This is a genomic window from Pseudolysinimonas yzui (assembly GCF_014653215.1).
In the GTDB taxonomy this organism is placed as follows: Bacteria; Actinomycetota; Actinomycetes; order Actinomycetales; family Microbacteriaceae; genus Pseudolysinimonas_A; species Pseudolysinimonas_A yzui.
In genome coordinates this window covers 170,058-225,750 of record NZ_BNAI01000002.1, presented here as the reverse complement: position 1 = coordinate 225,750, position 55,693 = coordinate 170,058, and the positions used below count along the sequence as shown (strand labels likewise).

Sequence of the window (55,693 nt, the reverse complement as noted above, 5' to 3'; positions counted from 1 at the left end):
GCACCCGCTGCAGCCCGGAACCGAGGTGTACGGCATGGGGATGGTGCCGCGCATGTCGGGCGCCTACGCCGAGTACCTCAGCATCAACGCGCTCTCGGTCGTGAAGAAGCCCTCGGCCCTCTCGCACGTCGAAGCCGCGGCCGTGCCGCTCGCCGCGCTCACCGCCTGGGGCATGGTGGTCGAGACCGCGAAAGCGCACGAAGGCCAGCGGATGCTCATCCACGCCGGTGCCGGCGGTGTCGGCCACTTCGCGGTGCAGTTCGCCGCCTACTTCGGGGCTCACGTCATCGCCACGGGGTCGGCGCGCAACGCATCGTGGCTGCGGGAGCTCGGCGCCGCCGAGGTGCTCGACTACACCGCCGTCAGATTCGACGAGGTGCTCGACCCGGTGGATGCCGTCATCGACCTCATCGGCAACGTGGCCGACGACACCGCGTCGCGATCGCTTCGCGTGCTGCGCGCGGGCGGCACGATCGTCAACGGCCCGACGGGATCGTGGCCGTCGATGGCGGCGGAAGCGGCGGATGCCGGGGTGCGCGCCACCGGCTACCGCGTGACGCCCGACGGCTCCACGCTCGCGGTCGTCTCGCGCCTGCTCGAGTCCGGAGCCGTGCGGGTGTTCGTCGACCAGGTGTTCGACTTCGAGAAGGCCGCGGATGCCCACCGCGCGATCGAGTCGGGTCACACGCGCGGCAAGCTCGTGCTCAAGGTCGCCGAGGGTTAGAAGACCCGCTCCATGACGAAGTCGTCTTCGTACCGGTCGCCGACGAGGAAGCGCTTACGCCCCACCCGGGTGAAGCCGCTCTTGTCGTAGAAGCGCTGCGCCTTCGCGTTCTCCTCGTTCACCCCGAGCCAGACCGCGGCGGCGCCCCGAGCACGCGCGGCCTCGAGGGTCGCCGTCATCAGTGCCGACGCGATCCCGGCGCCGTGGTGGCCCGGCAGCACGTAGCACTTGCTCAGTTCGGCGGTCGGACGCGTGGTGAGGGATGCCGCGACGTCGGGGTCGGTCGGCTCGCCGGCGATGAGCATCGTGTAGCCGACCGCCTCGTCGCCCGACTCGGCGAGGAACAGGTCACGCGCGGGGTCGGCGAGGTAGTCGTCGAAACGGGCCGGGGTCAGGTGAGTCGCGATGTGCGCCGCCTTCGCCTCGTCGGTGGTGTGCGGCGGGCAGGCGAGGGGGAAGGTCGCCGCCGCGACGACAGCGAGCGCCGCGGAATCCGCGGCGCTCGCTGGTCTGATGCGAATGTTCAGTGTCAGAGCACGCTGACGTCGAGCGGGATGCCGGGGCCGAACGTGGTCGACACCGAACCCTTCTGGATGTAGCGACCCTTCGACGATCCGGGCTTGGCGCGGTTGATCTCGTCGAGCGCGGCCTTGAGGTTCTCACCGAGCTGGTCGCTGCTGAAACCGGCCTTGCCGATCACGAAGTGAACGTTGGCGTGCTTGTCGACGCGGAACTCGATCTTGCCGCCCTTGATCTCCTCGACCGCCTTCGCGGGGTTGGGGGTCACAGTGCCGGTCTTCGGGTTCGGCATGAGCCCACGCGGGCCGAGCACCTTGCCCAGGCGACCGACCTGGCCCATGAGCTCCGGGGTCGAGACGGCCGAGTCGAATGCCGTGTACCCGGCGGCGACCTTCTCGATCAGCTCCGTGCCGCCGACCTCATCCGCGCCCGCGGCGAGCGCCGCTTCGGCGGCGGGGCCGGTGGCGAACACGATGACGCGGGCGGTCTTGCCGGTGCCGTGCGGGAGGATGACGGTGCCGCGCACCATCTGGTCGGCCTTGCGCGGGTCGACCCCGAGCTTCAGGGCGACCTCGACGGTCGAGTCGAACTTCTTCGAACCCGTCTCGCGGATGACCTCGACGGCCTCGGTGGGGGCGTAGAACTTGCCGGGCTCGATCTTCTCGACGGCGGCGCGGTATGCCTTGGAGTGCTTGCTCATGATTACGCCTCCACCGTGATCCCCATCGACCGGGCGGTGCCGGCGATGATCTTCATGGCCGCCTCGACGTCGTTGGCGTTGAGGTCGGTCTGCTTCTGCTCGGCGATCGCGCGCACCTGGTCACGGGTGAGCTTCGCGACCTTCACCGTGTGCGGGGTCGGCGACCCCTTCTGCACGCCGGCGGCCTTCTTGATGAGTTCCGCGGCCGGCGGGGTCTTGAGGATGAACGTGAACGAACGGTCCTCGTAGACGGTGATCTCGACCGGGATGACGTTGCCGCGCTGCGACTCGGTCGCCTCGTTGTACGCCTTGCAGAACTCCATGATGTTCACGCCGTGCTGACCCAGCGCCGGGCCGATCGGCGGGGCGGGGTTCGCGGCGCCGGCGTTGATCTGGAGCTTGATCAGGCCGGTCACCTTCTTCTTCGGTGCCATGTGCTTCTTTCTTGTCGTGCGTCACTCAGGACGCGCTCCCGCGAACCAGGCCGTTCCTGGCAGCGGTGGGATTTCGGTGGTCGAGTAGCGGGTTGAGGAGCGCCGCCGCAGGCGACGCGTCTCGAAACCAGCGTGTCGAGACCGACCAACGGGATAGTGTAGCCCCTTTGCGGAGATCTCGACACGCCGGTCTTCGACCGGCTACTCGATCACCGAGTGGTGGGATCTAGAGTTTCGTGACCTGGTCGAACGAGAGCTCGACCGGGGTCTCGCGCTCGAAGAGCGAGACGAGCACGGTGAGCTTGCCGCTCTCGGGCTTGATCTCGCTGATCGTGCCGGGCAGGCCCGCGAACGAGCCTTCCTTGATGGTGATCGTCTCGCCGACCTCGAAGTCGATCTCGGCGGGGATGACCCGAGCGGTCGCGCCCTTGCCGGTTCCCTTGCCGCCCGCGCCGCCCTTCGACGGTGCTTCCACGACCTGCACGAGGCTCTTGAGCATGTTGAAGGCCTCTTCGAACCGCAGCGGCGTCGGGTTGTGCGAGTTACCCACGAACCCGGTGACGCCGGGGGTGTGCCGCACGACCGACCAGGAGTCTTCGTTGAGGTCCATGCGCACCAGCACATAGCCCGGGATGCGCACGCGGGTGACCAGCTTGCGCTGGCCGTTCTTGATCTCGACGACGTCTTCCATCGGAACCTGGACTTCGAAGACGTGGTCTTCCATCGCCATCGAGATCTTGCGGCTCTCGATGTTCTGCTTCACGCGCTTCTCGAAGCCGGCGTACGAGTGGATGACGTACCACTTGCCGGGCTTGCCCCGCAGTTCGGCGCGGAACTCCTCGTAGGGGTCGACCGCGGCCTCTTCTTCGGCTTCGACGGTCTCCTCGTCGGTCGCCGCGGCCAGGGCGGCGTCGGCCTCTTCGACGGAGTCGATGTCGAGGGCATCGTCGACGATCGCGTCGGCCTCGGGGTCGTTGGCGGCGTCGAGGGCGTCGAGCAGCTGTTCGAGGCCGGCCTCGACCGACTCCTCGTCGTCAGCTTCGTCATCGATCACGTGGATCGCGACATGCTCGGCGGCGTCGGCGGAGTGCACATCCTGATCCAGGACGTTGCCCTCCTGAGCCTCGTCCTCTTCAGAGGACTGCTCGGCGGCCGTCGCGAGGTCGATGTCGCGGCGCTCTTGTTCAGACACGTTTTCAGATTCCTTCTCTGTACTGCGGAGGCACTACCTGCGGATGACCCCAGGGTGCTGAAGCTTGGGCGAAACGGTGATGGGCTCAGGGAATGAAGGCGGCGCCGTCACCGAACACCCACGCCACCGCCCAGCCGAACACGAAGTCGAGGCCGTACACGATCGCCATCATGATGACGACGAACACGATCACGACGCCGGTGTAGCTGAGCAGTTCGCGCCGGGTCGGGCGCACCACCTTCGAGAGCTCGGTGAGCACCTGCCGGATGAACAGGGCAATCCGCGCGAACGGGCCCCGCCGCTCGGCGCGGTCGCGCTTGGCGTTCGCGACGAGATCTTCGCTCGGCTCGTCGATCACCTTGCGTGCCACGACATCCAACCTTTCGTCGATCCCCGGCCGTTGTGCCGGGGCTCTGTTCAGCTAACGCTGCGCAGGGCGGACAGGACTCGAACCTGCAACCTGCGGTTTTGGAGACCGCTGCTCTACCAATTGAGCCACCGCCCTCGGTTCGCGCCCCCGTCCGCGACTTCCGGAGCGCGGGCACGACGAAGCTTGGCGTTTTCAGCCAACCGCATCAGTGTACGTCATCTGCAAATCGGCTCGTGAACCCGCGTCATAGCCCCAGGGGTAGACCGTCTCTTCTGGTGACGGGGGCCAACCACCCCCGTTCCAGCATCACCACAACTGCATACGGGCGTAAGAGACTGTGATCAGGTTTCAACGAAAGAAGTCGTCGAACGCCGAAGCCGAAGCTTTTCCCGGACGGCCCAACCAGCCGTAGCTCCGCCGAGGCCCACCCTGACCGCAGCCTCCTCGTCCGCATCGGACCAGGAAGGCAAGAGACGTGTTCACCACTGCATACCCGCGCGTGGCGACTCCTCGAGGGGGATCGGCAGCTCGGAACAATCACCGGACGGCAACGCGCATCGTCGCGACCGTCACCGCACTCGCCCTCGGCGGGGCGTTCACCCTCGCTGCACCGCTCGCCGCTTCGGCGGACGAGCACACGGAGTCCTACGCGAAGGGGCAGTTCCTCTCCGGAACCATCGCCGGTTTCGACCTGGACCAGATCGTCTCACTCGGCGCGGCTGAGGCGTCAAACGACGGAACCCAGAGCGCGCAGATCGAGAAGGACCCGCTCGACGCTGACGTCCTCGACGGAACCGTCGTGGTGGAGGAGACCGACTCGCCGCAGATCGAACTCGACGGCGTGCAGATCGGCCCGGCGGCCCAGTACGCCGAGGCGAACAACGACGGAACCTCGCTGGGGGCGAGCGGCGCGATCGGCGACGACGGCGCGATCGGTGTCGGGAGACACCAAGACACGCCGCCCGCGAATGCGACGCTCGATCTGCAGGCGTTGCTCGGGAACGAGTTCGCCTCGACCCTTGCCGATCTGAAGCTCGAGCTAGGCGCCCTGGCCGCGTCGGCAGAAGCCGACCTGGAGGTGGCATCCGGTGACTACCAGATCGCCGACGCAGTGCTCACCTTCTCGAGCCCGGCGATCGCGAACCTCACTCCCAAGGTGGATTCCGCCCTGCAAGAGATCGAGGATGCACTCGGCGACCTGGTGGGCAGCAATGGTGCCTTGATCGACGACGTCAACGGGCTGCTCGTCGACCTCGACCCGGTGCTCAACCTCCTCGGCGGCGACGCAAACGTCACGGCCACGATCAACGCGGGCAACCTCGAAGAGATCGTTCACTCGATCCTCGAAGATGCCTACGGCAACGGCGCTGTCTGGTTCGACCTGGAGACGGGTGAGGTGCACGTCGACCTCGAGCTGCTGCTCGGCGGGGACCTCAACAACCTGGCTCCCGGCACCGAGCTGCTCTCGGATGCTGTGGTCAACCAGATCCTGGAGGGGATCACCACCACGGTCGCGACGATCGCCGACCAGGTCGTCGACAAGGTCGAGGATGCCCTCCACGACGCGACGGTCGACATCCACGCCGACCTCTCGACGAACGTCGCGCAGTCGCCGATCGTGCAGGAGGTCTGCCAGCTGGTCGACCGCGTGCTCACCACACCGGTGCTCACCGACGTGACGGCCGTCGAACGGTTGCTGAACGGCCTCACGGGCGACCTCGGCGGCCTGCTCAACGCCGGCATCATCGGGAGCCTGACCGACAGCCTGCCCGACGGAGTCGGTGACTACGTGCTCGATGGCAACGGGGTACTGAAGCGGATCACCGGCTTCGTCAACCAGACGGTTCAGGAGACGGTCTGCAACACCACCTCGACGCCGGTCGCGCCGCTCACCACGAGTGTCACGCTCGACATCGAGGCCACGGTCGACGAGCTGATCGACGGTGCCGCGGCACGGGCGGTCGCGGCCGTGGAGATCCTCGGGGTCGACGCCAACCTCGACCTGTCGCTCCTGATCGACGGCCTCGGAGATTCGCTGCTCGACGGTCTGTTCGACGGCGACGGCGCGGTGCAGGATCTCGTGGATGCCCTCGAGACCGGCCTCGTGCACCCGGCGACGGAAGGCCTGCTCGGGACGGGAGTCGGCTCGGTCGGCGACGCCCTGCGGGACGTGCTCTCCGTTCAGGCCAACGTGCAGGAGCTGGACGACGGGCAGTTCACCGAAACCGCGGTGCGGGTATCGGTGCTCGGCGACGACCTCGCGACCTTGAGCCTCGCCGAAGCGATCGTCGGACCGAACGTCACGACGATCGTCGACCCCGAGTGCACCGACCCTGACGGCTGCGACACCGGCGGCGTGACCGTGACGCCCCCCGGCGGCGGCGGCTCCGGTGCGGGCAGCCTGGCCTACACCGGCATCGGGATCGCCACGCTCATCGCCGTGATTCTCGCACTGCTGGCAGCGGGTGCCTATCTGGTGCGGGAGAGCTACCGTCGCAACCACCCGGTGGTCACGACCATCGGGTAACCGGTAGCAACCGCGAAGCCGGAGTCGTCGGGCTAGTCACGTCGACGACTCCGGCTTTGTGCTGTCCGAGCCAGGACGATCCGCGATGTCACCCCTCCTGGTGCCACCACTGTTGGGGGATGATCTCAGACCTCGCACCTCGCTACCGTTGAGGTAGCGGCTCGAATCTGAGCCACGCAGCGCGAGACCCGCTTCGCTCGGCGGCTTAGTCAGTCCCTGAGTCCGAGACGCGCCGTTCATAGCGAAAACTCGGAGTCTCACATCGTGTCAACCGTCACTCAGACGGGCGCGCCATCGCGCGCTCGCATCCTTCTCGTTGCGGTCTTCACCGTCCTGGCGATGTTTCTCACCGTGGTCGCGCCTCAGGGCGCGCGGGCGGAGACCACCGTCACCTATGCCCAGATGATGCAGCGCGTCGTCGACGACACCAACGCGGTGCGCGCGGAAGTCGGCCTGCCTCCGCTTGTGCGCGATGCGGGTCTCGACTCGGTGGCCGCGGCGTGGTCGTTCCAGCAGTGGACGACCGGCGTTATGAGCCACAACCCGTCGTTCTCGGTGCAGATCGCCAGCGGATGGCTGCGTGCCGGGGAGAACGTCGCCAAGGGGTACACCTACACCCAGGTCGTCCCGGCGTGGAAGGCTTCGCCCACCCACTACGCGAACATGGTGAACGACTACACCTCGATCGGCATCGGCTACTTCGAGCAGGACGGGCGGCGTTACTGGACGCAGCTGTTCGCGAAGTACCCGGGAGTCGTGCCCCCCGCTCCGACGTCCGTCGCACCGGTGAACACCGTCGCGCCGACCGTGTCGGGTGCGTCCGCAGTCGGAACGACGTGGAGTTCGACCACCGGCACCTGGACGGGCGCCCCCACCCCGACCTACCAACGCACCTGGTTGCGGTGTAGCCAGGCCGTGACCACCACCTACTCCGCGATCCCCACCGGGTGCACCGCGATCAGTGGCGCCACCGCGGCCACGTACGTCTCGACGACCGCCGATGTCGGCAAGTACCTCACCGTGCTGGTGACCGCGAGCAACAGTGCGGGCAGCGCGAAAGCCGGCGCCCGCACCACTGTTGCCACGACCGCCACGACGACCCCGGTCGCGCCGGTCAACACGGTCGCGCCGACCGTGGCGGGATCGAGTTCCGTCGGATCGACGTGGACCTCGACCACCGGCACCTGGGCCGGCACCCCCGCCCCGACCTTCCAACGCACCTGGTTGCGGTGCACCCTGCCCGTCCTCACCGCCTACTCCGCCACACCGCTCGGATGCGCCGCGATCAGTGGCGCCACCGGGGCCACGTACGTCTCGACGTCCGCCGATGTCGGCAAGTACCTCACCGTGCTGGTGACCGCGACCAACAGCGCGGGCAGCGCAAAAGCCGGCGCCCGCACCACTGTCGCCACCACCGGCACCGTCGTCGCCGTGGGTCCGCTGAACATCGCCGCCCCGACCGTCTCGGGCTCGAGCTCTGTCGGATCGACATGGACGTCGACCACCGGAACCTGGACCGGCGCCCCGGCCCCGACCTACCAGCGCACCTGGCTGCGCTGCACCCAGCCGGTCACCACCTCGTACTCCGCCATCCCGACCGGATGCACCGCGATCACCGGGGCCACCGCCACCAGCTATGTCTCGACATCCTCCGATGTCGGCAAGTACCTCACCGTGCTGGTGACCGCGACCAACAGCGCCGGCACCACCAAAGCCGGCGCCCGCACCACCGTCGCCACCACCGCCGCCGTAACCCCGGCCGCTCCGGTGAACACCGTCGCGCCGACCGTGTCGGGGGCGTCGGCGGTCGGATCCACTTGGACCTCGACCACCGGAACCTGGACCGGCACGCCGGCCCCGACCTTCCAACGCGTCTGGTTGCGCTGCAACCAGCCCCTAACGAGTGCCTATTCCGCCATCCCGGCGGGGTGCGCCCAGATCAGCGGCGCAACGGCTGCCACCTACGTCTCGACCTCGTCCGATGTCGGCAAGTACCTCACCGTCTTCGTGACGGCGACCAACAGTGCCGGCACCGCCAAGGCCGGCGCCCGCACCACCGTCGCCACCGGCTAGATGGGATGTGCCCCCTACCAGGGGCACCCCTGGTAGGGGCACCCCTGTTGGGGCGTTGGCCCCCGCGCCATCGCCACGTAGCGTCGGTTTCACGAGAGCGGCCCCGCCTCGTGTGCGTGAAGCCCGCCTCTTCCCGTCGTACGGCACCGATCCGTGCGGCTGAGTCGCGCGCCTCGAAACTATTCGAAAGACGCACACTTCGTGACTTCCAGGTCTCTCTCCAGCGCGCCCGCGCGCGCCCGTTTCATCGCCCTCGCCTCCGCGACCATCCTCGCCTCAGCTGCCGGTCTCGTCGCCGCGGCCGCGCATCTGGCACCGCCCACGGGCCCGCTGAGCGCGGCCTCCGACACGTCGATCGAGACGGCGGCCCTCGCGTCGGCGACCACGACACCGACCGTCGAGCAGATGACCCAGCGGGTGGTGGCCGACACCAACGCTGTGCGGGCCGAACGTGGCCTGCCCGCCCTCGTGCGTCATCCCGACCTCGACCGCGTCGCCGCCGACTGGGCTCACCAGCAGTGGGTGAACGGGGCGATGAGTCACAATCCCTCGTACGCGCAGCAAATCCCGCCCGGGTGGGAGCGCGCGGGGGAGAACGTGGGCAAGGGCTACACCTACACGCAAATCGTGCCGGCGTGGGTGGCCTCGAGCAGCCACTACGCGAACCTCGTCCACGACTACACCTCGATCGGCGTCGGCTACTTCGAACAGGACGGGCGTCGCTACTGGTCGCAGGTGTTCGCGAAGTACCCGGGCGTACAGCCGCCCGCTCAGTCGGCGCCGGTGACCTCGCCGTCCCCCGCGCCGACCGCTACCGCGGCACCCGCGCCGGCTCCGACGTCTCCGCCGCCGAGTACGGTCACCGTGAACCCGGCGCCTGAACCGGCCCGGCCCGCCGGCGTCGCGCTCGCGCTCAGCTCGCCGTCGTTCGAGAGCGGTCTCGGCACCTGGTCGGCGCCCTCGGGCACCGTCGACGGACCGAACACGCTCGCCCGGGGCGGCACCCGCTCGTTGCTGGTGCCCGGCGCCTACGGTCGGACGATCACCCAGAGCCTCGCGGCGGAGGTCGCGAAAGGTTCGACCCACACGGCGACCGTGTGGATTCGGTCGGATGGCTCCGCCAGCGGGATCGTGCGACTGCGCGCGACCGGCGGCGTCGCGGAGGTCGCGTCGGTGTACTTCACCGCCGGGAGTTCGGGATGGCTGCGCGTCCCGGTGGCCCTGACCGCGAGGGCGGCGCACACCGGACTGACGATCGAGATCGTGCTGAGAACCTCGGGTCGCACGTACCGGATCGACTCGGCCTCGCTCGTGCGCACCGGTGAGCCGGCGCCCGCTGCGGCGCCCGCGCCCGCCCCCACGACGTCGACGACGGCTCCCGCACCGGCACCGAGCCCGACGACGGCTCCGGCACCGGCACCGAGCCCGACTCCGACCCCGACCCCGACCCCGCTACTGAACCTCGGCGGGCTGCTCGGCGGTGGGGGCTGACCCTGACCGACCGCTCCCGCTGCACCCTGCGGCCCCGCGCACCTCGCGTGGCGGGGTCGCAGGCGGCCTAGGCTGGAGCCTCGTGGGACGCATCTCGAAGCGCATCGGATCCATCGCGGAATCGGCAACTCTCAAGGTCGACTCCAAAGCGAAGGCGCTCAAGGCGGCCGGGCGTCCGGTGGTGAGTTTCGCGGCGGGGGAGCCCGACTTCCCGACACCGGCGCACATCGTCGACGCCGCGGTTGAGGCCGCGCGCGACCCGAAGAACCACCGGTACACGCCCGCCGCCGGGCTCCCCGAACTGCGGGAGGCGATCGCGGCGAAGACCCTGCGCGACAGCGGGCTCGAGGTGTCGCCATCCCAGGTGATCGTCACCAACGGCGGCAAGCAGGCCGTGTATCAGGCGTTCGCAACGCTGCTCGACCCGGGCGACGAGGTGCTCGTGCCGACGCCGTACTGGACCACCTACCCCGAGGCGATCAAGCTCGCCGGCGGCGTTCAGGTGGATGTCTTCGCCGGCGCCGACCAGGGCTACCTCGTGACCGTCGAGCAGCTCGAGGCCGCGCGCACGCCACGCTCGAAGGTGCTGCTGTTCGTGTCGCCGTCGAACCCGACAGGCGCCGTCTACTCACCCGAACGGGTCGCCGCGATCGGCGACTGGGCGCAGGAGCACGGTCTCTGGGTGATCAGCGACGAGATCTACCAGAACCTCACCTATGACGGCATCCGCGCCGTGTCGATCGTCGAGGCGACGCCGGCGCTCGCCGACCGCACCATCCTCGTCAACGGGGTCGCGAAGACCTACGCGATGACCGGATGGCGGCTCGGCTGGATGGTAGGACCCGCCGACGCGATCGCGGGGGCGGCGAACCTGCAGTCGCACCTGTCGAGCAACGTGTCGAACATCTCGCAGCGCGCCGCCCTGGCCGCGCTCACCGGACCCCAGGACAGCGTCATCGAGATGCGCGCGGCGTTCGACCGCCGCCGCCGCCTGATCGTCGACGGCCTCAACAGCATCCCGGGGATCGTGTGCCCGCTGCCGGAGGGCGCCTTCTACGTCTACCCGGATGTCTCCGGGTTGCTGAACCGCGAGTGGGGCGGGGTCACCCCGACCTCGTCACTCGAGCTCGCCGACCTCATCCTCGAGCAGGCGGAGGTCGCGGCGGTTCCGGGCGAGGCGTTCGGCCCGAGCGGCTACCTGCGCTTCTCGTACGCACTCGGCGACGACGACATCCGCGAGGGCGTCAGCCGGCTGCAGAAGCTGTTCGGCTGACCCCCGGGGGTCTCGACACGCCGCCTTCGCCGGCTACTCGACCACCGAGCACGGTGTGCGCGGTCGCGACGATCTCGGCGGCCACGGCGTCGAGCAGCGGCGAGCGCAGGTTCCACTGCTGCCAGTGCAGCGCCACCGCGATGTCGCGCCGGGTGTCGACCAGCACGGTGCCGTCGGATTGCGCGTCGGGCAGCATCCCCCAGCCGAGCCCGAGCCGTACGGCGGCGGCGAAGTCGGCCGAGGCCGGCACGCGGTGCCGCGGCGGGTCGAGACGGCGGCGGGTGACCATGCCGAGGTAGTCGCTCTGCAGCTGGTCCTTCTCGTCGAAGACGACGACGGGGGCGAGGGCGAGGGATGCCGCATCCGCTCCGTCAGGGAACCAGCGGGCCGCGAACGCCGGCGCTGCGCGCGGGCGGTACCGCATCCGCCCGAGCGGGGTCGAGGTGCAGCCCGGCACCGGCTCGGCCTGCGAGGTGACGGCCGCCATGACGGTTCCCGCAGCGAGCCACCCGGCGGTGTGGTCCTGGTCGTCGCGGTGGATCTCGAAGACGACCGGGTGCGTGCGCGCGACCCGCTCGAGCGCCGGCAGGATCCAGGTGGCGAGGGAGTCGGCGTTGACCGCGATCGGGATCGTCGTCGGTCCATCACCGGTGCCGAGTGCCTGATCCGCTTCGTGTTCGAGCAGAGCGAGCTGACGCGCCATCCGCACCAGCGCTTCGCCGGCCGCCGTCGCCCGCGCCGGCTTGCTGCGCACGACGAGCACGCGGCCGAGCTGCTGCTCGAACGCCTTGAGCCGCTGACTCACCGCCGACGGGGTTACCCGCAGCCGCCGCGCGGCGGCGTCGAGCGTGCCGTGCTCGACGACGGCGAGCAGGGTTTCGAGGTGTTCCCGGTCGTACCTCATCTGTAGCAACGCTAATGCTTCGACAGAATCTTGCGCTGGATTGATGGTAGTGCGACCCCTACCGTCGGGATGTGACCGCCGCCCTCCTCGCCGCCGTAGCCGGCCTCGGCCTGGGCCTGTCGCTCATCATCGCGATCGGCGCGCAGAACGCCTTCGTGCTGCGGCAAGGGCTTCGCCGCGAACACGTGCTGGCCGTCGTGGTGATCTGCGCGGTGTCGGATGCCGTGCTCATCATCGTCGGGGTCGCCGGCGGAGGAGTGCTCTTCACCGCGCTGCCGTGGCTGGTCGAGATCATCCGCTGGGTGGGTGCCGCGTTCCTGATCACCTACGGGGTGCTCGCCGCGGTGCGTGCGCTGCGCCGCCCGAAGCCCGACGCCGATGGGCTGCGCGCCGAACGCGGGGCCGGCGCGACCAGCCTCGCCGTCGCGATCACCACCTGCCTCGCGCTCACCTGGCTCAACCCGCACGTCTACCTCGACACTGTGCTGCTGCTCGGCTCGGTCGGCAGCACGCATGGCGACGAACGCTGGTGGTTCGCCGTCGGCGCGACGCTCGGCAGCATCCTCTGGTTCACCTCCCTCGGGTTCGGTGCCCGCCTGCTCGCCCCGCTCTTCGCGAGGCCGCTCGCCTGGCGCATCCTCGACGGGATCATCGCCGTCGTCATGATCGCCATCGCGCTGAGTCTGGTGCTCGTGCGATAGCGGGCGGAAAGCCCGGACGCGCCACGCCCGGGCTTTCCGTAGGGGCAGGTCAGGCGAAGAACGCCCGGATGTCGCCGACCACCACGTCGGGAACCTCGAGCGAGGCGTAGTGGCCGCCCTTGTCGAACTCGCTCCAGTGCACGATGTTGTCGTTGTCGCGCTCGGCGAAGGTGCGGATGCTCTTGAAGTCGTCCTGGAAGACCGCGACCCCCATCCGGCCGTGGTTGACGACCGGCTCGCCCGCCGCCCGGCCGTCCTCGAAGTGGTACCGACCGGCGGAGGCCGAGGTGTTGGTGAACCACTCGAGCGACACCTCGGCGAGGATCGACTCCAGCGGCACCAGGCTCGTGCCGTTGCCGAAGTTCATGAACAGCTCGTTCCAGGCGAGCTGGCCGACCGGGGAGTCCGACAGCGCGGCCGCGACGGTCTGCGGACGCGACGCGTTGAACGCGTTGTAGCCGCCGACCGACTGGAACCACTGCATGTGCTCGAGGGCCGCGTAGTCCGCAGGCGCCAGCTTCTCGAACTCGGCGGGGTCGCCCGACGGGAACGAGAAGGCCTGCAGCACGTGTGATCCGAGGTACCCCTTCGGGTTCAGGATGCCTAGCTCGCGTCCGACGATCGCGCCGGCGTCGCTGCCGTGGGCTCCGTAGCTCGCGTAGCCGAGGCGGCGCATGAGCGCGTCGAAGGTGCGGGCGACGCGGGCCAGGGTCCAGCCGCGGTCGACGACCGGGGTGCTGAACCCGAAGCCCGGCAGCGACGGGATGACGACCGAGAACGCGTCTTCGGCGCGGCCCCCGTGGGCGACCGGGTCGACGAGCGGGCCGATCATGTCGAGGAAGTCGATGACGTTGCCGGGGTAGCTGTGCACGAGCAGCAGCGGCGTCGCATCCGCTTCCTTCGAGGGCACGTGGATGAAGTGAATCGTCTGCCCGTCGATCTCGGTGAGGTACTGCGGGTGGGCGTTCAGGCGCTCCTCGACGGCGCGCCAGTCGAACGTCTTCCACGCGTCGAGGGCTTCGGTCAGCCAGGCGTTCGGAGTTCCGTAGTCCCAGTCGTCGCCGGGCGCCGGCTGCGGAAGCCGGGTGCGCGCGAGGCGGGCCTGGAGGTCGTCGAGGTCGGCCTGGGCGATCTCGATGCGGAAGGGGCGGATGTCGGCCTGAGCCGTCTTCTTCGTCATGATTCGACGGTAGAAGTCATATAGGAACGTTTGATTCCTATACTCGGATATTCTTTTCCCATGCCCGATACCTCCGCCCGGCTCCTCGCTCTGCTGGGCCTCCTGCAGTCCCGTCCCGAGTGGCCGGGCAGCGAACTGAGCCTCCGCCTCGGTGTCACCGGCCGCACGATCCGCAACGACATCGACCGCCTGCGCGCGCTGGGCTACCCCGTCGACGCCGAACGCGGCCCGGCCGGCTTCTACCGGCTCGGCGTCGGGGCGCACCTGCCTCCTCTGCTGCTCGACGACGACGAGGCGATCGCCGTCGCGATCGGGCTGCGCAGTGCCACCGGCATCGCCGGCGTCGAGGAGTCGAGCACCCGCGCGCTCGCGAAACTCGACCAGGTGCTGCCCGGGCCGCTGCGGGCGCGCGTCGACGCGATCGCCTCCTCGGTCGACACCGGACCGGCGAACACCGACAGCCCCGTCGCCGACCCCGAGATCGACCCGGCCGTCCTCGGCGGAACCGCCGAGGCCATCCGTCGCGAGGAGTGGCTGCGCTTCGACTACCGCGACGAACCGCGGGCCGTCGAGCCGTACCGCGTCGTGAGCTGGCAGCGCCGCTGGTACCTGGTCGGCCGCGACACTGGAACGAGCGAGTGGGCGACCTTCCGACTCGACTGGATGACCCTGCGGATGCCGACCCGCCGCCGCTTCACCCCGCAGCCGATGCCCGAAAGCGACTACGTCGACTTCGTCGTGCGCGAGGTGGCCTCGACCGGGTGGGCGGTGCACGCCCGCATCCGGGTGCTCGCCTCGAGCGCCGAGGTGCTCGCCCGCATCAACCCCGCCGTCGGCGTCGTCGAGGCGATCAGCGACGCCGAGTGCGTTCTCGTCACCGGCGCCGACAGTGTCGAGACGATCGCCGTCTACATCGGGATGCTGGGGATGCCGTTCCGGGTCTCCGACCCACCCGAACTCGTCGAGGCGGTCAGGACGCTCGGCGAGCGGTACACAGCAGCAGCCGCGGCCTAGGGTGAGGCTGTGGCCCTCGGTTTCGAAGAGCTGGACTTTCAGCAGACCCCGATGGGAGAGCTGTTTCTGCGGCGACGGGTCGAGCCGACGCTCGGCGCGGATGTCTACGAGGTGAAGCTCGGCGACGAGTACCTGATGTCGAGCCTGTTCACCGAAGCCGAGGAGCAACTCGCCCACCTGGGGCTCGCCCCGCTCGACGGCAGCGACTTGGCCGTGCTGGTCGGCGGGCTGGGACTGGGCTACACCGCCGTCGCGGCCCTGTCTCACGACGCCGTCGGCGCGATGACGGTCGTAGACGCGCTGCCGGCGGTCATCGACTGGCACGAGCGCGGGCTGCTGCCGGTGTCGGCGCAGCTGACGGGCGACCCCCGCACGCGCCTCGTGCTCGACGACTTCTTCGCCCTCATGCGGCGCGACCCCGAGGCCCGGTACGACGCGATCCTGCTGGACGTCGACCACTCACCCCGGCACTCGCTCGACCCGTCGCACGCCGACCTCTACACGCCCGACGGGCTGCGGCGACTGGCCCGGCACCTGCGCGAGGGCGGGGTGTTCGCCCTCTGGTCCGACGATCCGCCGGATGACGACTTCATGGCCGACCTCGGCACGGTCTTCGCCTCGACGCGCGCGCACGTCGTCGAGTTCGCCAACCCGCTCACCGGCGGCACCTCGACGAATACCGTCTACGTCGCCCACTCCGCGGGTTGAGTAGCGCCCGCCGACGGCGGACGCGTATCGAAACCCACCAACGAGTCATCGTTCGTGCGACGTCAACCCTCGCGTCTTCTTCCGAAAAGGTGGCGGACTTCGTCGACCAGCGACAGCCTCAGGGTGACAGCGTTGCCGCCCGATCCGACGCGCACCGACGGGATGCGGAGCAGTTTCGATCGGACGTTCTCCCTGTCGCCGGAAAGGTACCGGAGCCCGATGGAGAGGTAGGAATCCAGCCGCTCCCTCACCTCGTCGCCCGGTGTCTCCTCCTCGATGTAGACGAGCGAGAAGCCACCGGCGACATCAAGGGAGAACCAGCGATCGCCAGGCGTCCAGACGACGGCGAAGTCGGGCGGATCGGCCTTGTTGGCAACCTTGAGATAGGCGGCGTCACGACGAGTTCCGAGTTCGGTGTCCAATCCTGGACCGACTTGATCGCGAAGCTGCGCGAGAACCTGCAGCGCCTCTTGCGTGTTCATCAGTACTGCGAGGGCACCGCGAGCACGGCCATCGTGCAGCGCGAGATGCACACGAGCTTCCCGTCGTCGTTGGTGATGCGGATCTCCCAGACCTGCGTCGTGCGACCGATGTTGATCGGCCGGGCCTCGCCACGCACCCACCCTTCGGCAACCGGACGCAGGTGGTTGGCGTTGATCTCCATCCCGACGCAGTAGGACGTCGCGGGGTCCGTCGCGAAGGTCGCCGCCCACGACGCGAGCGTCTCCGCGAGCACAACGGAGGCCCCGCCGTGCAGCACCCCGCCGGGTTGCCGAGTGCGGTGATCCACCGGCATCCGTCCGACGAGCGCCTCGTCGGTCAACTCGACGAACTCGATGCCGAGATGCTCGATCATCGAACCCGCCCGCTTGGCGTTGGCGACGTCGATCGAGGGGGTGCCGAACCAGATGCTCATCCCGACATCATGCCTCGGACGTCGGGTCGGCGAGGAAAGTCAGCCGCGAACCGCCCCCCTCGACGAGCGGCGCGAGGGCCGCGTTGAACGTCGCGCCGTACTCGGCCGCGAGGTGCTCGCGGAACGCCGCCTCATCCCGGTACACCTCGTAGACGAACCATCGTCGCGGCTCGTCGCGCAGGGTGTGCGGGTTGAACGCCACGTTGCCGGGCTCCGCGCGCACCCGGGCGGTGAGCTCGCGCACCAGCTCGGCGACGCGCTGCTCGGCTCCCCGAATCGCGGTGAATTCGGCGGAGAGCGCCCAGGTCATGCCGCGGCGGCGCCGGTCATGATCGCGACCGCGTCGGTCATCGAGTGGCTCTTCGGCGTGATCGTGGCGGCACACTTGCCGAGCCGCTGGATGTGGATGCGGTCGGCGACCTCGAACACCTGCGGCATGTTGTGGCTGATGAGAATCACCGGGATGCCGCGGTCGCGCAGGCTCTTCACCAGCTCGATCACCTGCTTCGACTCACGAACGCCGAGCGCTGCGGTCGGTTCGTCGAGCACGACGACTTTCGACCCGAACGCTGCCGCCCGGGCGACGGCGACCGCCTGGCGCTGTCCACCGGAGAGGTTCTCGACCGGAACCGTCACGTCTTGCAGCGTCGTGATGCCCAGCCGGGTGAGCTCCTCGCGGGCGCGCACCCGCATCCCCTTCGTGTCGAGCACCCGGAAGACCGAGCCGAGCACGCCCGCGCGACGTTCCTCCCGGCCGAGGTAGAGGTTGCTCGCCACGTCGAGCGCGGGCGAGACGGCGAGGTTCTGGTACACCGTCTCGATGCCGGCGTGCCGGGCATCCTGGGGTCGCTTGAACGACACGGGCTTGCCTTCGAGCAGGATCTCGCCCTCGTCAGGCGTCTCCGCGCCGGTCAGGCATTTGATGAGCGTCGACTTGCCGGCGCCGTTGTCGCCGATGATGGCGAGCACCTCGCCGGGCATCAGCTGCAGGCTGACGCCGTCGAGCCCGACCACGCGGCCGTACGTCTTGACGAGGGATCGCGCCTCGAGAACCGGGATCACTTGCGCACCTTCCGAATCCACTGGTCGACCGAGACGGCGACGATGATGAGCACGCCGACGGCGAGCGTTTGGTAGAGCACGTCGAGTCCGGCGAGCGACAGCCCGCTGCGGAACACGCCGACGATGAGTGCCCCGAGCAACGTGCCCCAGACCACGCCGCGACCACCGAACAGGCTGGTGCCGCCGATCACGACGGCCGTGATCGAGTCGAGGTTGAGGTCGATGCCGGCGTTGGGGCTCGCGGCGTTGGTGCGGCCGATCTGCACCCACGCCCCGATCGCGAGGATGGCGCCCGCGGCGAGGTAGACGCTCATCAAGACCTTGTTGACCGAGATGCCGGCGAGTCGCGCGGCCTCCTTGTCATCGCCGACCGCGTAGACGTGGCGGCCCCACGCGGTGCGCCCGAGGATGAAGGCGACGACGATGTAGAGGACGAGCATCACGAGCACGCCCACCGTGATGCGCACGTCGCCGATCGAGATGGGAAGCCCGGTCGCGGTCAGGATGCTGGGCATCTCGGCGCCGCGCACGGTTGCGCCGTTCGAGTACAGCAGCGTCAGCGCGATGAAGATGTTGAGGGTGCCGAGCGTCACGATAAATGGGGGGAGGCGCAATCGGGTGACGAGGAACCCGTTGAGCGCTCCCGCCGCGAGGCCCACGAAGAGGCCGATGATCAGCGCGAACTCACCGGGCACGCCATTCACCGACGCCGTCTGAGCGACGACCATCGACGAGAAGATCATGGCGGCGCCGACCGAGAGGTCGATGCCCGCGGTGAGGATGATGAGCGTCTGCGCGAGCGCGAGGGTGCCGACGACGGCGACCTGCTGCGTGATGAGCGACAGGTTCGCGGGGTAGAGGAACCGGGGGTTGATCAACCCGAAGACGATGATGGCGATCACCAGCACGACGGCCGGGCTGATCGCGGGGTAGCGGTGCAGGATGTTGCGCAGCCGACTGAGTGGCGTGCTGCGGTCGAGGAACTCCTCGGCCAGGTCGTGCGTCGGCACGTTTCCGGTGAGCGCGCTCACGGTGACTCCTTGTACGTCGGTGTAACGGTGTCGGTTCGAGGGTGGCACCCGGCGGCGCCGGGCGCCACCCCCGAATCAGACGGAACTCAGCCCCAGCAGATCTCCGAGGCGGCCGCGGTGTCGATCGAGTCGACGCCGTCGGCGGGCTTGTCGGTGACCAGCGCGACTCCGGTGTTGAAGAAGTCGAGACCCGAGGTGACTTCGGGCTTCGTGCCGTTCTTCACGATGTCGACGATCGCCTGCACACCGAGTTCGGCCATCTTCACCGGGTACTGCTGGCTGGTGGCGTCGATGACGCCGTCGACGACACCGTCGACCCCCGCGCAGCCGCCGTCGACCGACACGATGATCACGTCATCGAGGTTCTTGCCCGCAGCCTCGAGCGCCTGCGCGGCGCCGTAGGCGGCCGGTTCGTTGATCGTGTAGACGACGTTGATGTCGGGGTTCTTCGACAGCAGCGTCTCCATCGCGGCGAGACCACCGTCTTCGGCGCCGTTGGTCGCCTCGTTGCCGACGATCTCGTACTCGCCGCCGGAGTAGCTGCCGGTGGTCGCTTCGTCACCGTTGGTGTTGCCGTCGGCGACGTCGACCCCCAGGCCTTCGAGGAAGCCCTGGTCGCGGTTGTAGTCGACCGAGACGATCTTGTCGTCGAACAGGTCGAGCAGCGCGATGGTCGCCTTCTCGCCGCCGAGCTGCACGGCAGTCCACTCGCCGATGAGCTGGCCGGCGAGCCGGTTGTCGGTCGCGAAGGTGATGTCGACGGCGTCGGCCGGGTCGGGCGGCGTGTCGAGGGCGATCACGTAGAGGCCCGCGTCGCGCGCCTTGCTGATGGCGTCAAGGACGCCGGGGCCGTTCGGGGTGATCAGGATGCCCTGGTCGCCGCGCGCGATGGCATCCTCGATCGCCTTGATCTGGGTGTCTTCGTCGCCGTCTTCCTTGCCGGCCGCGAGGGTCAGCGAGACGCCGGCGTCGGCTGCTGCAGCCTCGGCGCCTTCCTGCATGGCGATGAAGAACGGGTTCGAGTTGGTCTTGACGATCAACGAGACACCGATCTCCTCCCCGTCGCCTCCGGTCGAGCCGGCGGGCGCGCACGCGGCGAGCCCGAGGGACGCGGTGGCGAGGACGACGGCGCCCGCGAACAGCCGGGATGCGGGGGTGCGGAACTTCGTGTGATTCAGCATTGAATCCTCCTGGTGTGGGCGGCTGACACCGTCACTGACAACGATGTCATGGTTAGGTCTAGTCGATCGATGTCGATATAGTCAAGGCGAAACCTTCCTTTCTCAGAAAGTTCCTGACAACGATGTCTACCGACTCCAAGGCCCGCCGGCCCGACACTCGCGCGACCATGCGCGATGTCGCCGCGCTCGCCGGGGTCGGCATCAAGACCGTCTCGCGGGTCATCAACGACGAGCCGAACGTCTCCCCGGCCACGATCGCGAAGGTGCGCGATGCCGCCGAGCGGCTCGACTACCACCCCGATCTGAACGCCGGGAACCTGCGGCGCACCGGACGCCGCACCCGCACCATCGGCCTCGTCGTCGGCAGCGTCGCCAACCCCTTCTCGGGTGCCGTTCATCGCGGCGTCGAAGACACCGCCGTCGAGCGCGGCGTCGCCGTGTTCGCCTCCAGCCTCGACGATGATGCCGCCCGTGAGCAGCGCATCGTCGGCGAGATGCTGCGTCGCCGCGTCGACGCCCTCATCCTCACCACGGTGCGCAAGAACCAGAGCCGACTCGTCGCGGAGCAGGAGCGCGGCACCGCCCTGGTCTTCGTCGACCGTGAACCAGCCGGCATCGATGCGGATGTCGTGGTCACCAACAACGCCGAAGCCGCCGCCGAGGCAACGGCCCACCTCATCCAGGTCGGCCACCGACGCCTGGCCTACCTCGGCGACCGCCGCGAGCTGTGGACGGCGCAGGAGCGTCGCCGCGGCTTCCTCGACCAGCTCGGAGCGGTCGGCATCCCGACCTCGGGCGTGCCGGTGATCGAAGACCTGCACACCGAAGACGCCGCCTACGCCGCGGTTCTCGAACTGCTCGACGGCCCCCATCCCCCCACCGGCCTCTTCACCAGCCAGAACCTGGTGACGATCGGCGCGCTTCGGGCGCTACGGGACCGCGGCCTCCACCGACGCATCGCGCTGGTCGGGTTCGACGACGTGCCGCTCGGCGACATGCTCGAACCGGGAGTCACCGTCGTCGCACAGAACCCCTACGACATGGGCCGGGTCGCGGCCCGGCGCGCCTTCGCCCGGATGGACGGCGATACGGGCGAGCCGGTGCGCGTCGTCGTGCCGAGCGTGTTGATCCCCCGCGGCTCAGGCGAGATCCCCCCGGAGCCGGCGTGAACATCCCGAACCCCCGTGTGCTCGTCGTCGGCGAAGCGCTCGTCGACATCGTGCGCCGCGACGGCGACGACGCCGTGCACCCCGGCGGCAGCCCTCTCAACGTCGCCGTCGGCCTGCAGCGTCTTGAGGTGCCGACGACGCTGCACTCGAGCTTCGGCGCCGACCCCTACGGGGTGGCCATCGCCCAGCACCTCGAGTCGAGCGGAGTCGCCATCACGCCCGGCACGATCGGCGACCACCCCACCTCGGTGGCGCTCGCGACCATCGACCCCGCCGGGGCGGCGAGCTACACCTTCTCGATCGAGTGGGATCCGGCGCCGCTTCAGGTGGCCGCGGGATCCGTCGATGCGCTGCACGTCGGCTCGATCGGAGCGGTGCTGGAGCCGGGGGCGACGACCGTCGAACGGCTGCTCGCCGAACTGCGGGCGTCGGCGACGATCAGCTACGACCCGAACATCCGCCCGCAGCTCATGGGCTCCGCCGACGACGCCCGCCCGCGCGTCGAGCGCATCATCGCCCTCGCCGACGTGGTCAAAGCCAGTGACGAAGACATCGCCTGGTTGTATCCGGATGCGATGGTCACCGACGTCATGGCGAAGTGGCGCGCGCTCGGGGCGGGCCTCGTCGTCGTCACGCGCGGGAGCGACGGGGCCGACGCCTTCACCGCTGAGGGACCCGTGCACGTCGCCGCCCCCCGCACCGAGGTCGTCGATACGATCGGCGCCGGCGACTCGTTCATGTCGGGGTTGCTCGCCGCGCTGAGCGACCTCGGCGTGCTCGGCGGCGACCGGCGCGAGGCTCTGCGTGAGCTGTCGGCATCCGCTGTCGCGCAGGTCGTCGAGTTCGCCGCGCGCTGCGCCGCCATCACCGTCTCGCGCCCGGGCGCCGACCCCCCGATGCGCACCGACCTCGCGGGCTGATAGCATTTGCTATATGACGGGCGAACTGGGCATCCTCGATCGTCTCCGGGATGACGCTCGCACAGCTGACGAGATGCATGCCCGTTCTCGCGACATTCTGCGCCGTGCCGCGCGTGTCGGGCAGCGGGAGGGCCTCACTCAACGGCAGATCGCCGATGCCCTCGGACGAAGCCAGCCCGAAGTCTCTCGTCTTCTTCGCTTCCACGCGACCTCGGATCTCGGGCGGCGCCTCGTTCGCGAGCGCGGCACGGTGATCGCCATCCTCGCCCGCCACGGCGCGCACCGACCGCGCGTGTTCGGCAGCGTCGCCCGCGGTTCTGACGGGCCGACGTCGGACGTCGACCTTCTCGTCGAGGTCGATGACGGCGTGTCTCTCTTCGAGCTCGCGCGCGCGGAGGCGGAGCTCTCCGATCTCCTCGGCGCTCCGGTTGACGTCGTCCCCGACCGCGCTCTGCGCGAGAGCGTTTCGACGTCGGTCGTCGATGACATCGTCCCGCTGTGACCAGAAGCAACACTGAACTCGCCCGTGACGCTCTCGAACACTTCGCGGTGCTGCATCGACATCTCGAGCGCGCGGACCTGGCCGACGAGACCGTCGCGGATGCCGTGAGCATGCGGCTCGCAGCGGCGATCGAGGCGCTGTCGCGGACCGGCGAATCGTTTCGCACCCGAGTCCTCGGGTCGGAGTGGCGAGTGATGTGGGCGACGCGCAACCGAATCGCCCACGGTTACGCCTACATCGATCTCGAGATGATCCGGTCCACCGTCGAGCACGATGTCCCTGAGGTGGAACGTCGACTCCGAGCGGAGATCGCCTAGCGCTCAGTCGCCCGGAGGGCCGAGATGACCCATGCCGACCGTCGGAAGGAAGTCACGAAGGTAGCGGACGTGCGACTGGTTCAGGGCTCCCGACAAGTATTCGCGCAAGACCACCTCGGCCTCGTCGCGTCGGTCGAGCCGGATCAGGAGGCAGGCGATGTCGACGCTGGAGGCGGGGCTCATGCCGATCGCTCGCCATCCTTCAATGCGCCAGGCTTCGATGACGGACCCGACATCCGGGAACCGCCCCAGCCAGGGCAGACCAACCGAGCGGATCACTTCACCGACATCTGTAGCGGCGTCTGGGTGTCGCGAGTCCCACCACACGTCTCTGGCCTGCTCATCCGCAAGGGCGCCGAGCCGTCGCCGGAGGTGACCGTTGTACTCGTTCACCCACGCGTCTGCGGCGACGGAGTGCCGCATGCCGGGGATGTGAACGCTGAGATTCACCGCGAACTTGCCGTGCAAGCTCGCGAGAAGGCTGTTCGATGCTCCTTCTCGGGGAGGGTCTGACGCACCCGCTTGGAAGCTCAGGACGTGCGTCAAGCCGTCCGGAGTTCGCCGATTGAAAGCATGCCGTCTCTTTCGGAAGCCAGCCGCCTTGAGCGTCGGCGCGATTGCTTCAACGATCGCGGCCAGCGCTACGGCCGGCGGCAATTCTGATGGCGGGGCGGGGGTCGTCGGCCGGACGGGAAACGCTGGGGCTTCGAGTCCCTCAAGCGCAAACTGCGCGTAGTCGTCGGCAACTTCGGTCTCGCCCAACGCTCGATGCAGTTCCGATCGAGCCATGAGGTATCGAGTCGTGACGTGACGGAAGAAGGAGATCACGGGAGTGCTCGCGCTATCGATGGAGTCAAGGAGTTGCCGCGCCTCCGACAAGTCGTGAGGACCACGACGTCGCAGGAGTGCCTCAGCGAGCGAGAGTTCGCTGACGCCCGACGTGCCGCTTCGTCCGTTCGGGCTTGAGGCGATGGCGCGCAACGTGTCGCGGTACGCGTCGACCGCAGCGTCGAGCATCCCTTCGGCCGCGAGGTTGTTGGCGAGGTTCTCGCGCGCGGTCTTCGCGTGAAGGTCGTGAAACTCGCCCTCGCCGTCGATGGCCCGCCGCAGAAGTTCGCGGCCTTTCGCGCGGAGGGTGGGATCTGGCTGCGAGCAGAGATGGCCGGCTTGGATGACGAGGTACTGCAGACGGTTGTGAGGTCGAGCGCGAGCCAGCCGTCGCTCGAACTCCGCCGCGACCTCCTCATTCCAGCGCGACGACCGGAACCAGTCCTTGTCGTCCCACTCTCCGCCCACGAACGCACCCGTCACGAAGGCAATCCTCCGACTTGCCGCCGCGCCGCTCGCATCGAGCCTCCCTGAATCGATCACCTTAGCGCCCACGCGTTCGCGACTCGGATGCGAGACGCGAACGCCCTACTCCGGGGCGTGGGCGTCGAGGAATTCGTAGACCTCGGTGAGGTCGACGCCGGTGAAGGTGCCCGACGGCATCGCGGCGAGCAACGACGAGTTGAGCCGCGCCGACGGCCAGGCCTTGTCCGACCAACGGGCGGCGAGGGCCGAGTCGGGCTGCCGGCAACACGTCGGGTCGGGGCAGCGCGAGGTCTGGCGGCGTACGGTGTCGCGGCCGCGGAACCACTTCACGTGGGCGAACGGCGTGCCGACGCTCACCGAGAATGAACCCGACGCGGTGCCCTGGATGCTCGAGGTGCACCAGTAGGTGCCCGTCGGCTTGTCGGTGTACTGGTGGTACGGGCTGAACCGGTCTTCGACGGCGAACACCTGCCGGGCGCTCCAGTAGCGGCAGACGATCTGGCCCTCGACGGCGCCGAGAACGTCGGTGGGGAACAGCGCCCCATCGTTCTCGTAGGCCTTCGAGATGGCGCCGCTCGCGTGCACCTTGAGGAAGTGCACCGGGATGCCGAGATGCTCGGTGGCGAGGTTGGTGAACCGGTGCGCCGCGGTCTCGTAGGTGACGGCGAAGGCATCCCGGAGGTCTTCGACGCTCAGCTCGCGGGCATCCTTGGCGGCCTTCAGGAAGGTGACCGCCGACGCTTCGGGGATGAGCAGCGCGCCGGCGAGGTAGTTCGTCTCCACCCGCTGCCGCAGCAGGTCGGCGTAGTCGCGCGGCTCCTGCTTGCCGAGCACGTGGGCGGCGAGCGCCTGCAGCAGCGCCGAGCGCGGGTCGCCTCCCGTGGCCTGCCGCACCGGCAGGTAGATGCGGCCGTTGGCGTGGTCGGTGACGCTGCGAGTGGTCTCGGGCAGGTCGCCGACGTAGTGCAGCGTGAAGCCGAGGTGGGTCGCGAGGTCGGCGGCGACGCGCTGGCTCAGCGGCCCGCCGCGATGTCCGACCGCTTCGAGCAGATCGCGGGCGATCGTCTCCAGCTCCTCGAAGTGGTTGCCCTTCTTGCGCTGCTCGGCCCTCAGTTCGACATTCGCCCGCCGCGCTTCCTCGGGCGTCGCCGCCCGTTCCTCGTGCAGGCGTCGCAGCTCGTCATGCAGACCGAGGATCGTTTGGATGGCCTCATCCGACAGCGTCTTGCGCGCCGGAACGGCGGGTAGCCCGAGGCTCGCGTAGAGCGGACCGCGTTGCACCCGCTCGAGCGCGATCTCGAGCGCAGCCCGCTTCGACGGCGGCTCGGGGCTCAGCAGCTCGTCGAGGGTGACCCCGAGGATGCGGGCGAGCTTCTGCAATTCGCCGAGCTTGAGCTCCCGCTTGCCGTTCTCGATGACCGAGACCTGCGAGGGTGCGCGCCCGAGTTCGGCGGCGAGCGCGTCGAGCGTCATGCCGCGATCGGTGCGGAGCTGACGGATGCGGCGGCCGACGGTGAGCGGATCGAGCATGCCTTCATCGTCGAGGTCTTCTGCGGGCGAAAGGGCCATGACAGCATCATCGCCCCTCGAAACCTTCGGCGGAATAGAAGAATGCTGAATATTCTGCGAGAGAATTCGCGGAAGAGCGGTTGCGGGTCACTCACGCTGGAGCCATGACCCAGAACCACAACACACAGCACACCGGCCGCGGCGCTCGCCCCGGCGACCAGACCCAGACCGCCGCCGATCTCGAGACCGAGTGGGCCGCCGACCCGCGTTGGAGTGACGTCAAGCGCGACTACACCGCGCAGGATGTCATCGACCTGCGCGGCCCGGTTCGCGAAGAGCGCACGCTCGCCCGCCGCGGTGCCGAGAAGCTGTGGGAGCTCATCCAAGACAACGACGACCCCAACGAGTGGGTCTCGGCGCTCGGCGCCCTCACCGGCAACCAGGCCGTGCAGCAGGTGCGCGCCGGTCTCAAGGCGATCTACCTCTCCGGCTGGCAGGTGGCCGCCGACGCCAACCTGTCGGGCCAGACCTACCCCGACCAGAGCCTCTACCCGGCCAACTCGGTGCCCGCCGTGGTGCGGCGCATCAACAACGCGCTGCTGCGCACCGGGCAGATCGAGTTCGACCCTTCGACGGGCTCAGGGAACAAGGACTGGATGGTGCCGATCGTCGCGGATGCCGAAGCCGGCTTCGGCGGACCGCTCAACGCCTACGAGCTGATGAGCTCGATGATCGAGGCGGGCGCCGCGGGCGTGCATTGGGAAGACCAGCTCGCGAGCGAGAAGAAGTGCGGGCACATGGGAGGCAAGGTGCTCATCCCGACCAGCCAGCACATCCGCACCCTCAACGCCGCCCGGCTGGCGGCCGACGTGGCCGGCGTGCCGACGATCGTGATCGCCCGCACCGACGCCCTCGCCGCGACGCTGCTCACGAGCGACCACGACGAGCGCGACAAGCCGTTCGTCACCGGCGAGCGCACCGCCGAAGGCTTCTACAACGTGCAGAACGGCATCGGCCCGGTGCTGGCCCGCGGTCACGCCTACGCGCCGTACGCCGACCTGCTCTGGGTGGAATCCGACAAGCCGAACCTCGAACTGGCTCGCGAGTTCGCGGAGAGCATCCATGCCGAGTTCCCGAACCAGAAGCTCGCGTACAACTGCTCGCCGTCGTTCAACTGGAAGCAGCACCTCGACGACGACCAGATCGCCAAGTTCCAGCGCGAGCTGTCGGCGATGGGCTACGCGTTCCAGTTCATCACCCTGGCCGGCTTCCACGCCCTCAACCACTCGATGTTCGAACTGGCCACCGGCTACCGCGACCGCCAGATGAGCGCGTACGTCGAGCTGCAGGAGGCGGAGTTCGCGTCCGAGGCCTACGGCTACACCGCGACGAAGCACCAGCGCGAGGTGGGCACCGGGTACTTCGACCAGATCGCCACCGCCCTCAACCCGTCGAGCGCCACCCTGGCGCTGGTGGGCTCCACCGAATCCGAACAGTTCCACTGACCGGCGCCAGCCGAAGATCTTCACGACACGAAGAAGGAAAGACACCATGGACATCCGCATCGAGATCAACGGACCGACCGGCGATCGCTACGACGACATCCTGAGCCCCGAGGCGCTCGAGTTCCTCACCCGGCTGCACGATCTGTTCATCGGGCGACGCCAGGAGCGCCTCTCCGGGCGGATGCTGTTCCGCCAGGCGATCGACAACGGGCGCAACCTGCGCTTCCTCGACGATGAGAACGACATCCGGCGCAACCGCTCCTGGCGGGTCGCCGGTGCCGGGCCCGGCCTCGAAGACCGCCGCGTCGAGATCACCGGCCCGACCGACCGCAAGATGACGGTGAACGCCCTCAACTCGGGTGCGAAGGTGTGGCTGGCCGACTTCGAGGATGCGACGAGCCCGACCTGGGCGAACATCATCGAGGGCCAGATCAACCTGTTCGACGCGATCCGCCGGCAGGTCGACTTCACCTCGCCGGAAGGCAAGGAGTACAAGCTCGGTGCCGAGACCCCGACCATCGTCGCCCGCCCCCGCGGCTGGCACCTCGTCGAGAAGCACATGCGCTACACCGACCAGGCGGGAACGCGCACCCCGGCGTCGGCATCCCTGGTCGACTTCGGGCTGTACTTCTTCCACAACGCGGCCGAGCTGATCGACCGCGGCACGGGCCCGTACTTCTACCTGCCGAAGCTCGAGAACCACCTCGAGGCCCGGCTGTGGAACGACGTGTTCACGTTCGCCGAAGCTCGACTCGGCATCCCGCACGGCACGATCCGCGCGACGGTGCTCATCGAGACGATCACGGCGGCGTTCGAGATGGAGGAGATCCTCTACGAGCTGCGCGACCACTGCGCCGGGCTCAACGCCGGCCGCTGGGACTACGTGTTCTCGATCATCAAGAACTTCCGCGGACGGGGGGCCGGCTTCGTGCTGCCCGACCGCAAGCAGATCACGATGACGACGCCGTTCATGCGGGCCTACACCGAGCTGCTCGTGGCGACCTGCCATCAGCGCGGCGCGCACGCGATCGGCGGGATGAGCGCCTTCATCCCGAACCGCCGCGACCCGGAGGCCACGGCCGCCGCGCTGGAACAGGTGGCCGCCGACAAGCGTCGCGAGGCGACCGACGGGTTCGACGGCACCTGGGTGGCGCATCCCGACCTGGTGCCGACCGCCTATGCGGAGTTCGACGCGGTGCTCGGCGAACGCCCCAACCAGCTGGACCGCCTGCGCGAAGACGTGCAGGTCGCCGCCGCCGACCTCGTCGATCTCACGATCGACGGTGAGGTGACGGATGCCGGCGTGCGCGCCAACGTGTCGATCGCGTTGCGCTACATCGAGGCGTGGTTGCGCGGCATCGGAGCGGTGGCGCTCGACGGGCTGATGGAGGATGCCGCCACGGCCGAGATCTCGCGGTCGCAGCTCTGGCAGTGGGCGGCTCAACGGGTGCGCACGACGGAAGGCACCCTGGTGACGCGGGAGTGGATCGAGCGCATCCTCATCGAAGAGCTCGACCACTTCGGCGGCGAGGAGGGCAACCGCTTCGAGGATGCCGCGGCGATCTTCCGCGACGTGACCCTCGAGGACGACTTCCCGCCGTTCCTCACCATTCCGGCGTACACGAGGTATCTCGTCGACACCGTGCCGACCCCGACGGCGGTGGCGGCATGATCCGCGTCGTGCTCGCCGGGTCGACCGGGGAGGTGCGCGCGACCCTCGCGAGCCTCCTCGGGGCGCGCCTCGGGTTGCCGGCGGCCGACGGGTTCGTGCTCGCCGACCCTCCGGCCGACCCGGCCGCGTTCGACGCCGAGCTCGCCCGGCGCGGGGCCGAGGTCGACGCGCTGGTGAACCTCGGGGGTGCGCCTGAACCGCTTCTCGACCACTACGGCCGGGCGGTGGTCGAGGCACCCGTCGCCGACGTCGAGGTCATCCTCGAACGCCTTCGCGAAACCCTCGTCGCCGGTTAGGCGGGCTACAACGAGACTCCGACGAGCACCGGCTCGGGCTGCAGGTTGACGCCGAACTCGGCGAGCACCCGGGTCTGGATGTAGCCGGCCAGCTGCACGACGTCGGCCGCGGTCGCCCCACCGCGGTTGACGATCGCGAGGGTGTGCTTGCTCGACACCGCGGCGCGTGACCCGGGGAGGGCGAAGCCCCGGGTGATGCCGGCCTTCTCGATGAGCCAGGCGGCGCTGAGCTTCACGAGGTACTCACCGCGCACGATGTGCGGGATCTCGCTCCCCAGCGGCAGCACCCGCGCGGCCTCCTCGGGAGCGGTCGGCCAGCGCGGCGCGTCGGCGGGAAGCCCGCGCGCGAACTGCTCGGTCACGACCGGGTTGGTGAAGAACGACCCCGCGCTCGCTGAATCCGGATCGGCGGGGTCCCACAGCATCCCCTTCGCTCCGCGCAGCTCGAGCACCGCCGCGCGCAGCTCGCTGACCGGGACGCGATCGCCGATACGCACGTCCAACGCCGACGCGAGCTGCGCGTAGGCGATCGGCTGGCTGAGCCCGCGCCCGGAACTCGAGGACGGGTCGTCGGCGAGGGCGAGTTCGAGCGACACGACGAGCCCGAGCCGACCGCGCTTGAGCGCGCTCGTGCGGTAGCCGAGGCCCAGTTCGGCGGCCGCGACCCGCACCAGCTTCCCGGTGTCGAAGTCGAGGAAGTCGATCGCGACCAGGCTGCTGCTGAGCTCCTGACCGTAGGCACCGATGTTCTGCACGGGAGCCGCGCCGGCCGACCCGGGGATGCCCGAGAGCGCCTCGATGCCCGACCAGCCGGCCTCGACCGCGTGGACGACCACGTCATCCCACGGCTCCCCCGCCTCGACGGTGAGTCGCACCGGGCGGGATCCCTCCGCTCGGGTGACACCGATGCCTCGGGTCGCGACGCGGATCACGTCGCCGTCGAAGCCGTCGTCGGCGATGACGACGTTCGAGCCACCGCCGAGCAACAGCCAGTCTTCGGGCGAGTTCCAGACGGCGAGGGTCTCGTCGATCAGCTCGGCGCGCGTGGCGGGTTGCACGAGCCGCGCGGCGGGACCGCCGATCCCGAGCGTCGTGAGACTCGCGAGGTCGGTCATCCGACAGGTGGGAGAACGCGCACTTGCGCCTTGCCGAGCACCGTCTGCTCGCCGAAGGTGACGGTGAGGTCGATGCGCAGGGCATCCTCCTCGATCGCGCCGATCTTCGCGACGACGGTCACGACGGCGCCGGTCTCGGGATCGACGACGACGGGACGGGTGAACTTCACCTGGTAGTCGAGTACCTTGCCCGGGTCGCCGAGCCAGTCGACGACGGGCTGCACCGCGAAGCCCATCGTGAGCATCCCGTGGGCGAGCACGCCGGGCAGCCCGACTTCGGCGGCGACGTCGTCGCGGTAGTGGATGGGGTTGAAGTCGCCCGACGCTCCCGCGTAGCGCACGAGCGAGTCACGGGTGAGCGGGAAGCTGGCCTCGGCGACGACCGCGCCGACCTCGAACGCCATCAGTCATCACCCCGCACGACGAGGGTGGATGTGGCGGTCACCACATGCGCGCCGGTCGCGTCGGCGATCGCCGACTCCGCGGTCACCATGCTGTGCCCGCCGATCGACTTGACGCTCGTGATGGTCATGGTCGCGGTGAGTTCGTCGCCGGCGACGATCGGGCGGCTGAACGAGAACCGCTGGTCGCCGTGCACGACGCGGGTGAAGTCGACGCCGGCGTCGGGATCGTCGAGAAGCTGCTGCAGCGTCGCCGCCGTGATGACGATCGGGAAGGTCGGCGGGGCGACGACATCCGGGTATCCCGCCGCGCGCGCGGCGACCGGATCGGAATGGGTCGGATGGCCGGCGAAGACGGCGCGGGCGAACTCGCGCACCTTCTCCCGCCCGACGAGATAGGGGTCGGTCGGCGGGTAGACCCGCCCTTCGACGCTTGCGTTCACCGGCACGAGGTCGAGCCTACCGACTCGGCATCAGCCGTTAAATGATCGAGACCCCGGCGACTCAAGTCTGCCGAGGCCTCGAAGGCTGTGATGCCGTTACTGGCAGCTCTCGCACTGCAGGTCGTCCATCGGGTCGACCGGAACGGAGTAGCCACCCACGGTGTCGACGTCGTTCATGGGAACCTCCTCAAGTCTTCTTTTCCCCCGCGGGGTCGGTGACCACCGCGTGAATCACCACTATATAACCGGAATCACACGAATGTCATTCCCCTACATGTAGTGATTTCGGCGTGTCGCGCTACCGCAACTCTACGCAGCACCACCGACACCGGCGAGGTGTGCGGTCACCCGCGCGATGAGGTCATCAGGCTGTTCCTGGGTGTACGGGAACTGCAGGGTGTCCTTCGCGTCGCGGTAGGGCGCGATCTCGGTCTCGATCGGATCGTCGGAGCGGTAAACCGGGTAGAACCCGATGTGCTTCTTCCACGCCGCGAAGTAGAGGTGGTGCCGACCGCGGATCGTGACGGCCGGCATCCCGTACTTGATCGACTCCTCGGCGTCGGGCAGCACCGAGTGGATGGCGGCCCGCACCCGTTCGAGCCGGTCACGCACCTCGCCGTCGTACCCCGCGAGGTACTCGTCGATCGTCGTCGCGGTCACCGGTATGAGCGGAGCGAGTCGAAGAGCTCGGCCATTCCGCTGAACATCGCCGCGAAGATCACGCCCAGAATGACGAAGTTGAGCAGCACCACGCCCGCCTCGACCCAGATCGGCGCGTACCCCTTACCCGTGCGGCGAGCCACGACCACCGACCGGCCGATGGCGTAGACCAGGCTGCTGAGAAACGCGAACGCCCAATGGAAGGGCCGCGGAACACCCCGGGCGGTGAGTTCCTTGACGTCGCGATAGGCGAAGAAGACGGAGAGCCCATAGACCACCCACGACAACACCGCCGCTCCCCAATAGAAGGGCGAGAGGAAGAGGTCGGACATGCCCATCATGCCGGGGTACCGCCCGGTGAGGTCGATGTCGAACATCGACCCCCATGGCACGAACAGCAGCATGAGCATCGGCAGCAACGGCACGAACACCACCAGCCAGATCCACACCGTGGTGCCGTCGGTGCCGGGAGGGGCCTTCGGTTCGGCGCCCGCCGGGAACGGCTGCCCGGGCGTGTGGTACAGGTCGGTCCAGGCGATCCCGTTCCAGTAGCGGCCGCGTCCGGGGTTCGCGGAGTCGGGGTACCAGCCGGCGGGGGCACTCGTCCCTGGTGCGCTCATGGGGCGAGCATACGACGCCCGTAGGATCGGGGCCGTGGCGACAGGACGGCGAGGCGCGCGCGGTGAGGGCGTGTTCTCGGCCCGCTCGCGCAAGTCGGATGTGGTCACGGATGCCGTGCTGCTCGCGACCGCGGCGGTGCGCATCGCGGTGAAGAATCTGCTGATCGTGCGGGCCCTGCGCGAGCACGCCGACTTCGACGAACAGTGGTGGCGCGATGCGGTCGCTCGGGAATTCGAGCTGCTCGCGGGCGAGAACGAGGCCGACGCGACACGCCTCGAGCGGGTGCGGGCCGACACCAAGAAGAAGCGCGGCCGGGCTCTCACTCCCGACGACTACCGCGCGCGCGATGCCCCGGTGCTGAAGCGCCGCATCCGGATCCTGCGGAGAATCGCGACCCGCCTGCGGGAGATCGCGACCGATGAGGATGCCGTGTTGCAGCTCGTCGGTGAGGCGCGGCAGAGCGCCCTCGAGGAGATCACGACCGCCCGCCACGACCCGAGCGCGCGCGCCACCGTCGACCCCGAGGAACGTGCGGCCGGCCTCGCAGGTCTCGTCGACGACCTCGCGGCGCTCTCCGCCGAGGCGGTCAGCCCGCCAGCGTCGGCAGAACCGTCGTGAACCGCGGGTACTTCGGTTCCCGGCCGTCGCCCGACGAGGTGCCCGCGAGGCGGCGGCGCACCCACGGGGCGAGATGCTCGCGGAGGTACTCGGCGCGACCCAGCCGTTCGGGCGCCGGAAGCTCGGTGTAGTCCCACCACTCCGCCGGCGGCTCGAGCCCCAGTGCGGTGAGCACCCGGGCGGCGACCCGATGATGGCCCCGTGAGTTGAGGTGCAGGCGGTCGGGCGCCCAGAAGTCGGGACCGGCGAGTTCGCGGTCGGGCCAGTTGAGGGCGCGGATGACGTCATCCCGACCGGCGAACCGGCCCTCGACGATGCGCGACAGCTCGTCGCCGCGGCGCTGCACGAGCCCCCCGAGCGGCAGCTGCCGCGACGGGTTGGCTCCGCTCAGCAGGATGAACGTCACGCCTTCTTCGTCGCAGCGCCGCAGCACGTGCTCGAAGGCGTCCGCGATGTCGGCGAGCGGCGTGCGCGGCCGCAGCATGTCGTTGCCGCCGCCGTTGAACGACAGGTGCGTCGGACGCAGGGCAAGGGCAGGCTCGAGCTGCTCGTCGATGATCGGCCGGGCGAGTTTGCCGCGAATCGCCAGGTTGGCGTACTCGATCGGGCCGCGCGTGGCATCCGCCCAGCCCTGCGCGACCAGGTCGGCCCAACCGCGCACGACGCCGGGCTCGGGCTCGTCGCCGACGCCTTCGGTGAACGAGTCGCCGATTGCGACATACCGTACGGAACCCACTCGACGACCCTAGGCCTGCGCGGCGGGGGTCGCGGTGGTGGTCATCGTGAGCGCGATACCGCCCTCGACATCCTCCCGCGCCAGCTCGACCCGCACGGCGGCGAGCTCGCCGAGGGAGGTGAGATGGGTTCCCCCGCAGGGGATGACGGCGTCGCCGCCGGGCAGCTCGCACACCCAGCGGCGACGGTCGCCGAGGCCGTCACCGTCGCGATCGATGCGGATGCCGGCGCCGGTCGCGACCCATTCGGCGAGCCGGGCGTTGGCGGCATCCTCGACCGCGTCGAGCTGGTCGAGGGACGCTGCGTCGAAGCCCCGCTTGCGCAGTGACTTTCCGACCCGGTACACGTCGGTCGAGCCGAACTCGTGGATGCGCGACGACGCACAGGCGAGCGCGTCGAAGCCGGGGGCGCCGAGAGCGTCGGCGGGCACCTCCTTCGTCCACGCGGCCGCGAGCGCGGCGTCGAGGGCGAGCGACGCGAGGTGGCACGCGGTGTGCCCGGCCGAGAGGGCACGGCGGTACCTCGCGTCGACGGTCACCTCGACGTCGTCGCCGACCTGCACGGCGGCATCGGGGTCGAGCACGTGCACGACGACGAACGACCAGCCGTCGGCACCCGTGCGCACCGGGATGTCGCGGCCGATCAGGATGTCGCCGCCGTCGGCCGCACCGTCGATCGCGCCGACGATCGCGTCACGGATCGGATGCGCGGCGAGAAGCCCGCGGTCGGCGGGCTGGTCGGGCCACCCGGCGTCGACGGCGTGCACGGCGGTGCGGTCGAGTACCACGCCGAGCCCCTCCGGGAGCGGCAGCGTCGCCAGCACGGTCCCCCGCGACGACAGCGCCCCCGCGGGGTACTCGACGATGGTGTCGGGCTGGTGCGGCATCGCGATGGCCTCCTGGCGACAGGGAACGGGTGGCAGGGAACGAGACTACGTCGGCGCGCACCCTGACCGTGCCCGGGACGGTGGGACCTTCGACTCTGGGGGGCGGTCGTCGCGGCGACGAACCTGGCCGCATGGATGAGAACCCCCCTGTGATCAGCCGGGTGAGCACCGACGAGTGCTGGAATCTTCTGCGCCGCTCGGGGGTGGGGATGCTCGCGACCGCGGCCGCCGGCCGACCCGACCTGTTCCCCGTGAACTACCTCGTCGACGGCCGCACCCTCCTGTTCCGGAGCGCGCCCGGCACCAAGGTGGCCGCCCTCGAGGTGCAGCCGCACGCCGCATTCGGTGCCCAGAGCGCCGACGACGACGGGCACTGGAGCATCGTCATCCGCGGCCGCATCGACATGCTGACCGATCAGGCCGAGATCGTCGGGTCCGGAGCGCTCGAGCTGGTGAGCTGGGCGGCGGGATCGAAACGCGTCTTCATGCGACTCACGCCCGACAGCGTCGAGGGGCGCCGCGTGGCGAGCGCCGATTACCCCAGCGGGGCGATCTACACCTGACGGAAGCGACGGCGCCGACGATACCTCGCGGAACAGGTCGTGACGGCTCCCGGCGGAGTTGCTGAACAACGCTAAGTTTACGGGGCCACCTTGCTGCGCTAGGTTCGCAACGACCGTCGCCGCCCGTACCGATCAGGAGTCATCAATGTCTCGGCCTACCCGTCGCACCCGAGTGATCACCCGCATCACCGCACCCGTGACGCTCGCCGTCGGCGCCGTCCTGCTCGCCCCGCTGTCGGCCGTTGCGTTCGAGCCGATCGAGGACTATGCGACGCTCTCCGGTTGGGCCGGGCTCACGGTCTCTGCCGACGGCACGACTGCCTACTTGGCGAACCGGAACAACGACTCGGTCACCGTCGTCGACCTGATCACGTTCAGCACGATCACGACGTTCGGGGTCGGTACCGATCCGACGAATACGGTCTTGTCACCTGACGGATCGGTCGGTCTCGCCACGAGCCTCAGCAGCGACGAGATCCAATTCTTCGACCCCGCGACGAACACCACCCTCGGTGCCCCGGTCGTCACTGCCAACTTCCCGTTCGACGGGGCCTTCACCGCCGACGGCAGCAAGGTGTGGATCACCAACTACGGCGCCAGTTCCATCTCGATCGTCGACGTGGCGACCCGCACGGTCGATACCACGATAACGGGACTGAGCAACCCTCAAGAGATCGAACTGAGCCCCGACGGAGCGGTGTTCTGGGTCGTCGACTACGGCGGATCGGTCATCGCCTTCGACGCCTCCACGCACGCCCTGCTCGACTCGATCGCCGTCGGCGGGCAGCCGACCACGATAGGCCTCACCCCCGACGGCTCGCGCGGCTATGTCTCCACCTACTCCACGAGCATCGTCGAGCTCGATACCTCCGACCCGACCGACCTGGCGGCGATCGACACGATCACCACCTCGGTCATCACGGCACACGTCGACATCTCGCCTGACGGCGCGACCCTCTACGCCATGCTCTACGACAACCCTGGTGACGGGGACGGGATCTCCCGCATCGATCTGGCGACCGGAACCCAGGACTATGTCGCGCTGACCTCCCCGTTTCACATCGCCGCGATGCCCACCGGAAACGGTCTGCTCGTGAGCCAGTACGCCAACGAGATGTGGCTGGTCGCGGATCCGGTGATCCGGCTCACGGGAACGAACCGGTACGGCACGGGGGTGGAGATCTCGCAGGAGGGCTTCCCGGGCGGCGCTGAGGTCGTCTACGTCTCGACCGGTCTCGCCTTCCCCGACGCCCTCGCCGCCGGGCCGGCGGCGGCGCACTTGAACGGCCCCGTGCTGCTGACCGACCCCGTGACGATGCCGGCCGCGGTGCGCGCCGAGATCGTGCGTCTCGACCCGGCTCGCATCGTCGTCGTCGGCGGCACCGACCGCGTCTCCGCCGCGATCCTCGCCGACCTGAACACGATCGCGCCCACCGACCGCATCTCGGGCGCCAACCGGTTCGAGACCTCCCGCAACATCGCGATCGACGCCTTCGACACCGCGGCGAACGGCGGCGGCGCCACCGACGTCTACATCGCCACCGGCCTCAATTTCCCCGACGCCCTCGCCGCCGGCGCCGCCGGCGCCAGCTTCGGCGCCCCGGTGATCCTCGTCAACGGCACCCAGCCGACCGTCGACCAAGCCACCCTCGACGTGCTGGCCGACCTCGGCGCCGTCAACATCACCGTCGTCGGCGGATCGAACATGGTCTCCGACGGGATCGTCACCCAGCTCGGCGCGACCCGACTCACCGGCGCGGACCGCTTCGGCACCGCCTACGAGATCAACCACGCCGTCTTCGGCGCCGACAGCGCCCGCCGCGCGATCATCGCCACCGGACTCGCCTTCCCCGACGCACTCGCCGCATCCGCCCTCGCCGGACAGATCAAAGCACCACTGTTCCTGGCACCCACCAGCTGCGTCCCCGCCGCCGTGCTGGCCGAACTCACCACCATCGGCGTCACCCAGGTCACCCTCGTCGGCGGACCCGACCGACTCACCCAATCGGTGTTCGACCTGACTTCGTGCTGATCGGAACCTCACGATTGTGAGTAGTGCGCTCTGATCACCTGAGGTACTGAGCCGAGGGCTGCCCCCGAACACCGTCGAACTCTGACGCGGATCCGGGGGCTGCCTCCACTGTCCGCGCCCCGCTCGTCCCCTACGTTGTGCTCTATGAGATTTGTTCAGGCCGGCGTGATGATCCTCGGCGCGATCGGCTACGTCGCCATCCCGGTCGCCTTGGTCTGGGCGTCACCCGTCCTGTCGGAGTCCTCGGGGCCCGAGGTGATCCTGTACATCCTGATCGCGGCCGTGGCGGTGTGGAACCTCGCACTGCTCATCGTGACGGTCCTCGTCATCGTCGACAGCGTCAAGAAGATCCGGTCAGGCAGAACTCGAGAACTGGCATCCGGCGTCCTCCTCGTCAAGCTCGCCGCGATCCCGTTCTATCTCATCAACTTTGCCCTGCTGCTTCTCGTCGCTGTCGGCGTCCTCGCCCTGAGCCTCCGCGCGATCGGAATCTTCCTCCTCCCCTTCGTGGTTCCGATCGTCATCGCCGGCACGATACTCACCTATCTGCTGCTGCTCTCGACGTCGATCTACGGGTTCGCCGCGATCGCGCGACTGCGACGCGAGCGCTCCATCGGGATCGGGGTGACCGTGCTCTACACCCTCCTGCTTCTCGTGTTCGTCGTCGATATCGCGGGTGCCGTGATGGTGTTCGGCCACTCTCGCCGACGAGCGGGGACGGCCCTCGTCGTCCTCCTTCTCACGGTGGGAGCGACCCTCGTCGCGATCTGGGCCGTCCTCTTCGATCCCGACGGTGGCTTCGACGTGCGCACGTTGATCGGGATCGGCGGCGCGGCGATGATCGTCGGCACGATCGCGATCAGCCTGATCCGCCGATCGAGGCTCCGCGGCCGACGATCGGACGTCGAGCGCGTCGTGGCCGATGAGTCCGCGGCGGTCGTCGAACCGGCAGCGACCGTCGAATCCTGAGCGTGGCGAGAACTCGCTTCGGTAGCTGAGGCGGGGCACGATCCCGCGACCTCACGATTATGAGTCGTGCGCTCTAACCAACTGAGCTACTCAGCCAAGGGCAGCTTCCCCCGCCGCACGGAGCACCGACGGAAGCGCCGAGCCCCGAGTCAGGATTGAACTGACGACCCCTTCCTTACCATGGAAGTGCTCTACCACTGAGCTATCGGGGCACGCCTCGAACTTGCCGAGGCACCAGGAGACTTTAGCATCCGGGCGACCGGGGTTCGACCGGATGACGCGCTACCGCCCGGCGCGCAGCTCGCCTGGCGTCATTCCGAATCGCGTGCGGAACGCCCGGTGGAAGTGGGTCGGATCGCGGAACCCGCACGCCGCGGCGATCGCAGCGACACCACGTCGCCGCCAGGCCGGTGAGACGAGTCGCTCGCATGCGAGATCGAGTCGCTCGGCGAGCAGCCAGGCGCCGAACGTCTCGCCCGCGACCTGGAACGCCGACTGCACCGTGCGGCCGGTGAGCCCGAACGCGGCAGCCACCTCGTCCGCCCGGAGGTCGGGCGCGGTCAGCCGGGCCCGGGCGACGGCTTTGAACTCGTCGAGACGGGTTTCGGGGTCGTCCGGGGAGCCGGCGAGCACTCGCAGCAAGGCGCGCACCGGCGCGGCCATCGCCGCAGCGACCTCCGGGCGGCCCGCCTCGATCTCGGCGCACATCAGCCGGGCTTGCGTCGCGAGGGCTCGACCGGATGTCGTGCGCGTGAGCTGCTCGTTGATGCGCAGCACGTCGCGGCGGGTCGGCTCGAATCCGGGGCGCTTCTCGATGCGCAGCGAGTACAGGCGGAAGCGGGCCCGGTCGGCGAAGTCGACGACGAAGGGCGACTCGCTGTCGAGCAGGATCGGCATCCCGCGGCCGAGCTGCCAGGCACGATCGAGGTGGCTCACGGTGTGATCGCCCGATGTGCTGAGGTTCAGGTAGACGGCTTCGTCGGGGCGCTGCTTCACGAGCGCCGAGCCGCGGCGACCGACGTGCCCCGGCGCCCACATGTGGGCGAGCACGTCGCCGTCGACCGGGTAGGAGTCGAACGCGGCATCGAAGACACCCGTCCCCGACCATTCGGTGCGGATGCCGAGGTACACGTCGCTCAGGGCATCCCGGAAGTAGTCGAAGCGCTCCGCCTCGGGCACGTCGCTCGTGCGGGCGTGCACGGGGGCAGCGGCAGCTTCGCTCATCGTCATCGATTCTCGCTCCCGGCCAGAGACCGGCATCTCGGGCGCTGCCTATCCTGCCCTCGAACGACAACCCACTCAAGGAGGAGAACATGTCGAACCCGACCATTTTGCTCGTGCACGGCGCCTGGCACGGTGCCTGGTGCTGGGATGCGGTCCGCCCGCTGCTCGAGGCGAAGGGCCGCACCGTCGTCGCGATCGACCTGCCGACGGTGCACGCGCCGAACAAGGCCGAGCTCGGCATGCTCGACGATGCGAAGGCGGTTCGGGATGCCGTGGACGCGATCGCCGGCCCCGTCGTGGTCGTGGCCCACTCCTACGGCGGGGTGCCCACCACCCAGGGGCTCGCGGGGGCCTCGAACGTCGCGCACATCGTCTACATCGCCGCGTTCGCCCTCGACGCGGGCGAGTCGTTGCTGGGTGCCGTCGGCGGAGTGCCCCCGACCTGGTGGATGGTCGATGGTGCCCTCACCACCGCCGGCAACCCGGCCGAACCGGCGGAGGGCCTGTTCTTCAACGACCTGCCCGACGACGTCGCCCACGCCAACGCCGCTCGCCTGATCTCCCAGGCGACGAAGCCGTTCAGCGACATTGTGACGGAGGTGGCCTGGCAGACCATCCCGTCGAGCTACCTCATCACCGAGCGCGACGCGGTCTTCCCGCTGTTCGCGCAGGAGGCGCTCTCGGGTCGCGCCGGCTCGACGGTGCACCGGCTCGACACCGGCCACTCGCCGTTCCTGTCGCAGCCCCAGGCGACCGCCGACATCATCGACGCCGCGGGGCGCTAAGCCGACCAGCCGAGCCGGGTCGCGACGACATCCGCGGCCCGGCTCGGGAAGGCATCCCAGCCCGGCTCGAGCGTGTCGCGCAACAGCCCGAACAGCCCGCGGGCGGCATCCTCGATCGGCGCCCCGAGCACCGTGCGCAGCTTCGCGCCGAGTTCGGGATAGTCGCGCTCGAACCGGCGCAGCGGGTCGATCCCGTCGCGCACCGACGCCTCGACGGGGATGCGAGCCCGAACGGCCCGCGCGAGGTGGGTGACCGCGAAGACGTGCACGAACTGTCCGGCGACGAGCGACTCTCCGCGCCGATCGCGTCCGACACCGATCAGCAGTTTCACGAGCACGAGCCGTGCGTCGTTGGCCGGGTCGGCGGGTGGCGCCGCGCGCACCCGCGCCTGCGAGGCGGCGATCAGGGTCGCGGCCGGGCCGTCGTCGACCGGGATGTCGACGTCCTCCGTGGCCAGCGCACCCCCGAGTTCCTCGGCGGTCGCGGCGGCGAACTCGAACACGTGCCCGTCGTCGTAGACCGCGGCGAAGCCGATCTCGCCCTCGCGGGCGACCAGTACCAGCCGGTCGGGGTCGGGCAGCCATGCCACGACGTCGCGCACCGCATCCTCGGCGCCGGGGTGGGCGAGCATGAAGAAGTCGTGGTCCGACCACTCGTCGCGGCGATGCGCGGCCGCGGGCGAAGCCGAGCCCAACAGCACGAGACCTGCGAAGCCGTCGCGGGTTCGGGCGACCTCGGCGAGTGCGGTGCTGCGGCGGTCGAACTCCGCACCGGCCGTCACGAGGAGGCCGACCAGGCGGGGGCGTCGGCGCGGCCGAGCGACCAGACACCGAACGCGGCGCCCCCGGTGGTGACGACGCCGTCAGCGACCGAGATCGACCCTTCGGCCACGATCATGCCGGCGACGCCCAGCCCGAGGTCGGCCGAGGTCGCGGAACGCGCCGCGACGACGACCAGCACTTCGTCGACCGACTCGCGGGCGAACGCGATCAGCTCCGCCGAGACGTACAGCCAGCGCAGGCCCCCGTCGGCGAGTGCAGGATGCTCGGACCGCAACCCCGCGAGGCGCTGGTAGAGCGCGATGCGGTCGGCGGCGGCATCCAGCTCGTCCCAGGGAAGGGGCGTGCGGGAGTGCTCTCCATCGGAGCCGGTGAGGCCGAACTCGTCGCCCTGCCAGATCACGGGCAGCCCGGGCAGCGTCATCGCGAGCCCGACAGCGACGGGCACCGTGCCGGGTCGGGCGTCGTTCACGAAGCGCGGGATGTCGTGGGTGTCGAGGGCGTTCATGTTCCGGGTGCGCACCCGCCACGGGAAACCGGCGGCGAACTCGCGGTGCGACGCGACGACGTCGGTGCCGTCCCAGTCTTGCGTCTCCCCCACGATCATCGACAGGCCGCCACCCGCGCCGCTACCCGGGGTGCGCAGCCAGTTCCAGACCGGTCGGGTGAAGTTGGCGTAGGTCATCGCGCCGTGCCACGCGTCGCCGACGAAGTCGGCGGCCGCATCCCCGGTGAACTCCCCGAGCAGCAGCGTGTCGGGATTCACCTCGGTCATCGTGCGACGGATGATGCGCCGCACCTCGGAGTTGAGGTCGTCGGCGCCGTACCTCCCGGTCATGTTGGCGACGTCGATGCGCCAGCCGTCGAGCGAGTACGGCGGCTGGAGCCACCTCGCGACGACCGAGTCGGGGCCCTCGATGAAGCGGCGGCGCAACTCGATCGAGTTCCAGTTGAGCTTCGGCAGGCTCGGCACTCCGAGCCATGACACGTAGCTGTGCTGCGCGTCGTCGAGCCAGTAGAAGAACTCGCTCTCGGGGGCACCCGGATTGCCGTGGGCGGCCTGGAACCACTCGTGCGCGTCACCGCAGTGGTTCGTCGTCAGGTCGCCGATGACGCGCATCCCGCGGGAGTGCGCCGCCTCGACGAGCGAGACGAACGCCTCGTCGCCGCCGAGCAGCGGGTCGACGCGGTCGAACGAGTAGGCGTCGTAGCGGTGGTTCGACCGGGCCGGGAACACCGGAGTCAGGTAGAGGATGTCGACGCCGAGACCCTGGATGTGGTCGAGCCGCTCCTCGATGCCGGCCAGGTCGCCGCCATAGAACTGCAGGGCGATGCGCCGACGGTCGGGCTCGATGGGGTCGCCCCACGCCGCGGGTTCCGTCCAGTCGGGCAGTTCACGCCCGTCGGCCGCCGCGGAACGGGCGAACCGGTCGGGGAAGACCTGGTACATGACCGAACCCGCCGACCAGGCAGGAGGCACGTTGCCCGCGACGATGCGGAAGTCGTCGGCATCCCGGGGGTCGAGGCGGTGCAGCCCGCGCGCGTTCAGCCAGTGCGCGGTGCCATCGCCACGGTCGAGACGGAAGCGGTACGGGTGTTCGGGGTTCTCGACGGTGACCGGTGCCTCCCACCACTCGGGATGCGACTGCGCGTGTGGCCGGACGGCTTCGACGTAGAACGGCTCGCCGTCGGGGCGCACCCGAACCCGAATCCGAGTCGCGCCCCACCCCTCGGGGACCCGCACTCGAACCCGCACCACGTCGCCGAGCGAAGGGTTCGGGTCGGAGACGTAGAGGCTCGAGCCATCGTGATGTGGTTCGGTCACGCGTGCACGCTACCCGTCGGATGTTTCCGAGACGTCACTTCACCGCACCGGCGGTGAGCCCGCCGACGATGTAGCGCTGCAGCGCGAGGAACAGCAGCACGACGGGGATCGCCGCCATGATCGCCCCCGCCGAGAAGGCGCTCCAGTCGGCGTAGCGCGGGTTGGAGACCAGCTTGACGAGCCCCACGGCGAGGGTCTGGCTCTCGGGATCGATGAGCAGCACGCTCGCGATCAGGTACTCGCTGAACGAGGCGATCACCGACAGCAGCGCGACGACCGCGAGGATCGGGGCGACGAGCCGCAGGATGATCGAGAAGAAGATGCGCGCGTGCCCCGCGCCGTCGATCTTCGCGGCCTCGTCGATCTCGACCGGCACCGTGTTGAAGAACCCGTACATCAGGTAGGTGTTCACGCCCAGCGCGCCGCCGAGGTAGACCATGATCAGCCCGAGTCGCGAGCTCAGGCCCAGCACCGGGAAGATGTCGCCGATCGCGGTCATCATGAGGAAGATCGCGACCGCGCCCAGCAGCTGCGGGAACATCTGGATGACGACGATCGTGATGAGCCCGAACCGGCGACCGGTGAATCGCATCCGCGAGAAGGCGTAGGCGGCAAGCGCCGCCATGAGGGTCGAGGCGACCGCCGTGACGGCGGCGATGAAGACCGAGTTGCCGAACCAGAGCAGGTAGGGCGTCTGATTGCCGGTGAGGATGCGGATGAAGCTGTCGGGGCCGAACTTCGAGAACAGCGCGTTCGAGCCGGTGAGTGTGCCGTTGGGGTTGAGCGCCGAGGAGATCACGAACAGCAGCGGGAAGACGGCGAAGATCGACACGGCGATCGCGACGAGGTGGCGCCATCCGGTGTCGGCGAGCCAGGCGACGAGGCTGCGTCGCGGGAGCTTCTTCTGCACAGGGGCGGGGGCTGTCGTCGTCATCGCTGGATGTCCTCCAAGGCCCGGGTGCGGCTGAAGCTGAAGATCGCGATGCCGGCGACGATCACGAAGATCAGGATCGAGAACGCGCTCGCCAGGCCGTAGTCGCGGTTCTGCCCGGTGAAGGCGACCTTGTAGACCATCGAGATGAGCAGGTCGGTGTGGCCGACCGGGAGGCTGGTCGTCGTGTCACGGGGCCCGCCGTTGTTGAGCAGGTAGACGAGGTTGAAGTTGTTGAAGTTGAACGCGAACGACGCGATCAGCACCGGCGCCGTCGTGGAGAGCAACAGCGGCAGCTTGATATGCCGGAAGAGGTTCCACCCGCGAGCGCCGTCGACTCTCGCCGCCTCGGTGAGCTCCCCCGGGATCGCCTGCAGCGCCCCGGTGCAGATGAGGAACATGTAGGGGAATCCGAGCCAGAGGTTCACCAGCAGCACGCTCACCTTGGCGAGCGTCGGATCGGAGAGCCAGGGGATGTCGGCGCCCCCGAAGACCACTTGGTTGAGGAACCCGAAGCTCTCGTTCATCATGCCGCCCCAGACCAGGATCGACAGGAACGCCGGGAACGCGTACGGGAGGATCATCAGCAGCCGGTAGTACCGCACCCCGCGCATGCGGGCATGCTCGAAGGTCAGCGCGAGCAGCAACCCGAGCGCGAAGCAGAGCACGACCGAGCCGATCGCGAACGCGAAGGTCCACGCCGTCACGTAGAGCAACGGCCCGCGGATCGACGACTCGGTGAGGGCTCGCACGAAGTTGTCGCCCCCGACGGTGATCTGCCAGCCCGGGCGCAACTCCTCCCCGTTCTCCGCGACGAAGGCGCCCGTGCCGATGTCGGAGTAGACCACACCGCGATCGTCGGTCATCGTGCCCGCCGACTCGTCGTACTCGAGCGTGGAGAGGTAACGGTAGGCGCTCGAGCCGTCGGGCGTGCGGAGCGCCCCGTCGTTCGGATCGTCGGAGAAGGGCACGGCGAGCTCGGTGATCTCGGCGGTGCGCGCGATCACCTGTTGGAAGGTGAGGCTCGTCCAGCCCGCGGTCGAGACAGCCTTGCCGTTCTCGAACTCGGCATCCACTTCGGTCAGCGGTTCGTCGGCGGTGCCGACGTACGCGGTGTCGTCCTCCGGGTCGGTGATGAGCAGCCCGAGCTGCCCGAGCCGGTCGACGACGGTCACCGGATAGGTGGGCGAATCCTCGACCCGCACGAGCGACGAGGCGAGAAGCGACGAGACCGCCTGCTCCTTCGAGCCGTTGTGCCCGGTGCCGTAGTTCGTGAAGCCGACATAGCCGGTGTAGAGCAGCACGAAGATCTGGAACACCGCGAGGAAGAGCAGGCCCGGAGTGAGGTACTTCGCGGGGAGGAACCGCCGCCGCGCCAGGTAGACGACGTTGATGAGCGCCGTCACGACGAGGATGGCGACCGTCGCGACCAGGTTGCCCTGCAGCAGGACGAAGAAGGCCGCGTAGACGGCCACCGCGTCGATGAACGCGAGCAGGACGATCTTCACGACGAGCGCGAGCAGCGACGAGCGGGTCATGCGGGATACCTCTCCGGCGGGTGGATGCGGGACGCGTCGAGATCTGACGCGCCCCGCATCCGCTGGGGTGTTCGGGCGAACCGGCGTCAGCCGATCGCGGCGCTCACGTCCGCGGCGAGCTTCGCCCACGTCGCCGCGGGGTCCTCACCGTTGATGATGGCCGCCTCGGCGATGCCCCAGTACTGCCAGACCGAACCCATCGCCGGGATGGCCGGCATCGGAACGGCGTCGGCGCCGACGGTCGAGAAGCCCGCGATGATCGGGTCGCTCGACGCGGTGTCTGCCGCCGCGCTCAGCGCCGGAAGGATGTTGCCGGCCTCGAACAGGGCGAGCTGCACATCCTCGGAGCCGAGGTAGTTGACCAGGAAGTCGGTCGCGGCGACCTTGTTCTCGCTCTCGGCCGAGAGGAAGAAGCCCTTGACGCCGGCGAATGGCTGAGCGGCATCCGAGGTCGGGCTCGGGATCGGGTCGATCGCGACGTTGATGCCGGCGTCGAGAGCCGACCCGACGTTCCACGGACCGGTCAGCCAGAAGGCCGCGGTGCCGTCGAGGAAGGCCTGCTTGGCGATGGCGCCGTCGATGTCGGTGTTGAACACTCCGGTGCCGTTCTTGCCCTGGCTTCCGAGCCAGGCCGCGAACTCGGTTCCGCCCTCGTTGCCGAGCTGCAGGTCGGTCGCGTCGTAGCCGGCGTCGGTCGAGCCGAACACCGGGGCCCCGAACGCGGTCTGGAACGGGTACAGGTGATACGGGTTGCCTTCGGCACCCTGCTCGACCACGAACGGCTGGGCGAGGCCTGCAGCCTTTCCGGCGGCGATCATGTCGTCGAAGCTCGCGGCGGCCTCGGGAACGAGGTCGGCGTTGCGCAGCACGGCGATGTTCTCGACCGCGTACGGGAGCATGTAGATGGTGCCGTCATAGGTGGCGGCCTGAATCGCGACATCGAGGTAGTCGCCCGCCGAGTCGCCGAGTTCCAGGGGGGCGACGACGCCGTTGGTCGTCAGCTCGCCGAGCCAGTCGTGGGCGCCCATGACGATGTCGGGGCCCTCACCGGTCGGGGCCTGCTGGATGAAGTCATCCTTGATCGTGGCGTTGTCCTTGCCGACGAGTTCGACCTCGACTCCGGTCTGTTCGGAGTAGTCATCGGCCGCTCCCTGGAGCGCGTCGAGGCGTTCTGCGTCGACCCAGACGGTGAGCGTGCCGCCGGTTCCGGCGCCGCCGTCCGTGCCGGGGGTGCAGCCGCTGAGAACGAACGCGGCGGTCACGGCGATCGCGCCGAGGCCGAGAAGTCCGGTCCTGGTCACCTTCATTGGTGTGTGTCCTTTCGCTGACAAACGGGAACGGCCGCCAGCCGGAGGCCGTTCTCCGAACGCTTGGTGCAAGCGCTTCCAGAGAATCTCAACCGATCTTCGGGCCAAAGTCAAGACGTCTTGTCTCTTGAGTCGCAAACTTGACATTGCAATCTGCAAACGCTTCCATCAGAAACGATGGAATCAATGCTGAACTCCGACTGGTGGCGCAACGCCGTCATCTACCAGGTCTATCCCCGCTCCTTCGCGGACTCCACCGGCGACGGTGTCGGCGACCTCGCCGGAATCACCCGGCGACTCGACGCGCTCGCCGAGCTGGGGGTGGATGCGGTCTGGCTGTCGCCGTTCATGACCTCACCGCAACGTGATGCCGGCTACGACGTCGCCGACTACTGCGACGTCGACCCGCTGTTCGGCACGCTCGCCGACTTCGACGCGCTGCTCGCCCGCGCCCACGATCTCGGGTTGCGGGTCGTCGTCGACCTCGTGCCCAACCACTCGTCGAGCGAGCATCCCTGGTTCCAGGAGGCACTCGCCGCGGGACCGGGGTCGCCCGAACGCGGGCGCTACCTGTTCCGCGAGGGCCGCGGCGCAACCGGTGAGCTGCCCCCGAACAACTGGCAGTCGGTCTTCGGCGGCCCCGCATGGACCCGCATCACCGAGGCGGACGGCACCGCCGGACCCTGGTACCTGCACCTGTTCGACGCGTCGCAGCCCGACCTCGACTGGAGCAACCCCTGGGTGCACGACCGGTTCCGCGAGATCCTGCGGTTCTGGCTCGACCGTGGCGTCGACGGATTCCGGGTCGACGTCGCCCACGGCATGATCAAGGCCGACGACCTGCCCGACTACACCCCCGACCCCGACGGCGGCAGCATGGGCGGCGACGAGGTCGACGTGCCGTACTGGGCCCAGGAGGGCGTGCACGACATCTATCGCGACTGGCGCCGCGTGCTCGAGGCCTACGACGGCGAACGCGTGCTGATCGCCGAAGCGTGGGTGGCGCCGCTCAGCAAGATGGCGCGCTGGGTGCGTCCCGACGAGATGCACCAGGCCTTCAACTTCGGCTACCTCGAGACCCCGTGGCAGGCGGCCGCGCTGCGGTCGATCGTCGACGAGTCGCTCGAGGCGTTCGGGGCCGTCGGAGCACCCAGCACCTGGGTGCTCTCCAACCACGACGTCATCCGTCACCCCTCCCGGCTGGCGCTCACGCCGCCCCCGCCGCAGGGTGAGGGCATCGGCCCGCGGTCACCCCGGCTGCCCGATGAGGCCGTCGGCCTCCGCCGTGGTCGCGCGGCCACCGGGTTCATGCTCGCGCTGCCCGGCTCGGCCTACCTCTACCAGGGCGAGGAACTCGGCCTGCCCGAGGTCGTCGACCTGCCGGACGAGGCCCGCCAGGACCCGACCTTCGCCCGCACCGGCGGCAAGCTCTACGGTCGCGACGGATGCCGGGTGCCGATCCCCTGGGAGACCGACGCGCCCGCCGCCGGCTTCAGCCCGACGGGTGACTCCTGGCTGCCGCAGCCCGCGTCGTGGGCGTTCTACGCCCGCGATGCTCAGCGCGGCGTCCCGGGTTCGACGCTCGAGTTCTACCGCGCCGCGCTCGCCGTGCGGCGGGACCACCAGCTCGGTGCGGGCGAGATCGAGTGGCTGGACTCCGCCCCCGACGTGATCGCCCTCCGCAACCGCGGCCTCACGATCGTCGCCAACACCGGAAGCACTCCGGTGCCGCTGCCGGCCGGCGAGGTGGTCGTGTCAAGCGGTCCCCTCGGCGACGGGATCCTGCCCGGCGACACGACCGTCTGGCTGCGCTGACCCGACGGCCGGGACCCTAGCTCGCGTACGTCTTCAGGAACGTGTACGGGTCGACGTAGTGCATCGGGTCACCGATGGAGATCGTGAAGTGCAGGTGCGCGCCGGTCGCCTGGCCAGTGGCGCCGACCAGCCCGACGAAGTCGCCGACCTTGATCTCCTCACCGACGACGAGGGGCGATGAGCCGCTCTGCATGTGCGCGTAGCCGCTGTACACGGTCTGGCCGTCGATCTCGTGCTGGATGATCACGTAGTTGCCCCAGCTGGAGCCGCCTTCGCCGTGCTCGTACACGACGCCGTCGGCGATCGCGAAGATCGCGGCTCCCCACCCCGGGTTGAAGTCGATGCCGGAGTGCGCCGTCGAGCATCCGCGGCACGGCGCGGCACGGTCGCCGAATCCGCTCGAGATCGGCACGGCGTAGGGGAACGGCCAGCGGATCGGACCGGTGCCGACGGTGTAGTCGAAGGTGCGGTTGCCGTACCGCAGGCGCAACATCTCCGCCCACGAGGTGACGGTCCAGGCGTCGCGCTCCGAGAACGAGACGAGCGTCGGGTCGACCTCGACCGTCTGCGCCTCCATCGCCAGCGAGTCGGCGAGCACCGTCTCTTCGGGTCCCGTGTCGAAGGCGTTCGCCGGCACGGTCATGCCGAAGGCGAGGGCGCCGGCGAAGAGCATCGCGCCGAAGGAGAGCAGGCGCTTGCCGAGCGACTTCTTCACCCCGGCGACCCGCACGGCGTCGCGACGCGTGGTGTTCTTGGCGGTGCGGCGCGGCTTGACGCGTGCTTTCGCCCCGGCCCCCGATGCGGCCCCGCGGCGCGGGGCGGCAGGCGCGACGACCTCGACGGTGCGTTCGCGATCCCGCAGTTCGCGGCGGGTCAGCGGGGCGGAGACGACCTCACGCGACGGCGAGATCTCGTGCGTGGGAGTCGCGGGCGCGGCGATCGGCTCCAGCCGCGCAGGGGTGCCGAAACCGAGGAGGTCGAGAACCAGCGGGTCGTTCTCGCGTTCCTCGGGAACGGTCATTCGGCAGGACTCCTGGAGTGCGACCGACGGCAAACGCGGCCGAACGCTTTCGGGATGCCGGCGCGGGGTGACGCCGGATGAACTCCCCCAGGGTAACGAATTGGCAACGGTCTGGCCACTCGCACTGCTGATTCTCAGGAATCCGTCACACGGGCGTCATCAGAACGCGTCGAAGGCACCCAGCTCGTCGAGGACCGCCTCGAGTCGCGCGGCGACGGAGGGCTCGGCGGCGATGATGAGGTCGCTGCTGGGGGCCGCCCCGCGCATCCCGGTGACCCGCGCGCCGGCCTCGCGGGCGACGAGCGCCCCGGCCGCGTGATCCCACGGGCTCAGCGTGCGCTCGAAGAACGCGTCGTAGCGGCCGTCGGCGACGAAGCACAGATCGAGGGATGCCGTGCCCTGCCGGCGAATGTCGCGCACCTGCGGCAGCAGGCGGGCGATGACCTCCCCCTGCGCCCCCCGCGTGCTCGCGGCGTACGCGAACCCCGTGGCGATCAGTGCGAGATTCAGCGGCGTCGGCCCGCCGACCCGGAGGCGACGCTCGCCGCAGAAGGCACCCGCGCCCGCCTCGGCGGTGAAGATCTCACTCGTCGCCGGATTGAGCACGACGCCGATCTTCGAGGTCCAGGTGAGCGGATCGGGCTCGCCCTCGACGAGGGCGATGCTCACCGCGTAGTGCGGGATGCCGTAGAGGTAGTTGACGGTGCCGTCGATCGGGTCGACGACCCAGGTGAGTCCGCTCGACCCGGAGACCGACGCCCCCTCCTCGCCGAGCACCCCGTCGGACGGGCGGGCATCCTGAAGTCGACCGAGCACGAGTCGCTCGACCTCGCGGTCGGCTTCGGTGACGACATCCACGACCGTCGACTTCGTCGCGGCCACCGCGACCCCTTCGCGGCGTCGGCGAGCGGCGAGCTCCCCCGCTTCGAGGGCGATGGTGCGGGCGAGGTCGAGGAGTTCCGTCACCCGTCGAGCCTAGGTCGCCTCGGCTGAAGGGACTGCCTCATACGTCGAAAGCCCCGCTCCAGCGGGGCTTCGGTGTGGTGGCGAGTGAGGGATTCGAACCCCCGAAACTTACGTGTCTGATTTACAGTCAGATCCCTTTGGCCGCTTGGGTAACTCGCCGTCGCGCCGAAGCGCTCGACAAGAATACCCGCTCGCCGGGCCCCGCCCCACCACGCCGGTAAGATCGGCAGACCACTGCGGTGGGCACCGACAGGAGGAACCCGTGGCCGGCATCGAAGAGGTCGCGCGGCGCGCCGGCGTCTCGGCGGCGACGGTGTCACGGGCGCTCAGCGGGCGCGGCCACGTGTCGGCGGCGACGCGGGCGAAGGTGCTCGAGGCTGCCGCGGCGCTCGGTTACGTCGTGTCGTCGAGCGCATCCGCCCTCGCGACCGGGCGCATGCGCAACGTCGGGGTCGTCATCCCGTTCCTCAACCGGTGGTTCTACGGGGCGGTGCTCGAGGGCGCGGAGAGCGCCTTGCTCGCGCAGGGGTACGACCTCACGCTCTACAACCTCGGCGGCGGCGCCGAGGAACGTCACAGCGTGTTCGAGCACTTCCTGCTGCGCAAACGAGTGGATGCCGTGATCGCCGTCTCGCTGGAACTCACCGAGAGCGAGGTGCAGCGGCTGCACGACCTGCGCAAGCCGATGGTCGGCGTCGGCGGGCCGCTTCCGGGCGTGCGCACGCTCAGCATCGACGACATCGCCGTGTCGCGCCTCGCGACCGAGCACCTCATCGGCCTCGGGCACCGGCGCATCGCCCACATCGGCGGAGACCGTGCGGTGGAGATGGACTTCCACCTGCCCACCAACCGGCGCATCGGGTACCAGGAGGCCCTCGCGGCGGCCGACATCCCGACCGATCCGGCGCTCTTCCACCCCGGCGACTTCACCATGCAGGGCGGCTACGAGGCGGCGAAGCAGCTCCTCGGCGCCCCGCACGACCGGCCCACCGCGATCTTCGCGGCATCCGACGAGATGGCGATCGGGGCGATCCTCGCCGCCCGCGACCTCGGGCTCGACGTGCCGCGCGACGTGTCGGTCGTCGGCATCGACGACCACGACCTCGCGGCGTTCTTCGGTCTCACGACGGTCGCGCAGTATCCGATGCTGCAGGGGCGGATGGCGGTGGATGTGCTCATGCAGGAGCTGCACCCCGGGCATCCGGAGCCGGCGTCGCTCAACACCCCGCTGCCGTTCGATCTCGTCGTGCGCTCGAGCACGGCGCGGCCGGATGCGGGGCGGGGCTAGGTCTCGACACGCGCCTACGGCGCTACTCGACCACCGAAGTGGCGTAACGCACGGCGTAGCGGGCGACGGTGTCGCGGTAGGACTGCGGGGAGTTGAAGCCCGAGACCGCGGCGATCCAGCCGGCCTCGGTGTCGATGTGGATGCTGACGCGGCACAGGTAGTTCGCGGTCGCCATCGCGGCGTCGTCGATGTTGTGCGGATCCTCGACGCCGTCACCGCTCGCGTCGGTGTGCCAGTTGCGCCAGGTCTGCGGGATCAACTGGAACGGGCCGACCGCGCGGTCGAACTCGGTGTCGCCGTCGAGGGTTCCGCCGTCGGAGTCGGGGATGTGCTCGACCCCGTCGCCGCCGGCGAGGGGAACGCCGTAGATCGGCGGGGCGACGGTTCCGTCGGGCTCGACCGCCGACCCGCCGTGGCGCCCGTGGTCGCTCTCGGTCGCGCCGATGCCGGCGAGGGTGTTCCACGCAAGGCCGCATTCGGGCATCGAGGCGGCCTTCGCGAGTGATGCTCCGGCATAGGCGGCGAGCGCCCGCTCGGGGATGCCGGTCGCCGCACTCGTCGACGCGAGCCAGTCAGCATCCACCAGGCCCGCGATGCCCACCCCCGGCGTCGTGGCGGCGACGGGCGGGGTGGCGGGCGGCGCCCACGTCGGGGCCGGCTCCTCGGCGACCGGCGCGGCCCCCGGCATCCCGGGCACCCGCGGGGCGAGGAACACCAGCACCGCCGTCGCGACGACGCCCAACGAGACCAGAACGGCGGCCACGATGATGATCGTTCTGGGGGCCGCGCGCATCGACACGTTCTACCATGGCGGCATGGCAGATTCCTCGTTCGACATCGTCAGCAAGGTCGACAGCATGGAGGTGCAGAACGCCCTCGGCATGGCGCAGAAGGAGATCCAGCAGCGCTACGACTTCAAAGGCGTCGACGCCTCGATCGAGATGTCGGGCGAGAAGATCCTCATGAAGGCGAACGCCGAAGAGCGGGTCAAGGCGGTGCTCGAGGTGTTCGAGCAGAAACTGATCAAGCGCAACATCTCGCTGCGGTCGCTCGATGCCGGCAAGCCGTTCCCGAGCGGCAAGGAGTACCGCATCGAGGCGGCCATCAAGCAGGGCATCTCGAGCGAAGACGCGAAGAAGATCGCGAAGATCATCCGCGACGAAGCCCCGAAGACGATCAAGAGCCAGATCCAGGGCGACGAGTTGCGCGTGCAGTCGAAGAGCCGTGACGACCTTCAGGCGACGATCGCCCTGCTCAAGGGCAAAGACCTCGACGTCGCCCTGCAGTTCATCAACTTCCGGTAGCTCGGCTCGCGAAGTGCCCGTTTCTGGCGCACGTCGCGACCTGTGCACGGCAGCTTTCGGCATTTCGCGGGCTACGGCGGCGCTGCCAGACTGTGCTCGTGGATTCCGGGACGATCGTCGCCATCGTCATCGTCATCGCACTGGCGATCGACATCGCGGCACGCATCCTGGCGCTCATCTTCGTACCGAAGAACCGCCGCCCGCAGACGGCGCTCGCCTGGCTGCTGGCGATCTGGTTCCTGCCGTACGTCGGCATCATCCTGTTCCTGATCCTCGGGCGCGCCCGGTTGCCCCGCGCCCGGCGCCGCAAGCAGCACGAGATCAACGAGTACATCCTCGACACGACCGAGGGCTTCGACCGGGTGAAGCGCGACCGGCCCTGGCCGCCGTGGCTCGAGCCGATCGTCGAACTCAACCGCACCCTCGGGTCGATGCCGCTCGTCGGCGGCAACTCCGCGCAGATGTGGAACGACAACACCGAGTCGCTCGCGCAGATGACCGCCGCGATCCGGGCTGCGAAGAAGACCGTGCACGCAGAGTTCTACATCCTGCTGCTCGATGACGCGACCGGGGACTTCTTCGACGCCCTCGAGGATGCGCACGCCCGCGGCGTCGTCGTGCGCGTGCTGCTCGACCACCTCGGCAACGCCCAGTACCCCGGCTATCGCCGCACCGTGAAGCGCCTCAACCGAATGGGGGTGCAGTGGCGACGGATGCTGCCCTTCCGTCCGCTGCACGGCCAGATCCAGCGCCCCGACCTGCGCAATCACCGCAAACTCCTGGTCGTCGACGGCACCGTCGCCTTCACGGGATCGCAGAACGTCATCGAGACCGGATACCAGCGGCGCCGCAACCACCGTCGGGGGTTGCACTGGAAGGACTACATGGCGCGCTTCGAGGGTCCGGTCGTCGCCGGCATCGACGCGCTGTTCGTCACCGACTGGTACTCCGAGACCGGCGAGCTGCTGGAACGCGAGGCGGCTCCTGCCCGCACGACGGGCGACGGCGACCTCGACTGCCAGGTCGTTCCCTCGGGGCCCGGATTCGCCGGCGAGAACAACCTCCGGCTGTTCAACTCGCTCGTCTACGCGGCGCAGCGGAAGGTCATCCTCACCTCGCCCTACTTCGTGCCCGACGACTCGATGCTCTACGCCATCACGACCGCCGCACAGTCGGGGTTGCAGGTGGAGCTCTTCGTGTCGGAGATCGGCGACCAGTTCCTCGTCTTCCACGCCCAGCGCTCGTACTACGAGGCCCTGCTGCGCGCCGGGGTGAAGATCTGGCTCTACGCGGGGCCGACCATCCTGCACTCCAAGCACCTGACGATCGACGACCAGATCTCGGTCATCGGCTCGAGCAACATGGACATGCGCTCGTTCAGCCTCGACCTCGAGATCTCGGTCATGGTGCGCGGCGAGAAGTTCCTGAAGGAGCTGCGCGCGATCGAGGATGCCAACCGGGCGATGTCCCGCGAGCTCACCCTCGAGGAGTGGTTGTCGCGTCCGGTGTGGCACCGCACCCTCGACAACCTGGCGCGGCTCACCGCGGCCGTGCAGTAGCCGCTACCCGAGCGCGGCGATCGCGTCGAGGGCGAACGGTGTGAGTGCCGCTGCATCCGCCGAGGGGGCCGCACCGACCTGCACGTAGTAGTCGCCGGCGAGCACACGCAACTCCGACGAGGAGTCGCCGTTCACCTCGTTCGAGATCGCCGTGTAGTACGCGACATCCCCGACGCCGTCGACGACGAGCAAGCCGTCGCGTTCCCAGCGGCGTTCCTTGCGCTCGGCCTCGTTGCCCTGAACGAGCTGCACCCCCACGTGGTAGACCGCGTCGGTGTCGGGGTCGGCGAAGAAGCACACCGTTCCGCCCGCCTGCTGCACGCCGGCGAGGTCGGAGTCGTCTTCGTACTGCGGGTCGACCGTCAGCTGCGCGAAGCCGCGGTCGGCGGCGCTCGGCACGAGCAACGCGCAATCGGTCGGCACCGCCATCAGGTCATCGGCGGACGTCGACGGGTCGGTGTCGAGACGGTCGGGGCGCAGAGTCGTGCTGCAGCCGGCGAAGAGCACCGTTGCGGCGAGCGGGAGCGCGAGGAGCGGCAGGATGCGGCGGGTCGTCATGCGACGAGTGTGGCGGATGCCGGGACACGGCACCTCGTCCCGGCAGAGTCCGTCGACTACTCCCGGGGGAGTCAGCTGAAGGTTCGCATGATGCCGATCACGGCTGGGGTGAGCAACACGATGAAGAGAACCGGCAGGATGCAGAACACCAGCGGGAACACGATTTTCACCGGGACCTTGACTGCCTGCTCCTCCGCGCGCTGGCGGCGCTTCACCCGCATCTCCCCCGCCTGGATGCGCAGAACCTCGGCGATCGAGATCCCGTACTCGTCGGCCTGAACAACCGCACGCACGAAGCGTCGCAGGTCCTCGACATTGGTGCGGCGTTCGAGGGCACGGTAGGCATCCCGACGGGAGCGCCCGATGCTGACATCCTGGAGGGTTCGCACCAGCTCCTCAGCGAGTGGGCCGCGGCCGTTCGTCACCGCCTTCGACATGGCCGCGTCGAAACCCAGCCCCGCCTCGACGGCAATCGTCATCTGGTCGAGCGTGTCCGGCAACGCCCTCTGAATGGCCTTCTGCCGGTCGTCGGCACGTGCGTTGAG

The 55,693-nt window shown here is 69.2% G+C and carries 57 protein-coding genes and 4 tRNA genes (2 of these 61 only partly in view); 24 read left to right on the top strand and 37 right to left on the bottom strand.

What is annotated here, in order from left to right:
- Nucleotides 1-724, top strand: partial view of an NADP-dependent oxidoreductase gene (locus IE173_RS06925; RefSeq protein ID WP_191282734.1) — the 3' portion only. 245 nt of this gene lie to the left of the window's left edge; only the last 724 of its 969 coding nucleotides appear in the window; its start codon lies off the left edge, out of view; it ends in the stop codon at nucleotides 722-724.
- Here IE173_RS06925 and IE173_RS06920 read toward each other — a convergent pair.
- From IE173_RS06920 to IE173_RS06895, 6 genes are all read right to left on the bottom strand, one after another.
- On the bottom strand, nucleotides 721-1,239 hold the full coding sequence (locus IE173_RS06920) for a GNAT family N-acetyltransferase (RefSeq protein WP_308433092.1): 519 nt from the start codon (nucleotides 1,237-1,239) through the stop codon (nucleotides 721-723). The genes IE173_RS06925 and IE173_RS06920 overlap by 4 nt on opposite strands.
- 14 nt (nucleotides 1,240-1,253) lie before the next feature.
- The gene (rplA, locus tag IE173_RS06915; protein WP_191282733.1) at nucleotides 1,254-1,943 is read right to left on the bottom strand and encodes a 50S ribosomal protein L1; all 690 of its coding nucleotides are present in this window, start codon (nucleotides 1,941-1,943) and stop codon (nucleotides 1,254-1,256) included.
- Between the two features lie 2 nt (nucleotides 1,944-1,945).
- Nucleotides 1,946-2,377, bottom strand: coding sequence for a 50S ribosomal protein L11 (gene rplK / locus IE173_RS06910; protein WP_191282732.1), 432 nt, complete (start codon nucleotides 2,375-2,377; stop codon nucleotides 1,946-1,948).
- Nucleotides 2,378-2,603: 226 nt separating this feature from the next.
- A complete protein-coding gene (gene nusG / locus IE173_RS06905) occupies nucleotides 2,604-3,569 on the bottom strand; it encodes a transcription termination/antitermination protein NusG (RefSeq protein ID WP_191282731.1) in 966 nt (321 codons plus the stop codon).
- A gap of 85 nt (nucleotides 3,570-3,654) precedes the next feature.
- Nucleotides 3,655-3,939 (bottom strand): preprotein translocase subunit SecE, encoded by a 285-nt coding sequence (gene secE / locus IE173_RS06900; protein WP_191282730.1) that lies wholly within the window; start codon nucleotides 3,937-3,939, stop codon nucleotides 3,655-3,657.
- Between the two features lie 62 nt (nucleotides 3,940-4,001).
- Nucleotides 4,002-4,074, bottom strand: a tRNA-Trp gene (locus tag IE173_RS06895).
- A gap of 340 nt (nucleotides 4,075-4,414) precedes the next feature.
- On the opposite strand from IE173_RS06895, the gene IE173_RS06890 reads away from it, so the two are divergent.
- The 4 genes from IE173_RS06890 (at nucleotide 4,415) to IE173_RS06875 (ending at nucleotide 11,303) form a co-directional block, all read left to right on the top strand.
- Nucleotides 4,415-6,466, top strand: a complete 2,052-nt coding sequence (locus IE173_RS06890; protein ID WP_191282729.1) for a choice-of-anchor G family protein — start codon at nucleotides 4,415-4,417, stop codon at nucleotides 6,464-6,466.
- A gap of 264 nt (nucleotides 6,467-6,730) precedes the next feature.
- On the top strand, nucleotides 6,731-8,539 hold the full coding sequence (locus IE173_RS15595) for a CAP domain-containing protein (protein WP_191282728.1): 1,809 nt from the start codon (nucleotides 6,731-6,733) through the stop codon (nucleotides 8,537-8,539).
- 201 nt (nucleotides 8,540-8,740) lie between these two features.
- Nucleotides 8,741-10,030 (top strand): CAP domain-containing protein, encoded by a 1,290-nt coding sequence (locus IE173_RS06880; protein ID WP_191282727.1) that lies wholly within the window; start codon nucleotides 8,741-8,743, stop codon nucleotides 10,028-10,030.
- Between the two features lie 82 nt (nucleotides 10,031-10,112).
- Complete coding sequence (locus IE173_RS06875) at nucleotides 10,113-11,303, top strand: pyridoxal phosphate-dependent aminotransferase (protein ID WP_191282726.1); 1,191 nt, start codon at nucleotides 10,113-10,115, stop codon at nucleotides 11,301-11,303.
- On the opposite strand, the gene IE173_RS06870 is transcribed toward IE173_RS06875, so the two are convergent.
- Entirely contained in the window at nucleotides 11,275-12,207 is a 933-nt protein-coding gene (locus IE173_RS06870) for a LysR family transcriptional regulator ArgP (protein WP_191282725.1), read from the bottom strand. The genes IE173_RS06875 and IE173_RS06870 overlap by 29 nt on opposite strands.
- A gap of 71 nt (nucleotides 12,208-12,278) precedes the next feature.
- Between IE173_RS06870 and IE173_RS06865 the strand changes: the two genes are divergently transcribed.
- Entirely contained in the window at nucleotides 12,279-12,908 is a 630-nt protein-coding gene (locus IE173_RS06865; protein ID WP_191282724.1) for a LysE/ArgO family amino acid transporter, read from the top strand.
- 49 nt (nucleotides 12,909-12,957) lie between these two features.
- Here the strand turns inward: IE173_RS06865 and IE173_RS06860 are convergent, their stop codons facing one another.
- Nucleotides 12,958-14,088, bottom strand: coding sequence for an epoxide hydrolase family protein (locus IE173_RS06860; protein WP_191282723.1), 1,131 nt, complete (start codon nucleotides 14,086-14,088; stop codon nucleotides 12,958-12,960).
- Between the two features lie 60 nt (nucleotides 14,089-14,148).
- Between IE173_RS06860 and IE173_RS06855 the strand changes: the two genes are divergently transcribed.
- Nucleotides 14,149-15,102 (top strand): helix-turn-helix transcriptional regulator, encoded by a 954-nt coding sequence (locus IE173_RS06855; protein ID WP_191282722.1) that lies wholly within the window; start codon nucleotides 14,149-14,151, stop codon nucleotides 15,100-15,102.
- Between the two features lie 9 nt (nucleotides 15,103-15,111).
- On the top strand, nucleotides 15,112-15,810 hold the full coding sequence (locus IE173_RS06850) for a spermidine synthase (RefSeq protein WP_191282721.1): 699 nt from the start codon (nucleotides 15,112-15,114) through the stop codon (nucleotides 15,808-15,810).
- A 62-nt stretch (nucleotides 15,811-15,872) separates the two neighbouring features.
- Here the strand turns inward: IE173_RS06850 and IE173_RS06845 are convergent, their stop codons facing one another.
- From IE173_RS06845 to IE173_RS06820, 6 genes are all read right to left on the bottom strand, one after another.
- The gene (locus IE173_RS06845; RefSeq protein WP_191282720.1) at nucleotides 15,873-16,232 is read right to left on the bottom strand and encodes a hypothetical protein; all 360 of its coding nucleotides are present in this window, start codon (nucleotides 16,230-16,232) and stop codon (nucleotides 15,873-15,875) included.
- Between the two features lie 59 nt (nucleotides 16,233-16,291).
- Entirely contained in the window at nucleotides 16,292-16,726 is a 435-nt protein-coding gene (locus tag IE173_RS06840; protein WP_191282719.1) for a hotdog fold thioesterase, read from the bottom strand.
- Nucleotides 16,727-16,733: 7 nt separating this feature from the next.
- Nucleotides 16,734-17,036 carry a putative quinol monooxygenase gene (locus IE173_RS06835; RefSeq protein ID WP_191282718.1) on the bottom strand — a complete coding sequence of 101 codons (303 nt, stop codon included), beginning with the start codon at nucleotides 17,034-17,036 and terminating at the stop codon, nucleotides 16,734-16,736.
- Entirely contained in the window at nucleotides 17,033-17,788 is a 756-nt protein-coding gene (locus tag IE173_RS06830; RefSeq protein ID WP_229841954.1) for an ATP-binding cassette domain-containing protein, read from the bottom strand. Before IE173_RS06830 ends, IE173_RS06835 begins: the two co-directional genes overlap by 4 nt.
- Entirely contained in the window at nucleotides 17,785-18,819 is a 1,035-nt protein-coding gene (locus IE173_RS06825) for an ABC transporter permease (protein ID WP_191282716.1), read from the bottom strand. The genes IE173_RS06830 and IE173_RS06825 overlap by 4 nt, the downstream gene beginning before the upstream one ends.
- A gap of 86 nt (nucleotides 18,820-18,905) precedes the next feature.
- On the bottom strand, nucleotides 18,906-20,000 hold the full coding sequence (locus IE173_RS06820) for a substrate-binding domain-containing protein (RefSeq protein WP_191282715.1): 1,095 nt from the start codon (nucleotides 19,998-20,000) through the stop codon (nucleotides 18,906-18,908).
- A gap of 122 nt (nucleotides 20,001-20,122) precedes the next feature.
- On the opposite strand from IE173_RS06820, the gene IE173_RS06815 reads away from it, so the two are divergent.
- The 4 genes from IE173_RS06815 to IE173_RS06800 are packed head-to-tail and all read left to right on the top strand — an operon-like array spanning nucleotide 20,123 to nucleotide 22,908.
- Entirely contained in the window at nucleotides 20,123-21,169 is a 1,047-nt protein-coding gene (locus tag IE173_RS06815) for a LacI family DNA-binding transcriptional regulator (RefSeq protein ID WP_229841953.1), read from the top strand.
- Nucleotides 21,166-22,089 (top strand): carbohydrate kinase family protein, encoded by a 924-nt coding sequence (locus IE173_RS06810; protein WP_191282714.1) that lies wholly within the window; start codon nucleotides 21,166-21,168, stop codon nucleotides 22,087-22,089. The genes IE173_RS06815 and IE173_RS06810 overlap by 4 nt, the downstream gene beginning before the upstream one ends.
- A gap of 13 nt (nucleotides 22,090-22,102) precedes the next feature.
- On the top strand, nucleotides 22,103-22,591 hold the full coding sequence (locus IE173_RS06805; protein WP_191282713.1) for a nucleotidyltransferase domain-containing protein: 489 nt from the start codon (nucleotides 22,103-22,105) through the stop codon (nucleotides 22,589-22,591).
- Nucleotides 22,588-22,908, top strand: coding sequence for a HepT-like ribonuclease domain-containing protein (locus IE173_RS06800; RefSeq protein ID WP_191282712.1), 321 nt, complete (start codon nucleotides 22,588-22,590; stop codon nucleotides 22,906-22,908). Before IE173_RS06805 ends, IE173_RS06800 begins: the two co-directional genes overlap by 4 nt.
- A gap of 3 nt (nucleotides 22,909-22,911) precedes the next feature.
- On the opposite strand, the gene IE173_RS06795 is transcribed toward IE173_RS06800, so the two are convergent.
- The gene (locus tag IE173_RS06795; protein WP_191282711.1) at nucleotides 22,912-24,219 is read right to left on the bottom strand and encodes a DUF4304 domain-containing protein; all 1,308 of its coding nucleotides are present in this window, start codon (nucleotides 24,217-24,219) and stop codon (nucleotides 22,912-22,914) included.
- A gap of 105 nt (nucleotides 24,220-24,324) precedes the next feature.
- On the bottom strand, nucleotides 24,325-25,791 hold the full coding sequence (locus tag IE173_RS06790; protein WP_191282710.1) for a helix-turn-helix domain-containing protein: 1,467 nt from the start codon (nucleotides 25,789-25,791) through the stop codon (nucleotides 24,325-24,327).
- 104 nt (nucleotides 25,792-25,895) lie between these two features.
- Here IE173_RS06790 and aceA point away from each other — a divergent pair, with 104 nt between their 5' ends.
- Genes aceA through IE173_RS06775 form a run of 3 tightly spaced genes read left to right on the top strand, consistent with a single transcriptional unit; the run spans nucleotide 25,896 to nucleotide 29,204 of the window.
- Nucleotides 25,896-27,236: an isocitrate lyase gene (aceA, locus tag IE173_RS06785; RefSeq protein WP_191282709.1), complete on the top strand. Its 1,341-nt coding sequence runs from the start codon at nucleotides 25,896-25,898 to the stop codon at nucleotides 27,234-27,236.
- Between the two features lie 46 nt (nucleotides 27,237-27,282).
- Nucleotides 27,283-28,908 (top strand): malate synthase A, encoded by a 1,626-nt coding sequence (gene aceB, locus IE173_RS06780; protein WP_191282708.1) that lies wholly within the window; start codon nucleotides 27,283-27,285, stop codon nucleotides 28,906-28,908.
- Nucleotides 28,905-29,204 (top strand): hypothetical protein, encoded by a 300-nt coding sequence (locus tag IE173_RS06775; RefSeq protein WP_191282707.1) that lies wholly within the window; start codon nucleotides 28,905-28,907, stop codon nucleotides 29,202-29,204. The genes aceB and IE173_RS06775 overlap by 4 nt, the downstream gene beginning before the upstream one ends.
- A gap of 5 nt (nucleotides 29,205-29,209) precedes the next feature.
- On the opposite strand, the gene IE173_RS06770 is transcribed toward IE173_RS06775, so the two are convergent.
- From IE173_RS06770 to IE173_RS06750, 5 genes are all read right to left on the bottom strand, one after another.
- The gene (locus tag IE173_RS06770; protein ID WP_191282706.1) at nucleotides 29,210-30,319 is read right to left on the bottom strand and encodes a UDP-N-acetylmuramate dehydrogenase; all 1,110 of its coding nucleotides are present in this window, start codon (nucleotides 30,317-30,319) and stop codon (nucleotides 29,210-29,212) included.
- Complete coding sequence (locus IE173_RS06765; RefSeq protein WP_191282705.1) at nucleotides 30,316-30,723, bottom strand: MaoC family dehydratase; 408 nt, start codon at nucleotides 30,721-30,723, stop codon at nucleotides 30,316-30,318. Before IE173_RS06765 ends, IE173_RS06770 begins: the two co-directional genes overlap by 4 nt.
- Nucleotides 30,723-31,169 (bottom strand): FAS1-like dehydratase domain-containing protein, encoded by a 447-nt coding sequence (locus tag IE173_RS06760; RefSeq protein WP_191282704.1) that lies wholly within the window; start codon nucleotides 31,167-31,169, stop codon nucleotides 30,723-30,725. The genes IE173_RS06765 and IE173_RS06760 overlap by 1 nt, the downstream gene beginning before the upstream one ends.
- 303 nt (nucleotides 31,170-31,472) lie before the next feature.
- A complete protein-coding gene (locus IE173_RS06755) occupies nucleotides 31,473-31,823 on the bottom strand; it encodes an iron chaperone (protein WP_229841952.1) in 351 nt (116 codons plus the stop codon).
- Nucleotides 31,820-32,443 (bottom strand): DUF2510 domain-containing protein, encoded by a 624-nt coding sequence (locus tag IE173_RS06750; RefSeq protein ID WP_191282703.1) that lies wholly within the window; start codon nucleotides 32,441-32,443, stop codon nucleotides 31,820-31,822. Before IE173_RS06750 ends, IE173_RS06755 begins: the two co-directional genes overlap by 4 nt.
- A gap of 34 nt (nucleotides 32,444-32,477) precedes the next feature.
- Between IE173_RS06750 and IE173_RS06745 the strand changes: the two genes are divergently transcribed.
- Complete coding sequence (locus IE173_RS06745) at nucleotides 32,478-33,062, top strand: hypothetical protein (protein WP_191282702.1); 585 nt, start codon at nucleotides 32,478-32,480, stop codon at nucleotides 33,060-33,062.
- Here IE173_RS06745 and IE173_RS06740 read toward each other — a convergent pair.
- The gene (locus tag IE173_RS06740) at nucleotides 33,031-33,798 is read right to left on the bottom strand and encodes an SGNH/GDSL hydrolase family protein (RefSeq protein WP_191282701.1); all 768 of its coding nucleotides are present in this window, start codon (nucleotides 33,796-33,798) and stop codon (nucleotides 33,031-33,033) included. The genes IE173_RS06745 and IE173_RS06740 overlap by 32 nt on opposite strands.
- A gap of 9 nt (nucleotides 33,799-33,807) precedes the next feature.
- Nucleotides 33,808-34,683, bottom strand: a complete 876-nt coding sequence (locus IE173_RS06735) for an alanyl-tRNA editing protein (RefSeq protein WP_191282700.1) — start codon at nucleotides 34,681-34,683, stop codon at nucleotides 33,808-33,810.
- Between the two features lie 131 nt (nucleotides 34,684-34,814).
- Here IE173_RS06735 and IE173_RS06730 point away from each other — a divergent pair, with 131 nt between their 5' ends.
- The 3 genes from IE173_RS06730 (at nucleotide 34,815) to IE173_RS06720 (ending at nucleotide 38,247) form a co-directional block, all read left to right on the top strand.
- Nucleotides 34,815-35,246: a pyridoxamine 5'-phosphate oxidase family protein gene (locus tag IE173_RS06730; protein ID WP_191282699.1), complete on the top strand. Its 432-nt coding sequence runs from the start codon at nucleotides 34,815-34,817 to the stop codon at nucleotides 35,244-35,246.
- Between the two features lie 145 nt (nucleotides 35,247-35,391).
- Nucleotides 35,392-37,278, top strand: coding sequence for a cell wall-binding repeat-containing protein (locus IE173_RS06725; protein WP_191282698.1), 1,887 nt, complete (start codon nucleotides 35,392-35,394; stop codon nucleotides 37,276-37,278).
- Nucleotides 37,279-37,422: 144 nt separating this feature from the next.
- The gene (locus IE173_RS06720; RefSeq protein WP_191282697.1) at nucleotides 37,423-38,247 is read left to right on the top strand and encodes a DUF6652 family protein; all 825 of its coding nucleotides are present in this window, start codon (nucleotides 37,423-37,425) and stop codon (nucleotides 38,245-38,247) included.
- 22 nt (nucleotides 38,248-38,269) lie between these two features.
- Here the strand turns inward: IE173_RS06720 and IE173_RS06715 are convergent.
- From IE173_RS06715 to IE173_RS06705, 3 genes are all read right to left on the bottom strand, one after another.
- Nucleotides 38,270-38,343: transfer RNA gene (locus tag IE173_RS06715), tRNA-Met, on the bottom strand.
- 44 nt (nucleotides 38,344-38,387) lie between these two features.
- Nucleotides 38,388-38,459: transfer RNA gene (locus tag IE173_RS06710), tRNA-Thr, on the bottom strand.
- 70 nt (nucleotides 38,460-38,529) lie between these two features.
- Complete coding sequence (locus tag IE173_RS06705; protein ID WP_191282696.1) at nucleotides 38,530-39,471, bottom strand: helix-turn-helix transcriptional regulator; 942 nt, start codon at nucleotides 39,469-39,471, stop codon at nucleotides 38,530-38,532.
- A gap of 89 nt (nucleotides 39,472-39,560) precedes the next feature.
- Between IE173_RS06705 and IE173_RS06700 the strand changes: the two genes are divergently transcribed.
- Nucleotides 39,561-40,256, top strand: a complete 696-nt coding sequence (locus tag IE173_RS06700) for an alpha/beta hydrolase (RefSeq protein ID WP_191282695.1) — start codon at nucleotides 39,561-39,563, stop codon at nucleotides 40,254-40,256.
- On the opposite strand, the gene IE173_RS06695 is transcribed toward IE173_RS06700, so the two are convergent.
- The 5 genes from IE173_RS06695 to IE173_RS06675 all read right to left on the bottom strand — a co-directional run bounded on the left by IE173_RS06695 (nucleotide 40,253) and on the right by IE173_RS06675 (nucleotide 46,637).
- On the bottom strand, nucleotides 40,253-41,038 hold the full coding sequence (locus tag IE173_RS06695; RefSeq protein ID WP_191282694.1) for a hypothetical protein: 786 nt from the start codon (nucleotides 41,036-41,038) through the stop codon (nucleotides 40,253-40,255). The two genes, IE173_RS06700 and IE173_RS06695, sit on opposite strands and share 4 nt — an antisense overlap.
- Complete coding sequence (locus IE173_RS06690) at nucleotides 41,035-42,861, bottom strand: glycoside hydrolase family 13 protein (protein WP_191282693.1); 1,827 nt, start codon at nucleotides 42,859-42,861, stop codon at nucleotides 41,035-41,037. Before IE173_RS06690 ends, IE173_RS06695 begins: the two co-directional genes overlap by 4 nt.
- Nucleotides 42,862-42,895: 34 nt before the next feature.
- Nucleotides 42,896-43,795: a sugar ABC transporter permease gene (locus tag IE173_RS06685; protein ID WP_191282692.1), complete on the bottom strand. Its 900-nt coding sequence runs from the start codon at nucleotides 43,793-43,795 to the stop codon at nucleotides 42,896-42,898.
- A complete protein-coding gene (locus IE173_RS06680) occupies nucleotides 43,792-45,330 on the bottom strand; it encodes an ABC transporter permease subunit (RefSeq protein ID WP_191282691.1) in 1,539 nt (512 codons plus the stop codon). The genes IE173_RS06685 and IE173_RS06680 overlap by 4 nt, the downstream gene beginning before the upstream one ends.
- 86 nt (nucleotides 45,331-45,416) lie before the next feature.
- A complete protein-coding gene (locus IE173_RS06675; protein WP_191282690.1) occupies nucleotides 45,417-46,637 on the bottom strand; it encodes a sugar ABC transporter substrate-binding protein in 1,221 nt (406 codons plus the stop codon).
- A 186-nt stretch (nucleotides 46,638-46,823) separates the two neighbouring features.
- Between IE173_RS06675 and IE173_RS06670 the strand changes: the two genes are divergently transcribed.
- A complete protein-coding gene (locus IE173_RS06670) occupies nucleotides 46,824-48,452 on the top strand; it encodes a glycoside hydrolase family 13 protein (RefSeq protein ID WP_308433085.1) in 1,629 nt (542 codons plus the stop codon).
- 16 nt (nucleotides 48,453-48,468) lie between these two features.
- Here the strand turns inward: IE173_RS06670 and IE173_RS06665 are convergent, their stop codons facing one another.
- The 3 genes from IE173_RS06665 to IE173_RS06655 form a co-directional block, all read right to left on the bottom strand.
- Nucleotides 48,469-49,473 carry a M23 family metallopeptidase gene (locus IE173_RS06665; RefSeq protein WP_191282688.1) on the bottom strand — a complete coding sequence of 335 codons (1,005 nt, stop codon included), beginning with the start codon at nucleotides 49,471-49,473 and terminating at the stop codon, nucleotides 48,469-48,471.
- Nucleotides 49,474-49,632: 159 nt separating this feature from the next.
- A complete protein-coding gene (locus IE173_RS06660; protein WP_191282687.1) occupies nucleotides 49,633-50,439 on the bottom strand; it encodes an inositol monophosphatase family protein in 807 nt (268 codons plus the stop codon).
- Nucleotides 50,440-50,514: 75 nt separating this feature from the next.
- Nucleotides 50,515-50,598: transfer RNA gene (locus tag IE173_RS06655), tRNA-Tyr, on the bottom strand.
- Between the two features lie 103 nt (nucleotides 50,599-50,701).
- Here IE173_RS06655 and IE173_RS06650 point away from each other — a divergent pair.
- Entirely contained in the window at nucleotides 50,702-51,727 is a 1,026-nt protein-coding gene (locus tag IE173_RS06650; RefSeq protein ID WP_191282686.1) for a LacI family DNA-binding transcriptional regulator, read from the top strand.
- 22 nt (nucleotides 51,728-51,749) lie between these two features.
- Here the strand turns inward: IE173_RS06650 and IE173_RS06645 are convergent, their stop codons facing one another.
- Nucleotides 51,750-52,520: a lysozyme family protein gene (locus tag IE173_RS06645; RefSeq protein WP_229841951.1), complete on the bottom strand. Its 771-nt coding sequence runs from the start codon at nucleotides 52,518-52,520 to the stop codon at nucleotides 51,750-51,752.
- A 22-nt stretch (nucleotides 52,521-52,542) separates the two neighbouring features.
- Between IE173_RS06645 and IE173_RS06640 the strand changes: the two genes are divergently transcribed.
- Complete coding sequence (locus IE173_RS06640; protein WP_191282685.1) at nucleotides 52,543-53,031, top strand: YajQ family cyclic di-GMP-binding protein; 489 nt, start codon at nucleotides 52,543-52,545, stop codon at nucleotides 53,029-53,031.
- Between the two features lie 98 nt (nucleotides 53,032-53,129).
- Nucleotides 53,130-54,590, top strand: a complete 1,461-nt coding sequence (cls, locus tag IE173_RS06635) for a cardiolipin synthase (protein WP_191282684.1) — start codon at nucleotides 53,130-53,132, stop codon at nucleotides 54,588-54,590.
- 3 nt (nucleotides 54,591-54,593) lie between these two features.
- Here the strand turns inward: cls and IE173_RS06630 are convergent, their stop codons facing one another.
- Together IE173_RS06630 and IE173_RS06625 are read right to left on the bottom strand one after the other, a co-directional pair.
- A complete protein-coding gene (locus tag IE173_RS06630; protein ID WP_191282683.1) occupies nucleotides 54,594-55,148 on the bottom strand; it encodes a hypothetical protein in 555 nt (184 codons plus the stop codon).
- Between the two features lie 71 nt (nucleotides 55,149-55,219).
- Nucleotides 55,220-55,693 carry the 3' portion of a type II secretion system F family protein gene (locus IE173_RS06625; protein WP_191282682.1) on the bottom strand. 393 nt of this gene lie beyond the right edge of the window, so only the last 474 of its 867 coding nucleotides appear in the window; its start codon lies off the right edge, out of view — the gene reads right to left on this strand; its stop codon occupies nucleotides 55,220-55,222.

Excerpts from the sequence above, each read along its gene's own strand:
- aceB (WP_191282708.1), top strand. The coding sequence starts at position 27,283 with ATGGACATCCGCATCGAGATCAACGGACCGACCGGCGATCGCTACGAC.
- IE173_RS06720 (WP_191282697.1), top strand. The coding sequence starts at position 37,423 with ATGAGATTTGTTCAGGCCGGCGTGATGATCCTCGGCGCGATCGGCTAC.
- IE173_RS06835 (WP_191282718.1), bottom strand. The coding sequence starts at position 17,036 with ATGACCTGGGCGCTCTCCGCCGAATTCACCGCGATTCGGGGAGCCGAG.
- IE173_RS06775 (WP_191282707.1), top strand. The coding sequence starts at position 28,905 with ATGATCCGCGTCGTGCTCGCCGGGTCGACCGGGGAGGTGCGCGCGACC.
- IE173_RS06680 (WP_191282691.1), bottom strand. The coding sequence starts at position 45,330 with ATGACCCGCTCGTCGCTGCTCGCGCTCGTCGTGAAGATCGTCCTGCTC.
- IE173_RS06805 (WP_191282713.1), top strand. The coding sequence starts at position 22,103 with ATGACGGGCGAACTGGGCATCCTCGATCGTCTCCGGGATGACGCTCGC.
- IE173_RS06855 (WP_191282722.1), top strand. The coding sequence starts at position 14,149 with ATGCCCGATACCTCCGCCCGGCTCCTCGCTCTGCTGGGCCTCCTGCAG.
- IE173_RS06670 (WP_308433085.1), top strand. The coding sequence starts at position 46,824 with ATGCTGAACTCCGACTGGTGGCGCAACGCCGTCATCTACCAGGTCTAT.
- IE173_RS06840 (WP_191282719.1), bottom strand. The coding sequence starts at position 16,726 with ATGAGCATCTGGTTCGGCACCCCCTCGATCGACGTCGCCAACGCCAAG.
- IE173_RS06860 (WP_191282723.1), bottom strand. The coding sequence starts at position 14,088 with ATGACGAAGAAGACGGCTCAGGCCGACATCCGCCCCTTCCGCATCGAG.
- rplA (WP_191282733.1), bottom strand. The coding sequence starts at position 1,943 with ATGAGCAAGCACTCCAAGGCATACCGCGCCGCCGTCGAGAAGATCGAG.
- IE173_RS06645 (WP_229841951.1), bottom strand. The coding sequence starts at position 52,520 with ATGCGCGCGGCCCCCAGAACGATCATCATCGTGGCCGCCGTTCTGGTC.
- IE173_RS06685 (WP_191282692.1), bottom strand. The coding sequence starts at position 43,795 with ATGACGACGACAGCCCCCGCCCCTGTGCAGAAGAAGCTCCCGCGACGC.
- IE173_RS06790 (WP_191282710.1), bottom strand. The coding sequence starts at position 25,791 with ATGGCCCTTTCGCCCGCAGAAGACCTCGACGATGAAGGCATGCTCGAT.
- IE173_RS06770 (WP_191282706.1), bottom strand. The coding sequence starts at position 30,319 with ATGACCGACCTCGCGAGTCTCACGACGCTCGGGATCGGCGGTCCCGCC.
- IE173_RS06765 (WP_191282705.1), bottom strand. The coding sequence starts at position 30,723 with ATGGCGTTCGAGGTCGGCGCGGTCGTCGCCGAGGCCAGCTTCCCGCTC.
- IE173_RS06815 (WP_229841953.1), top strand. The coding sequence starts at position 20,123 with ATGTCTACCGACTCCAAGGCCCGCCGGCCCGACACTCGCGCGACCATG.
- IE173_RS06725 (WP_191282698.1), top strand. The coding sequence starts at position 35,392 with ATGTCTCGGCCTACCCGTCGCACCCGAGTGATCACCCGCATCACCGCA.
- IE173_RS06675 (WP_191282690.1), bottom strand. The coding sequence starts at position 46,637 with ATGAAGGTGACCAGGACCGGACTTCTCGGCCTCGGCGCGATCGCCGTG.
- IE173_RS06630 (WP_191282683.1), bottom strand. The coding sequence starts at position 55,148 with ATGACGACCCGCCGCATCCTGCCGCTCCTCGCGCTCCCGCTCGCCGCA.
- IE173_RS06735 (WP_191282700.1), bottom strand. The coding sequence starts at position 34,683 with ATGCCGCACCAGCCCGACACCATCGTCGAGTACCCCGCGGGGGCGCTG.
- aceA (WP_191282709.1), top strand. The coding sequence starts at position 25,896 with ATGACCCAGAACCACAACACACAGCACACCGGCCGCGGCGCTCGCCCC.
- IE173_RS06665 (WP_191282688.1), bottom strand. The coding sequence starts at position 49,473 with ATGACCGTTCCCGAGGAACGCGAGAACGACCCGCTGGTTCTCGACCTC.
- IE173_RS06700 (WP_191282695.1), top strand. The coding sequence starts at position 39,561 with ATGTCGAACCCGACCATTTTGCTCGTGCACGGCGCCTGGCACGGTGCC.
- IE173_RS06820 (WP_191282715.1), bottom strand. The coding sequence starts at position 20,000 with ATGCTGAATCACACGAAGTTCCGCACCCCCGCATCCCGGCTGTTCGCG.
- IE173_RS06870 (WP_191282725.1), bottom strand. The coding sequence starts at position 12,207 with ATGAGGTACGACCGGGAACACCTCGAAACCCTGCTCGCCGTCGTCGAG.
- IE173_RS06640 (WP_191282685.1), top strand. The coding sequence starts at position 52,543 with ATGGCAGATTCCTCGTTCGACATCGTCAGCAAGGTCGACAGCATGGAG.
- rplK (WP_191282732.1), bottom strand. The coding sequence starts at position 2,377 with ATGGCACCGAAGAAGAAGGTGACCGGCCTGATCAAGCTCCAGATCAAC.
- IE173_RS06750 (WP_191282703.1), bottom strand. The coding sequence starts at position 32,443 with ATGAGCGCACCAGGGACGAGTGCCCCCGCCGGCTGGTACCCCGACTCC.
- IE173_RS06730 (WP_191282699.1), top strand. The coding sequence starts at position 34,815 with ATGGATGAGAACCCCCCTGTGATCAGCCGGGTGAGCACCGACGAGTGC.
- IE173_RS06705 (WP_191282696.1), bottom strand. The coding sequence starts at position 39,471 with ATGAGCGAAGCTGCCGCTGCCCCCGTGCACGCCCGCACGAGCGACGTG.